General features: G+C 52.9%; 46 protein-coding genes and 3 pseudogenes (2 of these 49 cut by a window edge). 38 read left to right on the top strand and 11 right to left on the bottom strand.

All coding sequences use genetic code 11. The annotated features are described in order from the left end of the window. The 6 genes in view from MIH19_RS06435 to sthA are tightly spaced (at most 55 nt apart) and all read left to right on the top strand, a layout consistent with a single transcriptional unit that may run on beyond the window. Positions 1–527 carry the 3' portion of an NADH:ubiquinone reductase (Na(+)-transporting) subunit D gene (locus MIH19_RS06435; protein ID WP_249008079.1) on the top strand. 139 nt of this gene lie to the left of the window's left edge, so 527 of the gene's 666 nt are visible here — the last part of the coding sequence; its start codon lies off the left edge, out of view; the stop codon is at positions 525–527. Beyond that, entirely contained in the window at positions 527–1,135 is a 609-nt protein-coding gene (nqrE, locus tag MIH19_RS06440) for an NADH:ubiquinone reductase (Na(+)-transporting) subunit E (RefSeq protein ID WP_249008080.1), read from the top strand. The genes MIH19_RS06435 and nqrE overlap by 1 nt, the downstream gene beginning before the upstream one ends. Before the next feature lie 37 nt (positions 1,136–1,172). Continuing rightward, positions 1,173–2,399, top strand: coding sequence for an NADH:ubiquinone reductase (Na(+)-transporting) subunit F (gene nqrF / locus MIH19_RS06445; RefSeq protein WP_249008081.1), 1,227 nt, complete (start codon positions 1,173–1,175; stop codon positions 2,397–2,399). Positions 2,400–2,409: 10 nt separating this feature from the next. Beyond that, the gene (locus MIH19_RS06450) at positions 2,410–3,501 is read left to right on the top strand and encodes an FAD:protein FMN transferase (protein ID WP_249008082.1); all 1,092 of its coding nucleotides are present in this window, start codon (positions 2,410–2,412) and stop codon (positions 3,499–3,501) included. A gap of 12 nt (positions 3,502–3,513) precedes the next feature. Further along, positions 3,514–3,753: a (Na+)-NQR maturation NqrM gene (gene nqrM / locus MIH19_RS06455; protein WP_249008083.1), complete on the top strand. Its 240-nt coding sequence runs from the start codon at positions 3,514–3,516 to the stop codon at positions 3,751–3,753. Between the two features lie 55 nt (positions 3,754–3,808). Beyond that, the gene (gene sthA, locus MIH19_RS06460) at positions 3,809–5,200 is read left to right on the top strand and encodes a Si-specific NAD(P)(+) transhydrogenase (protein WP_249008084.1); all 1,392 of its coding nucleotides are present in this window, start codon (positions 3,809–3,811) and stop codon (positions 5,198–5,200) included. A gap of 5 nt (positions 5,201–5,205) precedes the next feature. On the opposite strand, the gene MIH19_RS06465 is transcribed toward sthA, so the two are convergent. From MIH19_RS06465 to dusA, 4 genes are all read right to left on the bottom strand, one after another. After that, positions 5,206–6,003, bottom strand: a complete 798-nt coding sequence (locus MIH19_RS06465) for a glycerophosphodiester phosphodiesterase (RefSeq protein ID WP_249008085.1) — start codon at positions 6,001–6,003, stop codon at positions 5,206–5,208. Next, entirely contained in the window at positions 6,000–7,127 is a 1,128-nt protein-coding gene (locus MIH19_RS06470; protein WP_249008086.1) for a 3-deoxy-7-phosphoheptulonate synthase, read from the bottom strand. Before MIH19_RS06470 ends, MIH19_RS06465 begins: the two co-directional genes overlap by 4 nt. A gap of 92 nt (positions 7,128–7,219) precedes the next feature. Then, positions 7,220–8,188, bottom strand: coding sequence for a transaldolase (gene tal, locus MIH19_RS06475; RefSeq protein ID WP_249008087.1), 969 nt, complete (start codon positions 8,186–8,188; stop codon positions 7,220–7,222). 118 nt (positions 8,189–8,306) lie between these two features. Beyond that, on the bottom strand, positions 8,307–9,272 hold the full coding sequence (dusA, locus tag MIH19_RS06480) for a tRNA dihydrouridine(20/20a) synthase DusA (RefSeq protein WP_249008088.1): 966 nt from the start codon (positions 9,270–9,272) through the stop codon (positions 8,307–8,309). Between the two features lie 169 nt (positions 9,273–9,441). Between dusA and MIH19_RS06485 the strand changes: the two genes are divergently transcribed. The 3 genes from MIH19_RS06485 to MIH19_RS06495 are packed head-to-tail and all read left to right on the top strand — an operon-like array spanning position 9,442 to position 11,864. Beyond that, on the top strand, positions 9,442–10,512 hold the full coding sequence (locus tag MIH19_RS06485; RefSeq protein ID WP_249008089.1) for a site-specific integrase: 1,071 nt from the start codon (positions 9,442–9,444) through the stop codon (positions 10,510–10,512). 58 nt (positions 10,513–10,570) lie between these two features. Beyond that, complete coding sequence (locus MIH19_RS06490) at positions 10,571–11,467, top strand: DUF6731 family protein (RefSeq protein ID WP_249008090.1); 897 nt, start codon at positions 10,571–10,573, stop codon at positions 11,465–11,467. After that, complete coding sequence (locus MIH19_RS06495) at positions 11,430–11,864, top strand: hypothetical protein (protein ID WP_249008091.1); 435 nt, start codon at positions 11,430–11,432, stop codon at positions 11,862–11,864. The genes MIH19_RS06490 and MIH19_RS06495 overlap by 38 nt, the downstream gene beginning before the upstream one ends. A gap of 191 nt (positions 11,865–12,055) precedes the next feature. On the opposite strand, the gene MIH19_RS06500 is transcribed toward MIH19_RS06495, so the two are convergent. Further along, entirely contained in the window at positions 12,056–12,520 is a 465-nt protein-coding gene (locus MIH19_RS06500; RefSeq protein WP_249008092.1) for a DUF4124 domain-containing protein, read from the bottom strand. Positions 12,521–12,548: 28 nt separating this feature from the next. Next, positions 12,549–13,061, bottom strand: coding sequence for a hypothetical protein (locus MIH19_RS06505; RefSeq protein ID WP_249008093.1), 513 nt, complete (start codon positions 13,059–13,061; stop codon positions 12,549–12,551). A 957-nt stretch (positions 13,062–14,018) separates the two neighbouring features. On the opposite strand from MIH19_RS06505, the gene MIH19_RS06510 reads away from it, so the two are divergent. From MIH19_RS06510 to MIH19_RS06585, 16 genes and pseudogenes are all read left to right on the top strand, one after another. Further along, positions 14,019–14,333, top strand: a complete 315-nt coding sequence (locus tag MIH19_RS06510) for an IS66 family insertion sequence element accessory protein TnpB (RefSeq protein WP_249008094.1) — start codon at positions 14,019–14,021, stop codon at positions 14,331–14,333. Further along, entirely contained in the window at positions 14,333–14,701 is a 369-nt protein-coding gene (tnpB, locus tag MIH19_RS06515) for an IS66 family insertion sequence element accessory protein TnpB (protein WP_249008095.1), read from the top strand. The genes MIH19_RS06510 and tnpB overlap by 1 nt, the downstream gene beginning before the upstream one ends. 44 nt (positions 14,702–14,745) lie before the next feature. Then, a pseudogene (locus tag MIH19_RS06520) lies at positions 14,746–16,197 on the top strand (IS66 family transposase); the annotation flags it as partial. A 155-nt stretch (positions 16,198–16,352) separates the two neighbouring features. Beyond that, a complete protein-coding gene (locus MIH19_RS06525) occupies positions 16,353–17,615 on the top strand; it encodes a site-specific integrase (RefSeq protein WP_249005994.1) in 1,263 nt (420 codons plus the stop codon). After that, positions 17,612–18,556, top strand: a complete 945-nt coding sequence (locus MIH19_RS06530) for a tyrosine-type recombinase/integrase (RefSeq protein WP_249005995.1) — start codon at positions 17,612–17,614, stop codon at positions 18,554–18,556. The genes MIH19_RS06525 and MIH19_RS06530 overlap by 4 nt, the downstream gene beginning before the upstream one ends. Beyond that, positions 18,553–19,560, top strand: coding sequence for a tyrosine-type recombinase/integrase (locus tag MIH19_RS06535; protein WP_249005996.1), 1,008 nt, complete (start codon positions 18,553–18,555; stop codon positions 19,558–19,560). Before MIH19_RS06530 ends, MIH19_RS06535 begins: the two co-directional genes overlap by 4 nt. Before the next feature lie 175 nt (positions 19,561–19,735). Continuing rightward, a pseudogene (locus MIH19_RS06540) lies at positions 19,736–19,945 on the top strand (transposase domain-containing protein); the annotation flags it as partial. A gap of 629 nt (positions 19,946–20,574) precedes the next feature. Beyond that, complete coding sequence (locus MIH19_RS06545) at positions 20,575–22,050, top strand: N-6 DNA methylase (RefSeq protein WP_249008096.1); 1,476 nt, start codon at positions 20,575–20,577, stop codon at positions 22,048–22,050. Continuing rightward, positions 22,047–23,300, top strand: coding sequence for a restriction endonuclease subunit S (locus tag MIH19_RS06550; RefSeq protein ID WP_249018617.1), 1,254 nt, complete (start codon positions 22,047–22,049; stop codon positions 23,298–23,300). The genes MIH19_RS06545 and MIH19_RS06550 overlap by 4 nt, the downstream gene beginning before the upstream one ends. Before the next feature lie 73 nt (positions 23,301–23,373). Continuing rightward, positions 23,374–24,828 carry an ATP-binding protein gene (locus tag MIH19_RS06555; RefSeq protein WP_249008098.1) on the top strand — a complete coding sequence of 485 codons (1,455 nt, stop codon included), beginning with the start codon at positions 23,374–23,376 and terminating at the stop codon, positions 24,826–24,828. 173 nt (positions 24,829–25,001) lie between these two features. Then, positions 25,002–27,389 (top strand): EcoAI/FtnUII family type I restriction enzme subunit R, encoded by a 2,388-nt coding sequence (locus MIH19_RS06560; protein WP_249008099.1) that lies wholly within the window; start codon positions 25,002–25,004, stop codon positions 27,387–27,389. A gap of 44 nt (positions 27,390–27,433) precedes the next feature. Further along, a complete protein-coding gene (locus MIH19_RS06565; RefSeq protein ID WP_249008100.1) occupies positions 27,434–28,831 on the top strand; it encodes a hypothetical protein in 1,398 nt (465 codons plus the stop codon). Continuing rightward, the gene (locus MIH19_RS06570; RefSeq protein ID WP_249008101.1) at positions 28,828–30,771 is read left to right on the top strand and encodes a phospholipase D-like domain-containing protein; all 1,944 of its coding nucleotides are present in this window, start codon (positions 28,828–28,830) and stop codon (positions 30,769–30,771) included. Before MIH19_RS06565 ends, MIH19_RS06570 begins: the two co-directional genes overlap by 4 nt. Beyond that, on the top strand, positions 30,768–34,445 hold the full coding sequence (locus MIH19_RS06575; protein ID WP_249008102.1) for a DEAD/DEAH box helicase: 3,678 nt from the start codon (positions 30,768–30,770) through the stop codon (positions 34,443–34,445). The genes MIH19_RS06570 and MIH19_RS06575 overlap by 4 nt, the downstream gene beginning before the upstream one ends. Positions 34,446–34,471: 26 nt before the next feature. After that, the gene (locus MIH19_RS06580) at positions 34,472–35,092 is read left to right on the top strand and encodes a hypothetical protein (protein WP_249008103.1); all 621 of its coding nucleotides are present in this window, start codon (positions 34,472–34,474) and stop codon (positions 35,090–35,092) included. A gap of 523 nt (positions 35,093–35,615) precedes the next feature. Then, positions 35,616–36,167 carry a hemerythrin domain-containing protein gene (locus tag MIH19_RS06585; protein WP_249008104.1) on the top strand — a complete coding sequence of 184 codons (552 nt, stop codon included), beginning with the start codon at positions 35,616–35,618 and terminating at the stop codon, positions 36,165–36,167. A gap of 43 nt (positions 36,168–36,210) precedes the next feature. Here the strand turns inward: MIH19_RS06585 and MIH19_RS06590 are convergent, their stop codons facing one another. Beyond that, on the bottom strand, positions 36,211–37,233 hold the full coding sequence (locus MIH19_RS06590) for a DUF4236 domain-containing protein (protein WP_249008105.1): 1,023 nt from the start codon (positions 37,231–37,233) through the stop codon (positions 36,211–36,213). An 8-nt stretch (positions 37,234–37,241) separates the two neighbouring features. Then, complete coding sequence (locus MIH19_RS06595) at positions 37,242–38,186, bottom strand: 5'-nucleotidase (RefSeq protein WP_249008106.1); 945 nt, start codon at positions 38,184–38,186, stop codon at positions 37,242–37,244. Positions 38,187–38,489: 303 nt separating this feature from the next. Between MIH19_RS06595 and MIH19_RS06600 the strand changes: the two genes are divergently transcribed. From MIH19_RS06600 to tenA, 4 genes are all read left to right on the top strand, one after another. Then, positions 38,490–39,398: a metallophosphoesterase gene (locus MIH19_RS06600; protein ID WP_249008107.1), complete on the top strand. Its 909-nt coding sequence runs from the start codon at positions 38,490–38,492 to the stop codon at positions 39,396–39,398. 162 nt (positions 39,399–39,560) lie between these two features. Beyond that, the gene (locus MIH19_RS06605; RefSeq protein ID WP_349292904.1) at positions 39,561–42,692 is read left to right on the top strand and encodes a DUF3427 domain-containing protein; all 3,132 of its coding nucleotides are present in this window, start codon (positions 39,561–39,563) and stop codon (positions 42,690–42,692) included. Further along, positions 42,689–43,348 (top strand): class I SAM-dependent methyltransferase, encoded by a 660-nt coding sequence (locus MIH19_RS06610; protein WP_249008109.1) that lies wholly within the window; start codon positions 42,689–42,691, stop codon positions 43,346–43,348. The genes MIH19_RS06605 and MIH19_RS06610 overlap by 4 nt, the downstream gene beginning before the upstream one ends. 21 nt (positions 43,349–43,369) lie before the next feature. Continuing rightward, positions 43,370–44,038, top strand: a complete 669-nt coding sequence (tenA, locus tag MIH19_RS06615) for a thiaminase II (RefSeq protein WP_249008110.1) — start codon at positions 43,370–43,372, stop codon at positions 44,036–44,038. 35 nt (positions 44,039–44,073) lie between these two features. Here tenA and MIH19_RS06620 read toward each other — a convergent pair whose 3' ends face one another. Beyond that, on the bottom strand, positions 44,074–45,660 hold the full coding sequence (locus MIH19_RS06620; RefSeq protein ID WP_249008111.1) for a DUF4139 domain-containing protein: 1,587 nt from the start codon (positions 45,658–45,660) through the stop codon (positions 44,074–44,076). A 91-nt stretch (positions 45,661–45,751) separates the two neighbouring features. Here MIH19_RS06620 and MIH19_RS06625 point away from each other — a divergent pair, with 91 nt between their 5' ends. Then, a complete protein-coding gene (locus tag MIH19_RS06625; protein ID WP_249008112.1) occupies positions 45,752–47,626 on the top strand; it encodes a Na/Pi symporter in 1,875 nt (624 codons plus the stop codon). 164 nt (positions 47,627–47,790) lie between these two features. Continuing rightward, positions 47,791–48,513 (top strand): glutamine amidotransferase, encoded by a 723-nt coding sequence (locus MIH19_RS06630; protein ID WP_249008113.1) that lies wholly within the window; start codon positions 47,791–47,793, stop codon positions 48,511–48,513. Positions 48,514–48,599: 86 nt separating this feature from the next. Here the strand turns inward: MIH19_RS06630 and MIH19_RS06635 are convergent, their stop codons facing one another. Then, the gene (locus MIH19_RS06635) at positions 48,600–49,298 is read right to left on the bottom strand and encodes a GntR family transcriptional regulator (protein ID WP_249008114.1); all 699 of its coding nucleotides are present in this window, start codon (positions 49,296–49,298) and stop codon (positions 48,600–48,602) included. A gap of 121 nt (positions 49,299–49,419) precedes the next feature. On the opposite strand from MIH19_RS06635, the gene MIH19_RS06640 reads away from it, so the two are divergent. The 6 genes from MIH19_RS06640 to MIH19_RS06665 all read left to right on the top strand — a co-directional run bounded on the left by MIH19_RS06640 (position 49,420) and on the right by MIH19_RS06665 (position 56,161). After that, the gene (locus MIH19_RS06640) at positions 49,420–50,769 is read left to right on the top strand and encodes a glutamine synthetase family protein (RefSeq protein ID WP_249008115.1); all 1,350 of its coding nucleotides are present in this window, start codon (positions 49,420–49,422) and stop codon (positions 50,767–50,769) included. Further along, on the top strand, positions 50,769–52,079 hold the full coding sequence (locus tag MIH19_RS06645; RefSeq protein ID WP_249008116.1) for an FAD-binding oxidoreductase: 1,311 nt from the start codon (positions 50,769–50,771) through the stop codon (positions 52,077–52,079). The genes MIH19_RS06640 and MIH19_RS06645 overlap by 1 nt, the downstream gene beginning before the upstream one ends. Positions 52,080–52,122: 43 nt before the next feature. Beyond that, positions 52,123–53,205 (top strand): polyamine ABC transporter substrate-binding protein, encoded by a 1,083-nt coding sequence (locus MIH19_RS06650; RefSeq protein ID WP_249008117.1) that lies wholly within the window; start codon positions 52,123–52,125, stop codon positions 53,203–53,205. An 81-nt stretch (positions 53,206–53,286) separates the two neighbouring features. Then, positions 53,287–54,426 carry a polyamine ABC transporter ATP-binding protein gene (gene potA, locus MIH19_RS06655; protein WP_249008118.1) on the top strand — a complete coding sequence of 380 codons (1,140 nt, stop codon included), beginning with the start codon at positions 53,287–53,289 and terminating at the stop codon, positions 54,424–54,426. Beyond that, positions 54,423–55,355 (top strand): ABC transporter permease subunit, encoded by a 933-nt coding sequence (locus tag MIH19_RS06660; RefSeq protein WP_249008119.1) that lies wholly within the window; start codon positions 54,423–54,425, stop codon positions 55,353–55,355. The genes potA and MIH19_RS06660 overlap by 4 nt, the downstream gene beginning before the upstream one ends. After that, positions 55,352–56,161: an ABC transporter permease subunit gene (locus tag MIH19_RS06665; protein WP_249008120.1), complete on the top strand. Its 810-nt coding sequence runs from the start codon at positions 55,352–55,354 to the stop codon at positions 56,159–56,161. The genes MIH19_RS06660 and MIH19_RS06665 overlap by 4 nt, the downstream gene beginning before the upstream one ends. A 49-nt stretch (positions 56,162–56,210) precedes the next feature. Here MIH19_RS06665 and MIH19_RS06670 read toward each other — a convergent pair whose 3' ends face one another. Continuing rightward, positions 56,211–57,371 (bottom strand): iron-containing alcohol dehydrogenase, encoded by a 1,161-nt coding sequence (locus MIH19_RS06670; RefSeq protein ID WP_249008121.1) that lies wholly within the window; start codon positions 57,369–57,371, stop codon positions 56,211–56,213. A 162-nt stretch (positions 57,372–57,533) separates the two neighbouring features. Here MIH19_RS06670 and MIH19_RS22525 point away from each other — a divergent pair. Beyond that, positions 57,534–57,671, top strand: a pseudogene (locus tag MIH19_RS22525) (carboxylate--amine ligase) (its annotated part continues 25 nt past the right edge of the window); the annotation flags it as partial.

The raw sequence follows: 57,671 nt of genomic DNA on the forward strand, positions 1-57,671 counted from the left end.
TTACTGCGGTAACTGCGTTTTCCAACCTGGCGGTATCGCTGGTGCGGGCGAAGATTCCGAACAGTATTCGCATCATCGCCCAGATGACCATTATTGCTTCTCTGGTTATCGTGGTGGATCAGTTGCTAAAGGCATACGCCTATGAAGTGTCGAAGCAGCTGTCGGTATTTGTTGGTCTGATTATTACCAACTGTATCGTTATGGGCCGCGCCGAAGGTTTCGCCATGAAGAACGGCCCCTGGCTGAGCTTCCTGGACGGCATCGGTAACGGCATGGGCTACTCGGTGATGTTGCTGTTCGTCGCCTTCTTCCGTGAGTTGCTGGGTGCCGGTTCGCTATTTGGCGTTACCCTGATGGTGCCTGTCAGCCAGGGCGGATGGTACGTCCCCAACGGGCTGCTGCTGTTGCCGCCCAGCGCGTTCTTTATTATCGGCCTGGCCATCTGGGCCTTGCGTGCCTGGAAACCAGAACAGGTGGAGGAGGCAGACTACAAAATGTCACGCCACACCCATAAGGAGGCCTTCTGATGGAACATTACATCAGCCTGCTGATTAAGGCCGTTTTCGTTGAAAACATGGCTCTGGCCTTCTTCCTGGGTATGTGCACCTTCCTGGCGATCTCCAAGAAAATTGAAGCCGCAACCGGTCTGGGTATTGCCGTTGTGGTGGTTCTAACCCTTACCGTGCCGGTGAACAACCTGATTTACAACAACATCCTGCGTGAAGGTGCGTTGTCTTGGGCCGGATTGCCCAACACAGACCTGAGCTTTTTGGGATTGATTACGTACATTGGTGTAATCGCAGCGATTGTGCAGATCATGGAAATGGTTTTGGACAAGTACATACCTGCGCTATACGCCGCACTTGGGGTGTTTCTGCCGCTTATTACCGTGAACTGCGCCATTTTGGGTGCAGCCCTTTTCATGGTAGAGCGCGACTACACCTTCAGTGAGAGTGTGGTGTACGGTTTCGGCGCCGGCGTAGGTTGGGCACTGGCGATTGTGGCTTTGGCCGGCATTCGGGAAAAACTCAAGTACAGCGATGTACCGGAAGGCCTGCGTGGCTTGGGCATAACCTTTATTACCGTGGGTTTGATGTCATTGGGCTTTATGTCTTTCTCCGGCATTTCCCTGTAATTCACCCGGTGATTCGGATAAACGAAAAGGCGAGACCATGAATACAGAAATTATTCTCGGCGTAGTCATGTTCACCGTGATTGTCTTGGCGCTGGTTGCGATTATTCTCGCGGCCCGCTCCAAGCTTGTCAGTACCGGTGATGTGACCATCGAAATTAACGACGACCCCGAGCACACGGTGCAAACCGAAGCCGGCGGTAAGCTACTGAACACACTGGCCGGCAGCGGTATTTTCCTGTCGTCTGCCTGTGGCGGCGGCGGCACCTGCGCCCAGTGTAAGTGCAAGGTTTTTGAAGGCGGCGGCGCGATGCTGCCCACCGAAAAAACCCACTTCACTAACCGGGAAGAAAAAGAAGGCTGGCGCCTGTCGTGCCAGGTTCCGGTAAAGCAGGACATGAAAATTGAAGTGCCGGAAGAGTTCTTCGGTGTTAAGAAGTGGGAATGCGAAGTGGTGAGCAACCACAACCAGGCCACCTTCATCAAAGAATTGATTCTGAAGTTGCCAGAGGGTGAAGAAGTTGCCTTTCGTGCTGGCGGTTATGTACAGCTGGAATGTCCGGCGTACGAAATCGACTTCAAGGAATTTGCGATTGAAGAAGAGTTCCGTGAAGATTGGAACAAGCACGATATTTGGCGCTACAAGGCCATCAACAAGGAGGATACGATCCGTGCTTACTCCATGGCCAACTACCCGGAAGAGAAGGGCGTGCTGAAGTTTAACATCCGTATCGCCACGCCACCTCCGGGCACCGACCACAACCCGGGAATCATGTCGAGTTTTGTGTTTGATTTGAAACCAGGGGACAAGATGACCGTGATGGGTCCGTTTGGTGAGTTCTTCGCCAAGAAGACCGATGCGGAAATGGTGTTTGTGGGCGGCGGTGCCGGTATGGCGCCCATGCGTTCCCACATCTTTGATCAGCTCAAGCGGCTGAACTCCAAGCGCAAGATCAGCTTCTGGTATGGCGCACGTAGCGTACGGGAAATGTTCTACGTCGAAGACTTTGACGGCCTGGCCAAAGAAAACGATAACTTTGAGTGGCACGTGGCTTTGTCTGACCCCCAGCCAAACGACGACTGGAATGGTGACACCGGATTTATCCACAATGTGCTGTTTGAAAACTATCTGAAAGATCACCCGGCACCCGAAGACTGCGAGTTTTACATGTGCGGGCCGCCCATCATGAACGCATCGGTTATCAAGATGCTGAAAGATTTGGGCGTAGAAGATGAAAACATCATGTTGGATGACTTCGGAGGCTAGTAAAATACCGATGTTATTCAACATGGTTAAACCCGCCCGGGCGGTCATGATCAGTGTGTTTTTTGCACTGGTTGTGGCGGCCTTGGCGGGTTGTTCGTTTAAGCCGGAACAACAGATCTGGGAAATCTCCGGGCCGATCTTCGGCACCCGTTACCACATCAGCGTGGTGATGGAAGAGGACCAGCCCAGGCTTCGGGAGCTTGCCGGCGGTATTGAACAGGCTCTGGAGAGCGTAGACGCAGCCATGTCGACCTGGCGCGAGGATTCAGAACTGTCACGCTTTAATACGCTGCCAGACCAGTCCGATTGGACCGCGTTGTCAGCCCCTTTGTATACCGTGCTGCTGGAAGCGGAAACGGTGTCAGCGCTCACTGACGGCGCCTTTGATATCACTATAGGCCCTGTGGTCAATCTGTGGGGGTTTGGCCCGGATGCGCGGCCAGAAAAAATGCCAGACGAGGCCACGTTGGCCAGAATATTAGCGCGTACCGGTCATGAAAAAATCGAGCTGCGCGACCAGCCCCCCGGCATACGTACCAGTGAAGCGCAGTATCTGGATTTAAGTGCTATTGCCAAAGGCTACGGCGTTGACGAAGTCGCCCGCTATTTGGCAGCAGAAGGCATTAGCGGTTATTTGGTCGAAATCGGCGGTGAAGTCAGTGTTGGAGGGCTGAAGCCCGATGGTTCGGCCTGGCGCTTGGCCATCGAAACACCCGGAGATGCCGCAGAGCAGGTGAATCGCATAGTCGCGTTGGGTGGAGTGGTGGGCGGAGCCTTAGCTGTGGACAGTGTCCGGAATGATCGTGCCCTGGCTACTTCCGGCGACTATCGTAACTATTACGAATTTGACGGACAGCGTTACTCCCATACACTGGACCCGAAAACTGGTAAACCGATTACCCACAACCTGGCGTCGGTCACAGTGATTGCGGAAAACTGTATGCGCGCTGACGCTCTGGCTACCGGTTTTAATGTCATGGGATTCGAAGATGCCATGGCGTTGGCGGTCCGCGAGAATATACCGGCTTATTTTATAGTGCGCGGTGAGGCGGGGTTTGAAACCCACTACACACCGGCATTTTCATCCTTTATAACCCAGTAGCGGGAGAACAGCATGGGTACTTTTTTTCTGGTGTTTTTTATTGTGATTCTGCTGGTAGCGGGCATGTCGGTGGGCGTTATTTTTGGCCGCAAACCGATCAGCGGTACCTGCGGTGGCATTGGCGCACTGGGCATCAGCTCCTCTTGTGATATATGCGGCGGCAACACCCAGAAATGTGAAGAAAACACCGAACGCGTTGGGGGCGAAGCAGATAGCAGTCTGGGCTCCGATGCCACTCGTCCTAAAAGCTGAGCGAAAACAGACAATAACGTATAATTTGCGACCCAGATAAGGAGTTACTGCGGGTATGCCAGAGCATCATTACGACGTAGTGGTTATCGGCGCCGGACCGTCCGGCGAAGGCGCTGCGATGAACGCAACGAAAAACGGCAAGCGCGTAGCCATTGTTGAAGATAAAACCACCGTAGGCGGCAACTGTACCCACTGGGGTACCATTCCGTCGAAAGCCCTGCGCCACTCGGTCAAGCAGATCATTACCTTTAACACCAACCAAATGTTCCGCGACATCGGCGAACCACGCTGGTTCTCGTTTCCGCGTGTTTTGCAGAATGCTCAAAAAGTGATCGGCACGCAGGTTAAACAGCGCACTCAATTTTATTCCCGCAACCGTATTGACTTGATCAACGGCAGCGCCTCGTTTGTTGATACAAACCAGTTGGAAGTACGCGGCAGCAAAGGCGTGGAAATCCTGCACTTCAAGCAAGCAATTATTGCTTCGGGCTCGCGCCCTTATTTACCGCCGGATTTGAACTTTCGTCATCACCGTATTTACAACTCAGACACCGTTCTGAGCCTATCCCACACGCCGCGGACCTTGATTATTTATGGCGCAGGGGTGATTGGTTCGGAGTACGCCTCTATCTTCGCCGGGCTTGGCGTGAAAGTGGATTTAATCAACCCGGGCAGCCGCTTGCTGCAATTCCTGGATGACGATATTTCCGACGCCCTGAGTTACCACCTGCGCAACAATGGCGTTCTGGTGCGGCACAATGAAGAATACGAGTCCGTAGACGGTGACGACAGCGGCGTGGTGTTGTCTCTTAAATCTGGCAAGAAAATTCGGGCGGATGCGTTCCTATGGTGTAACGGTCGCACCGGTAACACCGACAAGCTGGCGTTGGAAAATATTGGCTTGCAGGCGAATAGCCGCGGCCAACTGGCGGTAGACGACCATTACCGCACCGAGGTAGAGAACATCTATGCTGTCGGCGATGTTATTGGCTGGCCCAGCCTGGCCAGTGCCGCCTATGACCAGGGCCGGTCTGCCTCCTCTGACATTGTCCAAGACGACTACTTCCGCTTTGTGTCAGACGTGCCTACCGGTATTTATACCATTCCGGAAATCAGTTCGGTGGGTAAAACCGAGCGCGAACTGACCGAAGCAAAAGTGCCCTACGAACTGGGCCAGGCGTTCTTCAAGGACTTGGCACGGGCGCAGATTACCGGGGAGGCGGTGGGCATGTTGAAAATTCTGTTTCACCGTGAAACCCGTGAAATTTTGGGTATTCACTGTTTTGGTGACCAAGCTGCAGAGATTATTCACATCGGCCAGGCCATCATGAACCAGAAAGGTGAAGCAAACTCTCTAAACTACTTTATCAATACTACCTTCAACTACCCGACCATGGCAGAAGCCTATCGGGTAGCAGCGCTGAACGGACTGAACCGGATTTTCTAACGGTTTTAGTGAGTGCCCGCCGCCTGCTGAGTGCCCGTCGCAGTGACACTACTGTTGTCGGGCAGAGCCCGCCGGTAACGGCTACGATTGTCAAAGTAGGTCATGGTGCTGGTCGGGTAGTCGGTAATAATGCTGTCTACCCCCATTTTTTCCAGTTCCAGCATGTCGAAAATGCGGTTCACTGTCCACGCCGATACGTGCATACCCTTGCGGTGGGCATGCTCCACCAGCTCCTTGCTGAGCAACTTCCAGTTGATGCACAAGTATTCCACTTCCAGACGGCTGGCAATGGTCATCGGCCGCGGAAACTTGCGCTCTGCCACCAGCCCCAACCGAATATTGCGATTACGCCGGCGAATTTCCTTCAAAAAATGAACATCAGACGAGGTTACGGCCACTTTGTCATAAAGCCGTCTTGCCTGAATGATTTCCGTTAGCCGGTTGCTGAGCACATTCATGCGCGGGGATTTATCGCTTTTTACTTCCAGCTGCAAGTGTTCAAGATCGTCAAACTGATCCAGCAACTGATCCAGGCTGGGAATGCCTACCGGGCTCGGCCAGGAACTGACGTTACGGCGGGCGTCCATACCGGTCAGTTCTGCCAGAGTGTAATCGCTGACATTACCTTTAAACGTGGTTGTACGATTCACCGTTAAATCGTGTACCAGCACGGGAATACCGTCTTTCGACAGCACCAGATCCAGCTCAAAATGGCGTATGCCCTGGCGATAGGCATGTGCAAAGCCTTCCAGAGTGTTTTCCGGAGCCTCACCTTTGGCACCGCGGTGTCCGTATACAATCATTTGGCCAGCGAATCCTTAACAGTCTTATAAATTGCCTGGCGTTTTTTCCAGGTGTCGTGGCACAGGCGGATGTCTTCCAGATACGCCGGCAATTCGTTCATCAACAGCGCCTGAGGACCGTCTACCAGAGCTTTTTCCGGCTTTGGATGGAAATCTACCAACACCATGTTGGCGCCAGCTACAACACCCTGTGCGGTGGCGTGCATCACTTCCAGAATGCCGTCCGGCGCGCGGTCACGGCTGCCAACAGAGTGGGACGGGTCAATGCACACCGGCATGCGGGTCAGGCGTTTTACCGTGGGTACGTGGGCGAAATCTACCATGTTGCGGTGGGGCTGGCCCGCTTCGGTTTTCATACCGCGTAGGCAGAAAATGACGTTAGCATTGCCTTCCGACGCCAGGTATTCCGCCGCGTTCAAAGACTCGTTCAAGGTAATGCCGAAGCCACGCTTAAGCAGCGCCGGGTAGGTGCTCTGGCGACCAATGGCCTTCAGAAGCTCAAAGTTCTGGGTGTTGCGGGTGCCAATTTGCAGCATGACGCCGGTAGGGCGCCCCAGCTTTTCCAGACAGTTATCAATTTCTTCAATGTGGCTTTCATGGGTAATTTCCATGGCCACCACCTTAATACCGTGCTTGCCGGCTTTTTCAAACACCCATGGCAAGCAGCCCTTGCCATGGCCCTGAAACGAATAGGGGTTGGTGCGTGGCTTATACGCACCCATGCGGGTACACACTTCGCCGTGCTGTTCCAGCGCCTGCATCATTTGCTCGACGTGTTCGGGCACATCCACCGCACACAGGCCAGCAAAAATATTCAGGTTGGATTGGTTGAATTCCACGCCGTTGTAGGTAAAGCCGTTTTGACGATTGTTGTCTTTATGGCGTCCCAGAATTCGGTAATCTTCGGAAATGCGGATAGCCCGTTCGACCGCCGGCAGCGCTTCTATGTCTTCTTTGTTAAGGCCCTTGGTGTTGCCCAGCAAATACACTTCGGTTAACCGCTGTGTGGCACCTTGAATTTCGTGAACACGCACTGAAACGCCTGGTAAATTTTCCAGAAAATTCAACGTGGTGCGATAAGCCTCGCTGTCCATTGGTGTGTCAGGATGAAGAATGGCTAGCATGGTGTGTCCTCAAGGTTTATTGCGCAGCTTCCGCGCGGTGCCGAGCCTGTATGTATTCCGGGTTATTAAAGGGCCTGCTCGAATTCAAGAGCTTAGGCGATGGCTTCAGCCCGTTGGCGTATCCGCGCTTCCAGTTTTAGCTGGTCGGCGGCAAAGAGCCGAATGCCGTCTGCCAGCTTTTCGGTCGCCATGGCATCGGTGTTTGAATCCCAGCGGAACTGCTTTTCATCCATGTGGCTGCGCTTGTCTTTGGAGCGGGCGCCTTCCGGGCTCAGTTTGCGTTCAAGTAAACCCGTTTCGTTCTGGAGCGCCTGCATCAGCGCCGGGCTTATGGTCAGCCGGTCACAGCCGGCCAACATTTCAATTTGCCCGATGTTGCGGAAACTGGCGCCCATCACCGCGGTGTTGAAATCGTTGGTTTTGTAGTAATTGTAGATACGCGCCACCGACAGCACGCCTGGGTCTTCACTGGCTGGAAAACTGTCGCGACCGCTGTTTGCCAGATGCCAGTCCATAATACGGCCAACAAACGGTGAAATCAGTGCCACCCCGGCCTGTGCACAGGCAACGGCCTGGGCGAACGAGAACAGCAGAGTAAGGTTGCAGCGAATGCCTTCTTTTTCCAGCTGCTCGGCGGCTTTGATGCCTTCCCAAGTGGCGGCGATCTTGATCAGCACGCGCTGGGTATCTATACCCTGTTGGTCATAAAGCTCTACCATCCGCCTTGCGCGCGACAGTGTACCGATGGTGTCAAACGACAGGCGGGCGTCTACCTCGGTAGACACCACGCCAGGAATCAGCTGCAGAATTTCGCCGCCAGCCAACACCGCCAGAATATCGGTAGCCAGACCAAGTCGGCCCGAACTTGCGCCGGCCTGGCGTTTTGCCGCGGCAATGGCCTTGTCGACCATCGGCTGGTAAGCGTCAGACTCAACGGCCTTGAGCAGAAGTGACGGGTTGGTGGTGGCATCTTGCGGGCGCCAGGCGGCAATGGCATCCAGATCGCCGGTGTCAGCCACGACGGTGGTCATGGTTCTCAGTTGCTCAAGCTTGTTGCTCATTCGCGCTGATGTCCTGCTACGTCGGTTATGTTGGTATTAAAAAAGTACGAATCACTACAGTAACGGGCCACCGCAGTCCGAACAAGACAACCAAAGGTTATTCAGCCATTAAATGGCATTACGCTTCGGTAAATACGGTGGCAATTCCCGTTTGTGGAACCTTGGCCAGGGCCTCGCGCAAAACATCTAGCCCGGCGCCCGGTTTGTGAGCATTTTCGCTGATGTAACGGCGGAATTGGCGCCCACCCGGAACACCATGGAACAATCCGAGCATGTGTCTTGAAATATGGCCCAGATACACACCACGCGCCAGTTCTTGTTCAATAAACGGATACATGGCTTCCAGAGTGTCATGGCGGCTAACAGTCTTTTCCGGCTCGCCGAAAAACTCGCTGTCTACCTGCGTCAGAATCCACGGGTTATGGTACGCCTCGCGGCCCAGCATAACGCCATCGGTATGGGCCAGATGCTGGTGGCATTCATCCACGGTTTTTATGCCACCGTTAATGATGATTTCCAGCTGCGGATACTTGGCTTTCAAGTAATACACCCAATCGTACTTCAGCGGCGGCACATCGCGGTTTTCTTTCGGGCTCAGCCCTTCCAGAACCGCGATACGGGCGTGAACAATAAAGGTTTTACAGCCCGCGGCTGCCACCGTTTCAATAAAGCCGCACAGCTCATCCCAGGACTCGCGGCCATTAATACCAATGCGGTGTTTCACCGTGACCGGAATGTCCGTAGCCGCCTGCATTGCCTTAAAGCCTTCAGCTACAATATCCGGATGGCCCATCAGGCAGGCGCCGATCATATTGTTCTGCACCCTGTCACTGGGGCAGCCCACATTCAGATTGACCTCGCTAAACCCGAACTGCTGCGCCAGGCCCGCACAATGCGCCAGTTCGCCGGCATTGCTGCCACCTAACTGCAACGCCAGCGGATATTCTGCCGCGTTGTGGTGCAAAAAACGCTCGGTATCGCCGTGGATCAAAGCACCGGTAGTGACCATTTCGGTGTACAGCAGTGCGTGCGTGCTGAGCTGGCGCGCCATGTAACGATAATGCGGGGTAGTCCATTCCATCATCGGTGCGACGCTGAACCGCCTAGAAGGCTCTGTGCCTGTGTTTACGGGCTCTATAGTCTGATTTAGGGGTGTTCTTGTGTTGCTATTATTAACCATTTATTGCCTGTTTTATGCCGTTTTAATATTCTCAGTGCTACAAATATCCTACAAAATAAAGACGTGTAGCACTGTGGCTTCAATTATTCCGCGTACTCGGCGTGACGGTACCAAATCCTGGCGGGCTGATGTGCGTGTTCGGCGCCAGGGAAAGATAGTTTATCAGCAAAGCCGCACGTTTGATCGTAAGGCATTAGCGAAAGAATGGGCGGCGAAGCTGGAGCTTCAGTTGCAGGCGCCCGGCGCACTGGACCAGGCGCGGCACCGGGGCGTTACGATCGGTGAGCTGATCAAACGTTACGCGGATGAATTCGGCGTTGGCTTTGGTCGCAGCAAAGAAGCGGACCTGGTGCGGCTGCAGACTTATAAGATTGCAAAGCTCGATGCGATTGAAATACAGCCCCGTGATTTTGTTGCACACATTGTCGACCGGATCAAAACCGTAAAGCCCGATACCGCCTCCAATGATTTGATATGGATGCGTGGCGTGTTCAAAACGGCGCGTAGCGCGTGGGGAATTCCTGCAGCATTGGAAGCCCTGAACGATGCTGCCGAAACCTGCCGGCGTGAACGGTTAGTAGCAAAGCCCGCGCAGCGCAGCCGGCGGCCAACGTTGGGGGAGCTGGAAAAGATACTCGAGTACGGCAAAACCACTGCGCACCGCCGCACCATACGCACTACCGATGTGATTCTGTTCGCGCTTTTCTCTGCGCGCCGCCAGGATGAGATTACCCGCATACTCTGGACGGATCTGGATGAGCGCACCCGAAGCGTTATCGTGCCGGACATGAAACACCCATCACACAAAACCGGCAATCACCGGCGCGTGTATCTGCCGGATGAGGCGTGGATGATCATCCAGGCGCAACCGAAAATCGATGAGAGAATTTTCCCGTTTAATGGCCGGTCTATCAGTGTTCGCTTTACCGAATGGTGCAAGTTTCTGAGCATCAAAGACCTGCACTTTCACGACCTGCGGCACGAGTGCATCAGCTGGCTGTTTGAGAGGGGCTGGGATATTCCGCGGGTGTCGGGCGTAAGCGGCCACACTACTTGGTCATCGCTGCAGCGTTATAAGCATTTAAGCCGGCAGGAAATTCACGACAAGTATGATGACTGGACTTTCAGGCCAAAAAATGGATGATTCACTGCTATTTATGAACTGTTTTTCATAAATTATTTGAATTTCTGTGAGGTAATGGATGCTCCCTGAAGGTCAGAAAAAGATAACAATCGGATTTTTCGTAAGTAATGTTGCCGTAGATTCTGTTTTCGAGCTTGGTAGCTTCTTTAAAAAATACGTTGGTACCACGAGCGGTCCTGCTTGGAGCGAAGGTAAGTATTTGTTCGAGATTCGGGATGTAGAGCAACTGGCGGACGGCAACACAATTCGCGGAGTGTTTGCAAAGTTTCGCTCAGACCAGATTCCCCATGCGGGCCAGGCCGGCGGCAAGGAAAGAGAGCTAGATTTAACGCAGGACGAAGGCCTGATTGAAAAAAATCATTTCAACTTTCGTTTATCAGATTCGCTTTTGATCTTTGAGCAAAACGGCCATGGAAGCCGCCCAGCTAAGCTGGCTCGGTACATTAGTGACATAGCTGGGGAAACGCTCACGTTCGACCCTGTTCTGCAGCGAGATGTGGTTGACAGACTCATGAAACCCGGTGCTAACTTAACAGCTCTGAAAGTGACTTTTGCGCGGCCCACTAACCCTGACATGTACCCAGATGATGATTGGAGCAAAGGTCTTCTTGATCAGCTCTCAACGGCAGGTGGTTCGAGTGTTGGGCTGTCTATTACGTCTGATAGTAGAAGTGGCGACAAGGAAAAAAGAGCACTGGCTGATAGAATGAAGAAAGCAGCTACAGCATTTATGCGCTCAGGGTATGCGCGATCTCTTAAAGTGAATGTCGAAGAAAATGGAATTGAGCACCCTATAGACCTGATAGCCGATCGTATTCTGTCGGTTCAGAATGTCTCTATGGCAGGTAAGTATCCAATGAAGGAGTCGATATATGCAGCACTCAATTCTGCATTCGAAGGCGAGCGGGATACAGTTTATGAAGTTATTGGGCAGCCTGGCGTTCGTATTAAGTAATATTGTTTTGCCTGCTGCTGTTGGTTTTGGTGCTTGGAAGGGGTTGCAGTTTATCGCTGACCCTCGGTTAACGGCTACAACGATGGTGGCGTTGTCTGGAACTCTCATAGGTTTTACGATGACAGCCATTTCATTGCTTGTTTCGACTGCTGATAGGCCGTTTATTGCGAACCTTAGAAAAACTGGACATTATAATCGCTTAGTGTCAGAGATTCTTTTAACGGCTACCTTGTGGTTAGCGGTGGCGGTTACGGCGTTAACGGCTCACTTCCTTACGGGTGACTGGCAGAGATTGGTTGCTGCTGTGGCAACTGGCCTGCTTACACTGTCGTTTGTGCACTTTGTTTCGGCGGGGCGAAAATTCAAAATAATTCTTACGAAGCTCTCTGCAAAATAATGCGTCCGGCACAGGGAATGCCGGGCGCATCCGTTACCCGTGGTAAGTGCCCAGCTTAGCAACCCGAAGGGATGGGCAAACTGTGAGGCTCAAGGGCGGACTTGTGGCCGCCGGCGGGAAAGCGTGGGTAGAAGGCGAGCAGATCATAGGTGAAGCGCCGAACCTACCGAGCAGAACGCAGTATGTGTAAATCAGTAATTACGGGTGTAGCTTGAAAAATCCGAAACGCAGCCGTCGCGGAAATACACGTAATTAGAGCTGCCACCGGAATAATGATACGCCCACTGCGTCGTACCGCCTGTCCTGACGCTACCGGGCGCGCCCCAAGACTTGCGGACATCAGCTGGAAGCATGCCCCTGCGAATCTTATTCTGAATTTTCAGACGTCGGAGAGTTGTTGAATCAATATGCGGGCAAGGATTTGCTTTTTTTGCTTGCGTTTTAGGTTGCGGCCGGGTGCTAGAGTAGGCGTTCGAATGGGTATCAAACTGTCCACCCAAAGCTGGTGCTGGCGTGTGGTCTAACTCCTGAGCATTCGGCCCACACGGGACATCAGAAAACACTGCCTGGCCATCTTTATCACACTGGTAAACAGCTGCACTACTTGCTGCCGGAAGCATCATTAATGAGGCAACCAGAATGCCGGATTTTTTCATCTTCCAGTTCCTTTTACGAACGTGGGCTTCAGTTCGGCGACAATACCTGCGTCACCGCACTGGCGTTCCAGCTGGTCGCGCCGTCTAACGTCGGCATGTTCTCCGCCTTCAGCTCCCGAACGATTTCATCGTCGGAAAGCCCGTCTTTGTGAAGGTGATGAATCAGGTTTTTAATAGATTGCGCTTGAGCTTCATTGGCTTTCCGAGCTGGCATCGGCCGCTTCATTATTTCTGCGGGCGCTGGCGCTGGCCGGGCATTCTTCTTATTCAAATCGACAAGCTGACCCAACAAATCTGCGCTGTTCCTTGTGTGCGTTTCAGTGTCGAGAAAGACCTGAATAATCTCTGCGGTTGCCACCGAAATAACCACGAAAGCGAGACCACCCAAAAGAACGCCGATTCCAACAGATGTCGACCCATCGCCAAAACTCAAAATAACGCCGTATATTACAAGTATCCCTCCAACCAAATAGCCAAAAACCTTGTACCAAGCTGCAATGATTCGTAACGCTGGGTACTTGGCTTGCTCGGAATTGTCCATGATTTAGTCCCTTAAATTTATGGTGGATGCAGCTCCATGCATGAGCCTTTAATTTCGAGGATAGCAAGGTCAAATGTAAAAGGGTGTAAAACGAGCAGAAAAAACTCTCGTACTATTTCACCGTGATTTAAATTTTTCGCATCTGGGGTGGTTAGTATTGAGTTGCGCTACTGAAGCGCATAACCGAACTACCTGATTTAAGGGGTTTTTATGTTGGGCAAAGCATTCATCATCGCCGTAATCAAAGTGACCATTTTTTACATCGAGAGCGCAGCAGAACTGGATAGGCGGCTGTTAACAGAGCTGCTTGATGGGATGAAACGGTTTATCAGATAAGTTGCGCGGGGCAGGGGTCAGCGCGGCCCTGCCTCCTAAAGAATTTGGATTTTCAAGAGGCTAAAATTTCGAGCAGTGCTCCTACAGTGCTAATAGCAAAATTATAATTTCATAAGTAACTGAATTATATTTATTATTTTTATGTGTGGGCACAATCCATCATCGGGGCCACGCAGAAGCGACGGGATGGCTCAGGCCCGGTGTTTGCAGGCGTTGCGGAGAGATTAGTCCGGTTTTCTGAAGGTGCGTTGGTAATCATTAAATACTCAATTCTGACCGTTTTACGGATTCCGAATGCGTGGCGCGAATGGCTTGTTTCAAGCGCCAATTCTATCAGGAAAACCCTTTCATCGGGCTATTGGCGGCGTATCGAGCCATGGGTATTAGCCGCTGGACATGTAACCCCGCCAGCAAGGGAGTGTAAAAAATCACTACTTATTTACGTTTGTGGCGCTGTGGCGACATGGCTTGTCGTAGCTAGGCGCTACAGTACGTTTAACAATTGTGGAGGCCTGCCTATGCTGCTGTGGAACGAGCGTAAGCGCCAATAAATCAGCACCTGTTTTGCCCAACCTGACCGCGCCACACTGATTCCATCGTAACAACCACGAGGAATCAGCGATGACCACTGAAGACCGTCACCAATACTGGCAGCAATGCCTCATCGATTGGCAAGTATCTAGTTTGTCGGGCGCAGCCTACTGTAAGCAACACTCGATAACCTACCATCAGTTTACCTACTGGCGACGCAAGCTTCTGGAAGACGATCTGAATCAGCAACAGGGTAGCGCAGGGTTTACCCGCGTGACGGCGATTGAGCCCCGGCCCCTTATCACGCATCCGGAATTGACCCTGACGCTGCCCAGTGGTGTCGTGATCACAGGTCTCCACGTCGGTAATGTGGATGTATTGGGTGCGATCCTGAGGCAGTTGTGATGAAGACGCGGTATCTGCGTCCAGCACGGGAGATGCCGGAGATTTATCTCTATCGCGCACCGATCGACTTCCGCAAACAGGCCAACGGCCTGGCGCTGCTGGTCGAACAGGAACTGGGGCGCAGCCCCTTTACCGGTGCGCTCTACGCCTTCACCAATCGGCAACGTAACAAGATCAAGTGCCTGATGTGGGAGGACAACGGTTTTGTGCTCTATTACAAGGCGCTGGCCGAGGAGCGGTTCAAGTGGCCGAGCCCATCGGATGAGCTGATGGCACTGACCGGCGAGCAAATTAACTGGCTGTTGGATGGCTATGATATTGCTTTGTTGAAAGGCCATAATACCCTGCATTATGACGCCATTGGGTAGTCAAATATCGTGCTTCAGGGTGTTGTTTTTGCTATACTTTCTGCATGAAAACAACGCCTGAAACACCTATGACGACACCCGATTTCAGCGGTCTCTCTACCGCTGGAATGACGGCTGTTGTCGAGGAACTTCAGCAAAAACTCGCGGCTAAAGAGATTGAACTCCAGCAACGCGATAAGGCTCTTGAACAACGAGATAAAGTGCTTGAGCAGCACGCAAGCGTTATCCAGAGCTGTCATACCCGCATCCAGCTGCTTGAAGAACTGCTGCGTCTGAAGAGAATCCAGCAGTTCGCAGCCAGCAGCGAAAAGTTGGCCCATCAGTTCCACCTGTTTGATGAAGCGGAACTGGAAGCTGAAATCGACGCCCTGCGCGATCAACTGCCGGACGACGTCGAGGAAGATGACGCGCCTCGCGCTTCCCGCAAGCGCCGTCAACGCGGGTTCTCCGATGTTCTGCTGCGTGAGCGTATCGAGCTGACCCTCAGTGATGAAGAAAAGGTCGGCGCAAGCAAAGTGTTCTTCACCAAGGTGAAGGAAGAGCTGCAGTTTATCCCGGCCCAACTGAAAGTCCTGGAGTACTGGCAGGAAAAGGCCGTGTTCGAGCAAGACGGTCAGGAACGCATCCTTGCCGCCCAGCGCCCGGTTCACCCGCTGGGCAAGTGCAGCGTCACCACCTCACTGCTGGCGTACATCATTACCTCCAAATACGCCGATGGGCTGCCACTGTATCGCTTGGAAAAAATGCTCAAGCGCCTGGGACATGAGGTCAGCCGTACCAACATGGCCCATTGGGTCATCCGGCTGGAAGACGTGCTCAAACCCCTGATCCACCTGATGCGGGAGGTTCAAAACAGCAGTGACTACCTGCAAGCTGATGAAACCCGGATACAGGTGTTGAAAGAGGACGGCAAAACCGCCCAGTCCGACAAATGGATGTGGGTCACCCGCGGCGGCCCGCCGGATCAGCCATCAGTGTTGTTCGACTACGATCCGTCCCGTGCCGGCAGCGTTCCTGTGCGCCTGCTCGACGACTTCCAAGGCATCCTGCAAGCAGATGGTTACTCCGGCTATGGGCAGGTGTGCCGTGCCAACGCAATCACTCGGATCGGTTGCTGGGATCATGCCCGCCGTAAGTTCGTCGAAGCGTCCAAAGCGGCACAGGGAAAAGGCAAAGCCAAGAAAGGCATTGTCGCCAAAGCCGATGTGGCGCTGAGCCATATCAACAAGCTCTATGCGATCGAACGCCAGATCAAAGAGTTAAGTGATGCCGAGCGCCATCGCATCCGTCAGGCCAAAAGCCTGCCGCAGCTGGACGCGCTCAAAACCTGGTTGGAGGCCAACGTTCACAAAGTGCTGAAAGGCTCGCTGACCCGCAAGGCCATGGAGTACACACTGAACCAGTGGACCTGGTTGGTGGGATACTGCGATCGAGGCGATCTGCAGATCAGCAATATACTGGCTGAGAACGCCATCCGCCCGTTCGCAATTGGTCGCAATTATCCGTGGTTCTCGATTATGGAAGGTTGCCTAAGACAAATCCCACCAAGTCGCTATTTTTCAGCGCTATAAACGGCTCACTGCGCTGACTTGCCATACATAATTCTCGGTGCTTTCTTTGTAGCTCTCTACCATCACGAAGGAGAGTTGCCATGCTTGATTCTGCATATTCGAAGCATGTACAGAGAACGAGTGAGTGGTTCGCCGGTACAGTACTTGGTTCCAGTGAGGATCCTTACGTTAAATACCTTGCCGAGCGCGGTTATGCTTCTGGCACCATCGAGGGATATTCCAGAAGTGTCGCGCATTTTGCTCACTGGTCCAGAGGACAAGATGTCCATCTCTCAGACATGGGCGAAGCGTTAGTTAAACGCTTCATTGACGAACACCTGCTGGTGTGTCGATGCGCAACTCGGTGCCGACGTGCGCGTAAGGAAGTCCGCGCCGCACTCGGGCATTTACTTAAGATGCTCAGAAGCAATGGTCAATGCAGACCAAAAATATCTGTAGTTCCTGCTCCTATCGCAGCGCAACTAGAGGATTTCGAACAGCATCTTGCCGATGTGAGAGGTCTGGCTCCGACCACCCGTTTGGCCCGGGCACGCCATCTGCGCGATTTTCTCATCGATAGTTTTGGCGCTGGGCCAGTGCAACTGAGCTTACTTGGGCCGGCGGATGTGATCCGCTTCTTCGCCCACTACACAGCAGCATGGGCACCCGCGTCGATTAGTACAGCCACTTCGTCGCTAAAAACTTACTTTGCCTTCAGAGCAAGTCAAGGAGAGCAGACGGCAGCGTTGATTGCCAGCCTTCCTCAAGTCGCACAATGGCGTCTTTCTGGATTACCGCAGGTACTCTCCACCAAGGAGGTGGAGCAATTTCTCAATGCCTTTGATCGCCGCCATGCAACGGGCAAGCGCGATTATGCGATAGCCCGTTGCCTTCTCGATCTGGGCTTGCGTCGAACGGAAGTGGCTCGCCTGCAGCTTGACGATGTGGATTGGCGAGCAGGAACGCTTTATATCCACGGTAAAGGTAGGCGCATCGATATCCTCCCGCTACCAGACGCAACCGGCCGAGCGATCGCACAATATTTGCAGGATGGTCGGCCACAAACGACTCGCCGTGAGCTGTTTGTTCGACATCGCCCACCACTCAACGCCCCGGCCGATCCGGATATCATACGCAATGCCATACGTAATGCAGCGCAACGCTGCGGTCTTGGACACCGCATTCGAGGCACGCACATCTTGCGGCACACACTGGCCGGTCGACTGGTGCACAGCGGCGCCAGATTCAAAGAAATCGCCGACCTGTTGCGCCATCGCAGCCTCGACACCACGACAATCTACGCCAAAGTCGATATTCAGGCGCTAGCACAGGTGGCCCTGCCGTGGCCTGGGAGGAAGTCATGAACACGCCAGAAACATTTGCCCCCACGGTAGAGGCATACCTGAATTACCGGCGGCAGGCAGGGTTTTTACTGAAGATTGAGGGTGAGCAGCTAGAGCGTTTCGCGCGCTTTTCCGAACGCATCGGCCATCAGGGTCCACTGACAATTAAGCTGTCTGAGCAGTGGGCCTGCGCTTCACGCCAGCACAAACGGATCACTGCCGCCCGGCGTATCGAAGTGTTGCGTCCCTTTGCTCGATACTGCCTACAGTTTAATCCTGCGACCGAGATTCCACCCCGTGGGCTCTTCGGGCGTGCTCATCGTCGGCTGACACCGCATATTTATACGGACGCCGAAATCTGCGCGTTGTTGGAAGCCTGCGCCTCTCTGCCCCCGTCGGGTGGTTTACGGGGTGCCAGTTGCGCCACGATCTTCGGACTTATCGCCTCAACAGGTTTGCGGATCTCTGAAGCTACCGGGTTACAGCGCCCGGATGTAGATCTCGAGCACGGATTGCTGCATATCCGGAATGCCAAGTTCGGTAAGTCACGCTGGGTGCCATTGCATTCCACCACGACAAACGCGTTGCAAGATTACGAACGTCTGCGCGATAACCATCCTCTCGCCGCCAATACCAAGGCGTTCTTTGTATTTGATTATGGCCGGTCCGCGTCGATCTCTAGTGTGGAATATGCCTTCAAGTTATTACGACAACAATTGAAGTGGCGTTCTCGTGGTGATCATCCTGCGCCACGCATCCATGACCTTCGGCACTCGTTTGTCTGCCATAACCTTGAGCGCTGGTATGCGCAAAACATCGATATCGAACACCACATTCTAGCGTTATCTACCTACCTCGGACACGCTAAGATCACCGATACCTACTGGTACCTGACGGCGACACCCGAGTTGCTGGCCAAGGCGGCCTTGCGTCCCGAACTTTACCAGGGAGAGCTATTATGAGCGCGCCAGCACCGTTAAGTTTTCCATGTCTATTACAGCGGTTTTTCGTACAGCGGCTGATGCAGCAACAGCAGGCAAGCCCGTGTACCGTTGCGGCCTATCGTGACAGCTTCCGATTACTACTTGAATTCGCCCATCGGCGGCTAGGGAAACAACCCAGCGACCTGGTGCTTGATGATTTGAACGCGGGTCTTATTTTGGATTTTCTCCAGTACCTCGAGGTGGAGCGCCATAACTGTGTTCGTAGCCGTAACGCACGCTTCGCCGCGATCCGGTCCTTCATGGCGTACGTTGCTTACCAAGAACCTTCAGCTCTTGCCATTGCGCAATCAGTGCTGGCAATCCCGATGAAGCGCTTCGAGCACCCGTTGGTCGGATTCCTCTCACGCGAGCATATGCAAGCCATTATCGCGGCACCGGATCAAAACACCTGGACGGGACAACGTGATCGAGTAATGTTCGCCACGCTCTACAATACCGGAGCCCGTGTATCCGAGCTGACTGGGATGCTGGTGGGTGATCTGGTTCTTGACCCCAGTGCTTCCTCCATTCACATCCGCGGCAAGGGACGCAAAGAGCGCGCGGTGCCATTGTGGCCAAATACGGCCGCACAGCTCAAACGCTGGCTGCGAGAATCCCCACGCTCCTTCGAGCAACCGCTTTTTCCGAATAGATCCGGCGGCCATTTGACACGCATTGGCTTGACCGAGCGATTGAAACTAGCGGTTAAATGCGCCGCCAGACAATATCCTGAACTAGCAAAGCGACGGGTATTTCCGCACCTGATTCGGCATTCCATCGCCATGCATATGTTGCAGGCTGGGGTTGATATAACCGTCATTGCGCTGTGGCTCGGTCATGAAAATCTATCCACCACTCATCAGTACATCGAAGCTGATCTTGCGATGAAAGAACGAGCGTTAAAGAGCCTGCAAGCGCTTCCCCTCGCCCCATTACGATACCGGCCATCGGATAGCGTCCTGCGGTTCTTACAGAGCTTGTGATTATGCATGGTTAACAGGGACATTAAACCGTAAGGAGATATAGGATAGATGTTGTTTTGTTTGGTTATTATCGAACAAAACAGCATCCATTCTGGCATATCGTCCATGTCTCTAGGCGCAACCTTCCATAATCGAGAACCACGGATAATTGCGGTTATGGTCACGTTTCCATAACCGCAAGGCCTGGCTGTTCTCAGATACCTCGCGGGGCGCTCGTGCCAGTGCTACCTGTTACTCGCTAATCGAGACCGCAAAAGCTAACGGCTTGGAACCCTCAGCTTATATCCAGTATGTGCTGGAACGCATTGCTGACGCACAGACACTAGAAAAACTTGAACAGCTACTACCGTGGAATGCGGAGCTGGAGCAGGCTCCAAAAAAGTGACTCCGTTCGACTAAGTGCAAGAGGGTCGATTTAGCGGCGCTTACGAACGAGCTTATCAACGAAGCCCGCGAGATGGACCAAGACATTACTGCGTCTAATGACGATCTGAAGCTGCTACAGATCTATCTCTGTCGGCTTTACCTCACCTCGGGATACGAACATACCCTAAGCCTTTTCAATACCGAACAAAGCCTGACGTTTCTGGGCATTAAACCGCCAGAAGATGCCGATGCGCTGAGCATCCACAGGTTCAACCAGTACTCAGGGAACTTGAAATCAAAGAGTTCACGGTGCGCCTGAACGCCTCAGAGCAGAGTCAGCAAACGGATGGGGTGATTGGGCAGGCTATGGGGTTTGTGCAGTGAGATGGGCTGGGGCGTACCCAGTGTAGGATTTGCAGGCGTGTCTTTGAAATTAACCAAAGCCTTGGAAGATGGGTATAGATCAAGCAGAATTCGTTTCACTAGAAGAAACAGGTTGCCCGCCTTTTTAGCCCGTTGCGGTTAAGCCTGCGAGCTTAAAACCTTGTTGGTCTAATACTCCCGGAAAAAAAACCGTAAGCTATGGCCAAACTAATGAGCGCAGTGACTCTGCACAACAGTTTAATAGAATCAAAATCTGGAAACTCAATGTTCGAACAGACCTTCAGAAACATCGATAACGTCCTCTGGAAAGAGGCCGGCTGTGCCACCGAGCTTGATTATACCGAGCAGACCTCGTGGATGTTATTCCTCAAATATCTGGACGATCTGGAGTTTGAACGTTCGCAAGGGGCGGAGCTACGTGGGCAGTCTTACGAGTTTATAATTGATGAAGCCCACCGCTGGTCATGCTGGGCCGCGCCCAAGAAGGTTAGCGGCAACTTTGACCACGACAACGCTCTGACCGGCGACGATCTGATTAAGTTTGTCAGCTTTGATCTGTTTCCCTACCTGCACGGCTTCAAAGAGCGTGCAGCGAACACCGATACCATTGAGTATAAAATCGGGGAAATCTTTGGCGAAATTCGTAATAAATTCGCCAGCGGTTATAGCTTGCGGGACGCGCTTGAGCTGATCGACGAACTCAGCTTTGGTTCGCAGGATGAAAAGCACGAGTTGTCGCACCTTTACGAAACCAAGATCAAGAACATGGGCAATGCCGGGCGTAACGGTGGCGAATACTACACGCCACGGCCACTGATTCGCGCCATGATTCAGATAATTGACCCGGTCATCGGTGAGCGCATCTACGACCCAGCTGCGGGTTCAGCCGGCTTCCTGTGCGAAGCGCACGACTACATGCGTTATGGCACCGACGGGCAGGGTGATAACAGACAAATGTCCACTGCCGATCTGCAAACGCTCCAAACCCGAACCTTTTACGCCAAAGAGAAAAAGAGCCTGCCTTACGTGATCGGGATCATGAACATGATTCTGCACGGCATCGAAGCGCCCAATTTTGTGCGCACCAACAGCCTCACTGAAAACCTGAACGATATTCAGGAAAAGGATCGCTTTGATGTCATCCTTGCCAACCCGCCATTCGGCGGCAAAGAGCGCAAGGAGATCCAACAGAATTTTTCCATCAAAACCGGTGAAACCGCTTTTTTGTTTATGCAGCATTTCATCAAATATCTACGTGCCGGTGGCCGGGCGGCGGTGGTGATCAAGAACACCTTTTTATCCAACTCGGATAACGCATCAAAGGCTTTGCGTAAAGAACTGCTGGAAAACTGCAACCTGCATACCGTTCTTGACTGCCCCGGCGGCACGTTTCTTGGGGCAGGCGTTAAAACCGTAGTGCTGTTCTTTGAAAAAGGTTCACCGACACGGGATATCTGGTATTACCAGCTTAATCCTGGCCGCAGCATGGGTAAAACCAACCCGCTGAATGATGATGACCTGAAAGACTTTGTCACACGGCAGGCGAACTTTGAAGACTCCGATAATTCCTGGAGTGTCAGCATCGACGATGTGGACCCAGAGAACTTTGACCTGTCGGTGAAGAACTCGAACAAGGCTGTTGAAGCGCCACTGCGCGATCCGGAAGTGATCATCAATGAGATTGAGACGTTGGATAAGGAAAGTGAAGAGATACTGGAAGGGATTCGGGGGATGTTATGAGGCAAGACTGGAATTACGTCCCACTTAGCAAGGCGTGTTTGATTAAGCCGCCGAAAAGTGAGGCGAGGCAGCGCTTGCATCAATCTGATTTGGTCTCATTTGTGCCTATGAGCGATCTGGGGATCAGGGAGAAGTTTTTCTCTTCGATGGAGGAAAAACCGTTCGGAAAGGTCTCTGGAAGTTATACCTATTTTGCTGATGATGACGTGCTGTTGGCTAAGATAACGCCATGTTTTGAAAACGGTAAGTTGGGCATCGCCCGTGGCCTTGTGAATGGAGTTGGCTTCGGTTCGAGCGAGTTTATAGTTTTTCGCCCGAGTGGCGAGCTCGCGTCCGAGTTTCTTTTTTATTACCTATCACAAGACGGTTTTCGGGATGCTGGCCAGCGAGTAATGTCCGGCGCCGTTGGTCACAAGCGTGTTTCGAAGGAATTTATCGAGAATCACCTGATCCCACTTCCGCCACTTGCCGAACAAAAGCGCATGGTCGCCATCCTCGATGAAGCCTTCGAGGGCATCGACGCGGCGATTGCTAACACTGAAAAGAACCTTGCCAATGCTCAGGAGTTGCTTGAGAGCTACCTCAGCAGCGTCTTTAGTCGAAGTAGTCAGGATTATCCACAAAAGCCATTATCCGATATTTCTACATTCAGTAGTGGCGGAACCCCCTCGAAAAGAAATGACACATTCTGGTGTGGAGATATCCCGTGGGTTTCTGGGCGTGACATGAAATCAACGCAGTTATTCGATTCACAGTTGCATATTTCTGTGAGTGCTGTCGCAGGATCATCGACACGAATTGCGCCAATAGGCTCACTTCTGATTCTTGTTCGTGGTATGGGGCTTGCGCATGGGGCGCAAGTCGCCGAGTTGATGGTGGCCTGTGCATTTAACCAGGATATCAAAGGAGTTCATCCGAAATCTGATTTAGTGCCCCGATACCTGGTGTTTGCCTTGCGCCACAAAATCAATTCCTCTGAGAATATATTGAGTAATGCAGCTCATGGGACTTTAAAAATTAATTCAGAAGGGCTGAAAAATGTTCTAGTGCCCATTCCGTGCATAGAGAAACAGAACGAAATTGTTACGGCTATTGAAGCGCTGAAACTTGGGATCCAGCACCTCGAGTCTATTTATCAACGCAAACTCCTCGCACTAGCCGAGCTCAAGCAATCCCTTCTCCAAAAAGCCTTCTCCGGGGCTTTGACTTCGGAAATGCCAGACAAGCAACAAAAAGAGGCCGTCGCATGATTGAGACTGGCGGTTTAGAGGTTAACGATTCGTCGGAGCTGACTGTGATCAAGGAAGAACGGGTGACCACTTTATGACCTCCCGAAGAGACATTGACCTTATCGACGAGTTGCTTTCCCACGGTAGCGAGGCAGACTGGCTTGAATTCAAAAAGGACAACGTTGATCCGGATACTCTCGGTGTTCGTTGCTCCGCTTTGTCTAATGCTGCGCGACTCGTAGGTAAAGACATGGCATATATGCTATGGGGTATCGATGATGGCTCTCTTGACGTTATCGGCACTCACTTCACCCCGGATAGCCATAAAGCAAATGGGCAAGAATTGGCGTTTTGGTTGGCCCGTCAACTTCAACCCAGTGTTCCTTTTCAGTTTCGGCGCGTTGAACATCCCAAAGGCTGGGTTGTTATTCTTGAAATTCCTGCGACCACGGCTGCTCCGGTTGCTTTTAAGAACATTCCCTACATAAGAATCGGCAGCGCTACACCAAAACTGACCGACTACCCGGAACGGTACCAACAACTGATTGAGCGTTTGCGCCCTTATACTTGGGAGCATTCTGTAGCCCGACAATATGTCAGCGGGGACGAAGTGCTGAACCTGTTGGATTACAGCAGCTATTTCAAACTCACCAAGCAGCCGCTGCCGGATAATCGCGCTGGAATCTTTGACAAGCTTGAAGCTGAGCGGCTCATAAGCAAAGACGTAGGCGATCGTTGGAATATTACCAATCTCGGTGCGATTCTCTTTGCATTTGACCTCACTCAGTTCGAGAGCCGCCTGGCGCGCAAATCTATTCGTTTCATCGCTTACGCTGGTAGAAACCGTGCGGCGCAGGTAAGTCACCGCGTTGAGGGTAAAAAGGGCTATGCCGTTGGCTTTGAAGGGTTGATTGAGTTCATTAACGGAATACTGCCGAAAAACGAGCATATTGATGTTGCTTTGCGTTCAGAAGAGCCACTTTTCCCTACCATTGCCGTTCGTGAAGTGACGGCCAATGCCCTGATTCACCAAGATATGACAATCACCGGGGCGGGGCCTCAGATTGAAGTCTTTCAGGATCGAATGGAAATAACCAACCCCGGAATGCCGCTGGTGCCTGCAGATCGGATGATAGATTTGCCACCTCGGTCGCGTAACGAAGCATTGGCTGCGCTTATGCGCCGGATGGGGATGTGTGAAGAGCAAGGCAGTGGCCTTGATAAAGTGGTTGCCGCGGTGGAACTGTATCAGTTGCCGCCTCCTTTGTTCCGTGAGGAAGGGAACGCAATGCAGGTGGTGCTTTATGGGCCAAGAAATTTCGCCCAGATGACCCCGGAAGAGAGAATACGGGCCTGTTATCATCATGCCGTTCTAAAGTTTCTGACCGGAGAGCGTATGAAGAACGCCAGTTTGTGCGAACGATTCGGCATTGAGAGCCGGAACGCTGCCCAGGCTTCGGGGGTCATCAAAAAAGCCAAGGGGGCGGGCTTAATACGAGATGCAGATATGGAGCATCCCAGGGCTGGTTATGTTCCCTGGTGGGCCTGAGTTCTTGATTGGGTTTTGACTCTCAGGCTGTAATTTGAGTGCTTGCCAGATGAAGACTAGAAAACGGCTAATGATACCAGTGAGTTAGCGTTTTTTTGTGTACTAGAAGTTCTTGACTCGCTCTTGATTTAGCTACTGAGTCACTGGAAACCAGCCAATAGTATGAGAAAGCTATGAAAGAAGCAGATACCAGAGCAGAACATATTGATCCGGCATTGAGGGCTGCAGGCTGGGGTGTGGTGCCGGCAAGCCGGGTGCGACGAGAAGTAATTGCCCCTGGTCGTCTAATTGGCGGCGGAAAGCGAGGCCCACATTTGAGAGCGGATTATGTTCTTATCTATAAAGGCCAGAAATTAGGTGTCGTTGAAGCCAAAATGCTCTTGTCTCCAGTGACAGAAGGTTTGGCTCAAGCCAAGGAGTATGCTGAACGATTGCAGGTCCGTTTTGCCTATAGCACCAATGGCAAAGGAATTTACCGGGTGGATATGAAAACCGGTAAAGAAGGGCCAATAGAAGCCTACCCGTCGCCAGAGGAGCTTTGGGCAGAAACTTTCTCTGAGTTCAATGTGTGGCGCGAGCGTTTCGGAGCAGTGCCGTTTGAGGACAAAGGCGGTTTCTGGCAGCCACGCTATTACCAGCACAACGCCATCTCACAAGCGCTTGAAGCTATGGCCGATGGCCGTGAACGCATATTACTGACGCTGGCGACCGGTACCGGCAAAACAGCGATTGCCTTTCAAATCGCCTGGAAGCTGTTTCACGCCCGCTGGACTCTGGGCGCGCAGGCCTCCGGTGATCTAGGCCGGCAACCGCGCATTTTGTTTCTGGCTGACCGCAACATTCTCGCCAATCAGGCCTTTAACGATTTTTCGGCCTTTCCTCAGGATGCGCTGGTGCGCATCGACCCTGAGACTATTCGCAAACACGGCCGGGTGCCCAAGAACGGCAGTGTTTTCTTCACCATTTTTCAGACCTTTATGACCGGTCGGGATGAGAACGGCGACCCTGAACCCAACTTCGGTGATTACCCACCAGACTTTTTCGACATGATCATCATTGATGAGTGTCACCGTGGTGGCGCCAACGATGAGAGCAACTGGCGCGGCATCATGGAGTATTTCAGCCCCGCCGTTCAGCTCGGCCTGACCGCCACGCCCAAGCGTGATAATAACGCCGATACCTACGCTTATTTCGGCGAGCCCGTTTACATCTATTCCCTCAAAGAAGGCATTAACGACGGCTACCTGACGCCCTTCAAGGTAAGGCAGATCGCGACGACGCTGGATGACTACGTTTACACCCGCGACGATGATGTTGTGGAAGGTGAAATCGAAGAGGGGCGGCGCTACACCGAGGCGGAATTTAACCGCATCATTGAAATTGAAGCGAGAGAGAAATACCGGGTTCGGGTGTTCATGGATCATATCGACCAGCGCGAAAAAACCCTGGTGTTCTGCGCCACACAAGCGCATGCGCTGGCGGTGCGTGATCTGATCAATCAGATGAAAACCAACAAAAACCCGCATTATTGTGAGCGGGTCACAGCGGACGACGGCAAGGAAGGCGAGCGTTTTCTTAGACAGTTTCAGGATAACGAGAAGTCCATTCCCACCATCCTGACCACGTCGCAAAAGCTCTCTACTGGCGTCGACGCCCGCAACGTACGTAATATCGTACTGATGCGCCCGGTCAACTCCATGATCGAGTTCAAGCAGATCATCGGGCGCGGTACCCGCCTGTTCGACGGCAAGGACTACTTCACGGTTTACGATTTCGTGAGGGCCTACGAGCACTTTAACGACCCCGAGTGGGATGGCGAGCCATTGGCGCCAGAACCTTGTGATCAGTGCGGTCAGATTCCTTGTAACTGCGCGATTGAACCTCCTGAACCCTGTAAGGAATGCGGCGAGCGCCCCTGTGTGTGCGAAAAAGAGCCGCCAGAGCCTTGCCCGGAGTGTGGTGCGCAGCCCTGTACCTGCCAGCAGAAGCGCAAGATCAAGATCAAGCTCGCCGATGGTAAGGAGCGCACCATCCAGCACATGAGTGCGACCAGCTTCTGGAGCCCGGACGGCAAACCCATGTCTGCCGCCGAGTTTATCCAGCACTTACATGGTGACTTGCCCGAATGGTTCGCCGATGAGGACAAACTCCGCGAACTCTGGAGCCAGCCGGATACCCGCATCAAGCTTTTGAACGGCCTGGAAGAGAAGGGCTATGGCATCGAGCAGTTGAAAGAAATCGGGCGGATGATCGAAGCAGAAAAGAGCGACATCTATGACGTGCTGGCTTACGTTGCCTTCAACCTACCGCCGATAACTCGCTCCGAGCGGGTGGCCGCTCACCTGGAGCGTATTTACAGCCAATACGATTACCGCCAACACGAGTTTCTGAAGTTTGTACTGGATCACTACGTCCAGCGCGGCGTTACTGAGCTCGATCCAGACAAGTTGCCGCAACTGATCGAACTGAAATACCACACCGTGCGTGATGCGGTTAGCGAACTTGGGCCGGTTGGTAATATCCGCGAGGTGTTTGTTGGGTTCCAGCGGAACCTGTATTAAGCAGCTCACAAGGATTTTGGAAAACAAGGAACGGTTCGCACCTCATGATAAAGCTCCAATCACTGATCACTGAATACGATGATTCTCTGTCTGGAGACTCTTATATAGACCCCCTCGGCCAACTGGTCATCTGGTCCGCATTCGGGCAAAAAATCTTCAACAGTCGAGTCAACTCCGTCTCCAACGATGTGCGAAACTTTACGCTTAATTTGCTGCATCACGGAGTCATTCGTTCGATCCTTCAGGATGAGTCTGTAACGGTTTCTCCGGCACTGGCAGCGGCGGTGGGAGATAAAGAGAGTCTGCCCTTTATTCATGCTTGCCTGATCTACCTGGAGAATATTTTCACCTACTCAATGGTCGATAAGCCCGAAGAAGTTGATATCGATACGCTGGGTATTCTCGGTGGAAGCAATGGTCGCAGAGCAATGGAAGAGTCCGATCAGAATCCTTCATTGTTGTTCACCGACAAAAAGGAAGGACACCTGCTTGTTCGTCAGCTGGGCTTGGGTGTCAGTGGGCGATATAAAACGCCGTTTGTAGAAATGGGCTTTTTCGATCACAGCTACCGTTATTCCCATCAGAAATCAGAGGAAAAATGGGGCGCTTTTAATACCCTCTTGGATAACCACAGCGAGCTCCGCGACTGTTTCGAACAAGCAAAAGCACACATTATCGATTTGCTGAATGTCCACTACTCTAAAGCCCAGATTCCGCCCCGAAGACAATTTCGCGATGTTCCAGTAGCACTGCGTGATGCCTATAGAAATGCCTTTTCGACACAGGGGAAGGTTGGCGTTGAAACCAAAGCGTTCTGGTTGGATGTTACCGGCCTGAATAAGGGCGCCGCCGGGGCTCTGTTGGTGACTCTGGAAGATCACTATGCAGCGGCTACGGGCGAAAAGCTGGTGCCAAGAATTATTTTTGTTACGGCTGAAGAACGGTGTGAGGTGGCTGACGAGCGCCGAAAGCTCCAGCTTATTCAGATTGTTGAGCCTTTGCTTGCTGAGCTTGATCTGCTCTTCAGGCTGGCGCGGCACAAGAAGGTGCAGTCGGTGCGTGATGTTCGCGGTTATTGGGAAAGTTTGGGACGAACGGATCAAACATTGCGCGATGCTGCCGCTCGCATTTGGGCTGCCGGTGATTTACTGCCGACTCTGCAAGGCACTGCCCGTAGAAGGTTACAGAAGTTGCTGGATGTAGCCGTGAATGGAAATGTGGAAGACCAGTTGCAGGGGTTGCTGAAATATCATGCCCAGATAATGAAAACGCGCGGCCAACTTCGCTGGTTAGAAGCAACACCTGGCGGTGAAATTCGGCTGTATGGCCGAACCGAGCCGTTGCCAAAAACAGATAATCGCGCCAACGGTTCCTGGGCAAACACCTACTACATTTACCAGTTTTACAACCTGGTATCCGGATACCAGGGAGGTGCCCGGTGAAGCTCCTGAATACCTTCACTGATCAGATAAGAACGCTTGGTGAAATCCAGAAGGTCTGGTTGACCAGCTTTGTTATTGATATCGAGTTCATCGAGAGCTACCTGCTTCCTGTGATTTTGAGAATGGACTCTCCGAAATTACGCATGGACTACGAGGCCATGCAGCAGGAGCTGAGTGCGCGGGGGATTGATGTTCAGGTGTTCTGTGATAAGCGGTTTATTGAGCCTGATCAGAATAAACGAACGGCCATCCCGGTGCATGGCGTTTTGCCAGAGCTATTGCCTGCCAATGGGGATGTCCACTTTTCAGAAAACAGCCTGTTCCACCCGAAAGTTATGTATGTGCAGGGCGAAAAGGGCTCAATCCTTGGTTGCGGTAGCGCAAACCTTACGGTGAGTGGCTGGGGGCGTAACCGTGAGGTCTTTCACTTTTTACCGGTTACGGATGGCCCCTTGGCGGATTCTGTTGCCGGTTTTTTCAAACCGATATTTGAAAATGTGCAGCAGCGTTTTGATTGGGATCTGGACGTAACCGGGCAGAAAGGAAGCCAACACGGTGCTGTATTTTGTAACAGCCTGACAGGGCCGTTGTTTCTGAGACATCTGTTCGCAGATGACAAATCGGCCGCGCTGGCCGTTTGGTCACCCTATTTTTCTGGAGATCTTGCGGGCCTTGTAACGTCTATACAGACGTTTACAAACAATCACTCAATGAGTGTTCGGGTAGTTCCAGACCGGGTAGAAAACCAGTATCTGCGTACGTGCTGGAAGGAGGGCCTGAATGATCTTCATGAAACTGGTCTTTTGTCTTTTCATAGTAGCCCGCTGAAGCCCGACGATCGTCTGAGTATGGCTCATGTGAAGCTTTGGAAAACACCCTCTGCTCTGGCGATTGGCTCTTGGAACTTCACTCAGCCAGGCGCAAATTTACCGACGAATGCCGGGGGTGAAACCTTCAACGTTGAGGCCGGCTTCATATTCTCAGACCCGGCTCCTGTTTCCGACTATCTCGGAGCGCAGCTTCATTTTGGGCCGGAATTGTTTGCTACACCGGAGCAAGCGAAGCAGGAGCAACTTTTGGTTCCCAAGGCATTGCCGTTTGACCTACGGGTGGTTTTCAACTGGCAGGCGGAGCGATACGTCGTTTCTGGGACATGGGTAGGGAAGGAGCCGTTGAGTGATCGATACCAGCTTAAACTGCCGGGCCGGGCTGATCCTGAACAGCTGCAGTGGGGGGCTGATAGCGGAGATTTGCGGAAGCTGTATCTGCGAGCGCCTGAAACCAGGCACTTGTTGGCTAACCATAGCTATGAGGTTGTGTTGGATAGCGTTATAGCGGGGTCGGGTCTCATTATTGAGGAACGGGCCGATTACCGCCGGGCTCAGCAGTATGATGATATTAGAGGGTTGTTTGATGATCTGATTCTTTCGGCAGGCGCACCGACGTCAGATGATGTGAGTTATCGTATTAGTGAAACGGAAGACGGCCAGGTGTTGGTAGATTCTTTGTATGCCGAGGAAGATGGCCTCAACGATGTCAGGGAAATGGAAACCCCAGACATCAGTTACTTTCGTTTGTTTTCAGCCTGCCATCACTATTTGGCCATTGTCGAAAACTGCTCGACTCTGAAGGAGCTGGAACACTGGGTTTTCACTCGGCCGGGTTGCTTGCAGGAGCTTGTTGAGAAGACGATATTACGGATGAGTACTGTACCTGGGGGCCTGTTCAACTGGTTTCTGGCGCAAGAGGTTAATGAACTGTGTGTTTTGGCCAACAAGCAGTTGGGGCAGTTTGGTGGCACTGACAATGAGGCAATGCTGCACCGGTGGGAGGTATTGCGTGTCGCCGTTCCTAACTTGCCGCGAAATCTTGATAAAAACTATCGCCAGTGGCTGAAGCGCGAGTATCGGCGGATGAAACCTAACCGGGGAACCGTATGACCGAAACTCGCTGGGGAAAGTTGCGCCCGGAAACGGTAACAGATTGGATCAACTTTGACCGTCGCCAGCCAGATTGGTATTACCGGCCAGATGACAGGGAATCGATGGCAGCCAAGCAAACCGAGGGTGTTGCCTACCTCTGGAACCTCCTTTCCGAACACGGTCTGGCGTTGCTGGCCGATGAAGTTGGTATGGGCAAGACGTTTCAGGCATTGGGAGTGGCAGCTCTTTTATGGAAGATGAAGCCCAATGCGAAAGTGTTGGTGATGGCTCCCAACCGCGATCTCTGCCTGCACTGGCGTAGGGAATTTGAAACCCTGGTGCGCTGGCATTACCGGCCAGTGGATCACACCGTTAAAAATGGCGTTGATGGCATGCTAGTGCCGAGTGTTGAAATCTGCACAACGCTTACGAGTTTGGACGCCGCAGTCAATCGTGGCGTTGGTCATCTCTATCTCACCACCATCCACTCCCTGAGCGGTTTACTGCGGGATACCGACCCGCAGGATAACCCAGAGATCTCGGATGATAAGAAAGCAGCGGCTATAGCAACAAGCTTTCGCAAGAGCCTCAAAAGCGACTATGGGCTTGGTGCCGCAGGGTTTGATCTTATCATTATTGATGAAGCCCACTACCTCAGAAATATCGGTGGCGGCTCCCAGCGTGTGGCCGCAGCCCGGGCTTTTTTTGGGCCTGGTGATGACAGGCTTGCCAGCAAGGTACTTCTGCTCACAGCGACGCCAAGCCACACCCGGCCGGCTGATGTAGGCAGTATTTTTAGTTATTTTCTGGATGGGCAGGAATACGGCGGTAGCCAGGACGAAAGAGCGACCGAGTTGTTGCAGAAATATGCATTGCGCCGTATGCGGCTAATGGAAGGCCAGGGCAAATTGCATAGCAAGCATCACTACCGCCATGAGAAAGGCATGGCGGCCACGTTTGAGGGGCAGCCGGAGGCAGAAGGTTTTTTTGCTCTTTATCAGAAGGGTCTGGTAACTGAGCTCAATAAGAAGAAAGAAGGCAAGAGGCTGATGTATGGGTACCTGGAAGGCTTTGAATCTGTAGGTCGAAAATTATTGCGTGAATCAGAACCTTCGTCGCAAGACGACACTGACGGCGCCAGCACAGAAAAAGGTAAGAGTGATTATTCCACCGCGCCAGATACCAAGCTCTTGGTGGCACTGACCGACAGCTATTACAAGGCTGTTGGACAGTTCCCGAATCACCCAAAATACGACTGTTTGATTGACGAATGCGTTCCCTCTGAAAAACAGCTGTTTGAAGCAGATATGAGTGACCTCAAACACCTGGTTTTTGTTCGCCGGATACCCTCGGTGCGCGAGTTGACGCAGCGGCTCAATGAGCGTTACGACAACCTCTTGGGTGAGTTGCTGTTAAAGGGTTGGGGCAAGTCCCTTGCAGATCCTGATGTTCGTTCAAAGCTGAAAGGGTTTTCCCGGCAAGAATTTGAATCGTTTATTGCCGGTCTGGCTAGCGACACCGCTGTTGAAGACTATATAGATGACGTGCAAGCCGAAGAGGACGATGCAGACCCAGATGAAGAGGATTACCTTGCCTCGCGCGTAGCGCAGCTGTTCGTTGTGAAAAAGGGTGCCGGCGGCCAAACGGACTGCGCAAATGTGCGCCTGCGTTTTACAAAACCGGAAAGCCTGTTTTCATTGTTTTTGGAGCCAGCCTGCGACTACCTTGAGGGTGGATACACCTGTTATTACGGGGACTTTGCCCGTGGCAGGGCTAACTACGGTGCCGCTGCCCGGTATGAGCGGTTTGCGTTATGGCCGAGCGTTGGAGATCGTCGTGAGGCGTTCGGGGGGCGTGACCAGCCGGAATCCTGGTATCACAAGCCTTTGTACTCCTTTTGGCCGTTGGTTTACCAGGAGCTACCTGAACATTTGCGCATTCAGCTTCAAGAATGGGCCGGAAGTCGCAGAAGTGCAGCAGAGAATTTCGCCAATTATGTTAAGGCAGGATTCCTCTATGCCAGCCCGGTTATTGTTGAGCTCTACGGGTGGTTTGTCGAGTTTCGGAAAAGCGTCAGAACGCAGAATGTTGAGCAGCGTTATCGGGAATTTTATAATTTCGTAACACCAAAAATAAGAGGGTCTTTGATGCTGCGATATTTTGCGGCAGCTCTTGAAACCTTTGAGGCACTGTGCGGAAAAATTATTGATCACAAACTGGATGATTGGCGCGGCCGGTGGCGAAGTCTGACGGGGTTAACAAGCCCGGCCTGGTACGCCAGTGGCGAAAACAATAATGCGCGACAGCGGCTTATTCTTGGCTTTAATAGCCCCTTCTACCCAAATGTTCTGGTATCTACCTCCGTTTTTCAGGAGGGCGTGAACCTGCATATGAACTGTCATCAGGTTCACCACTACGGAATAGCGGGCTCCCCAGGTGACAATGAGCAGCGGGTAGGGCGAATCGACCGTTTGTTTGGCTGTGTAAATAAGCGGTTGGAAACGCAGGGTGCGGGAGAGCTCAGCATTCACTATCCGTACTTGGCGGGATCGGTAGATGAAGATCAGGTTGCGTCGTTTGTAGAGCGCAAACATGGGGTAGAGAAACGCATGGATTCCTGCCTTCAGGAAAAGTTCGATTCCGAATACAAGCCGGGGGCCAGTATTGATTGGAGTGTATTCCTGAGGAAGCCCGAGTGTCATACTGATGAGCCTATGAGCGATCCCTACGGTGCGGATTTTCCAGAGATGATTTCAGAAAGCGAGGAGTATTTGCCTCATAAAACGCACTCTTCTGAAGATATTGAACGCGCGTTGCGTCAGCACCTGGAACAATCTTGTGATCCGGAGCAAGATGAGATTATTGCAGCGTATTCCAGCCAAAGCTCTCCAAAATCGCTCTTCATTATCGATTCTTTGATCAAAAGAGGGGAAACGAAAAGACGGCAACCGGTATTCATGACGCTGGGTTTCTCGCAAAGGTTCTCAGCTCTGGTTCCGGAAACGGTTTACATCGTAAGTTTTGCTTCGCCGATTGCCAATCGGGAAAGCTTGAAGAGTGTGCCATGGGATGAACTTTCAGAGCTGATCAACAAATTGAGTGCGCGCTACCCATTGGTTCGAGTGGCAATTGATGAGAAGACCCCCAACAGTTATTTCTACCTCAGCACGCGCGTAAATTTTCCGCTGTTTGTGAAACATGGAAAACTGCAGTGGTTGTCTGCTCATGAAATTCAAATGGGGTTAGCTGATATTAAACTGTTTTCGGACGAGTTTGAGGCAGCCTTGTTTCATGAGGCTCAGGATCTCAAGCGTGATGATGTCAGCAAGTTTGCTGTGGCTGGCCCAAAGCCGTTGCCCGAAGGGTTTAATCGCCGCAGAGAGGCAGTGCATTCTCTGAAATGGGAAGCTGTATCTGGAGGCAATGGTCGAGTGGACAGGTTGGCGATATCGCTTACACTGAAGATGATACAGGCAATTGGCCAAGATGCCGGCTATGAGGGTAGATCATCAAGCATTGTTGAAATTATCCTGCAACTGAATAGCCGTTTTCCATTCGTAAATTTCCGGTGCCCGACCGAAGACAACATTGAAGCGCAGCTCAACTTTCCAGAAGGTGACTTCCAGGAGGAGGAGCGAGCACTGCTAGAGCAGTGGTTCCGTTACGTAGTCGCTACCATGGTCACATTTTAATGCGCGCAAGGAAGGAATCCGTAGCCATGCCGTTACAAAACCGGGTAACGCCCGCGGGTACTATTGAGAGTGTCGTAGCTCGCGGCACGTTCATGGGTAATAGAGGTGTGTTGCACAACGCCGAAAAAGAAGTGCAGCGCCTGTTCAAGATCAAGCCTTGGATTACTTGTCTGTTGGAGTTCAAAGGCAGGCAGCGAGAATTGATGTCTCCCGGCGCATACACCGAACTGTTCTTTCTCGATGAAGTTACGGCTTTTGCCGCAGGGCACCGCCCTTGTGCGGAGTGCCGGCGAGCTCGCTATAACGAATTCCGCGATGCCTGGGGCCATGCGAACCTGCCGGATGTTGGCTCTAAGGTACGGGCTCCTCAAATGGACGAAGCGATGCATCAGGAACGTATTGAGGGCGGCCAGAAGGTGACGTGGCGCTGCCTGCTGGCTGATCTTCCCCATGGTGCGATGTTTCAAGTAGGCGGGGATAGTCATGCAGTATGCGATGGGGAAATACTGAAATGGAGCTTTGAAGGATACACTGCTTCAGAACGAGACAACCGTCTGATAACAGTAGATGTTTTGACTCCCCGTTCCTTGGTGAATATCTTCGCCAATGGCTTCAGGTCGGAGTTTCATCCAAGTGCGATCTCTTAAAATCGGACCAAGCGTATAGGAAGGCTTCGGGAATTATTTTTGTTAGCTAAGTGTAGTGACGAGGTAACTCTGATTGTAACGGTGGGCGGTTGCGTATTTGCTGAGTTCGTAAAGGGGCTACTGGTTTTGGAGCAGCGTTGAGAGGTCTAACGTCGGAGTAAGTGATAGAGGCTTGAACGAATTTTTCTGTGTTTTCTAACGGCACTGTAATACTCACTTCCTGCTTGATGCTGCCTGCTTTTTGAGCTGCCAATTCTATCAGGAAAGTGGTTTGGTTGGCTTACTGGGTTGTGCCAAATACTCAAAAATCGTTCCCCAATAAGCACCTTGTTCAGCAGCAAAGAAAAAGTTCAGATTTACGCCGCCCGCTGGCTCTGGTATTACAATAACTAACAATCCAATATGGATCCCGAAAAAATTACTCCTGAACAGGAACTGGCCACGGTGGCCTGATGTCTATTTTTGAATCTTACCCGCCAAGAATGGGGGATAGCCGCTACGCACCAGAAGAGGAGACTTTATTATGGCCAGTCTTAATCAATTGCGTCGCGATCACGCCAGCATGGCTCGGTTGCTGCACGTACTCTTGATCAGGCACAAAAACCTGACGCAGGGCGAGCGCCCAGACTTTCATCTGATACGTGAGGTTGTGGACTACATCCTCGAATACATGGAAGGCTTCATTATGCCTTTGGAGCGTCTGTACAGCGAACACCTGCTGGCCAAGGCGCCAGAAGCCGAGGCATTAAGCCGTCGGATGGGCGAGGATTACCAAGACTTGCGTAAGCGCCTGAACCTGCTTTCCGAGACGCTCGATATGATCCTTATGGATCACGTGGTGCCTATGGATCGCTTTATTGACGACCTCAAAACCTATCTTGATGCACATAACGTGTACTTAAAAGTCGAGCGTGAGAAGCTCTTTCCATTTCTTCGTGAACATCTGACAGCGGCAGAGCAGAAGGACTTACTCAAAATGTTACCAGACGGCACACAAGCCAGCCTGTCGCAGCTCCGGGAAGATCATCCAGAGCTTTATGCGGAGTTCAAGGCGGCGCCTTCGCCATTCGCTTGAGCACAGTCAACGCCGGCGCCCTTTGGCGCTGGCGTTGATCACATCACCAAGGCTTGATAGCAGTGAAAATGCCTGTTTTTGTCATATCTCGCCGCAACTCGAAGGCTGCCAAAGCGGCAACCGGATCCACAGCTTTCAGATTACCAAAGTGAATACGGGCCCAAGCGTTACGGTGCACTTTCACGCTGTAGATATACCTGTCTTCGGTTTGGCCAGTGTCGGCCCTGACTACCTGCGTAAAGGCTGACAGAATCACTTCCTCAACAGACGGCGCGCACGCAAAACATTCACCAACCAATCGAATACCCATGCCATGCACGTGAGCCATGTAGAGTTTTCGGGAGGCCGTGTCAGAAAGCTCTTTTACCGAAACGCCAATACCCCGCTCAGTAGCTCGGGCAAATTCACGTTGCTCAAGCGCTAACTTTTCTTGAGTCCACTGCTCGTGCTGGTTTTGGTAAAGCTGGCCTTTGCGTTCATTTGAGCCTGCAAAGGCTCTGCGCCGGGCAGGGCAAAGGTAGGCTAGCCAATCCAGTGTCCGTAACGCCGGCGCTTCTGGCTCGGGCGCGTCAAAAGGCTCGGCCACCAGTGTGGGGAAATGATCAGGCGCCGGAGTGTCCCAGTGAATGCTGCTGATTGTTGCCATTATTCGGTTATGGATGTTCACCTGCTGCTGCAGCGTGTCTTCCAGATGTTGCCGGGCGTGTGTTTTTGCAACCTCAAGCGCTGCATCGCCAAGATGGTTACCATCGGCATCCAGAATGGCAATGTCGCCCGTTTTTGTATTCAGCTGTATGTGTGCAATCTCCTCCGCCTCGGCTGGGGCCGCAAGCGATGGCGCTGCGGAGCCGGTACTTCTAGCTTCGTCACCGGCTTTATTCAGCTTAAGAAGCCTTTTTCGATAAGACATCCCGGAACCGGGAATGCCCACATTGCCATAAAGCCCGTTCCGCCCCAAAGTAACATTGGCACCACGCACACCGGCAGAAACGCTGACCCCCCGCTTGCCAAGATTGATGCGAACTCCCGGGAAAATTGAGACTGTTCTACGAAATCGAAATGCCATTTGGGGCCTTATTTTGACTGTGTAATTGCATGAACATTCGCGACCCCAAACGGAATATGAACCATCGGAATATCTCCCGCATCGGATTGCAAGTGCGATCGTTGGTCATCAAAAAACATGTGGGGCTTTAGCACCTTCAGAATCCGATCTTTTTTCATTCCACCCAAGAAGAAAACCTCGTTGGCATCCACGCCCCAGTGTTCCAAGGTTGTGATCACGCGTTCATGGGAGGGCGCATTGCGGGCGGTCACGATGGCGATCCTCAATACCCGTCGATAGTTGGGATCGTCCGTCACCGCCTGATCTTCCAGCTTTTGCAGGTGTGATAGCTTACGAAATAAGTCCGCAAGCGGGCCGGGGCCGTGCGGGACTTGGGAACGGGACGTCTCGTGCTCCTGAAAATCCTTTAACGAGCCGGCCTTGAATACCCGTTCCGAAGCGTCATCCGCAATTACTCCATCAAAATCAAACGCTATGCGCAGTTCTGGATCACCTTCATCATCCACCACTTTGCTGGGTAAAACCGTGCCAGCCGGGTGGCCGTAGTCTATCGCCTGCGACACATCGCTGGCATTGGCCGATAGAAACAGCGAGGCATTGAACGCTGGAATGTAGGCATAGGGCGATTTGCCCTCCAGAAAGGCTGCGCGGCTAATGTCCAGGCCGTGGTGGCGAATAGAATGAAATACCCGCTTGCCGGTAATGACCGAGTTTCGCGAAAGCAAGACCACTTCCACCGGGCACTGCGCTGGAAATTTCTGGTTCACACTCAAAAAACGTTTTACAAACGGAAAGGCAACGCCTTTTCGCAACGGCTTAGTTAAATGAGCCTCCTGATACTTCCGGTAGGCTTTTTCACCTTGTTCGCGAAACACACGGTCGGAATTGGACAAATCAAACAGGGCGCTGGACGCCACCGCAATAACGAGTTTTTGTTCGATGGGGTAGGACATCGGCAGGGCATTCCTCTTTTTGGAAGGTATCCGGGTCCAGATTTCTACGACTTAAGATTATAGTGGTACTTTGTAAGTATCAGTGCAATCTAGCCTACCTGGCCCGCAACTGGCAGGAACCGAGAGACGTCACCGCCCGCCCTTTGAAGATTGCTCCCCAAAACACAACTAGGCTGACAGAGCGGGAGTGTGTGGCTTGGGAGCATGTCTACGAAACTAGCGCTAAGCTTGGCATCGGGTGCGACATCAATCAGTATTGGTTTTTCGTGGAGTCTAGAATTAACTGACAAGGATGATGCTTCAATGTACGACCTGATTGGGGATATTCACGGTTACGCCAGCGAGCTGAAAGCCCCGTTGGCAAAAATGGATTACCAGGTGGTCGACAGCATCTGGCATCAACCCGAACGCAAGGTGATCTTCCTGGGTGACTTTGTAGACCGCGGCCCCGAGCAGATAGAAACCGTGCACATTGCCCGCACTATGGTCGAAGGCGGAAACGCTTTGGCGGTAATGGGTAACCACGAGTACAACGCAGTTGCCTGGGCTACGCCCGACCCACAAAACCCCGAACAATACCTGCGCCGCCGCACCGATAAAAACTGGAACCAGCACAAAGCCTTTCTGGAGCAGGTGGGCGAGGGCAGTGAACTGCACAACAGCATGATCGAATGGTTTAAAACTCTGCCCGTTTACCTTAATCTGCCTGAGCTACGCGCCGTTCACGCCTGCTGGCACCCAAATTACGTGAGCATGACCGATCAGTTTACCGATGCCGATAACCGCTTATTAGCGCATGCCTGGGAAGCCAGCGGCCGCAAAGGCAGCGAAGCTTACGACAGCATAGAACACCTGCTGAAAGGCCTCGAGTTCGCCCTACCTGACGGACGCCATTTCTTTTACAAAACCCGCGATGCAAGCGAAAACAAAGAGAAGCGCACCGAGGTGCGAGCGAAATGGTGGCTAACTGACTGTTTTACGCCGCGCGAGTTGGCGATAGTGCCCGATTCGGAAATTGAAAAGATACCCCATGACTTGGTAGATAAAACCCACCTCACAAGCTTCGACAGCGAAAAGCCCGTATTTGTGGGGCACTATTGGCTTAGGGGTGAGCCTGCGCCGTTGACGGAGCACATTGCTTGTTTGGATTACAGCGTGGCTGGTGGGGAAGGTGGAAAGTTGTGTGGGTATTGGTTTGGGGGGCGCGCTTGAAAAAAGAGAATTTTGTTTTTTGAGGCCCGGCGAACCATCTTGGGAGTTAAGAGATACCATCAACAACTAAAACATCGCCACCGGGCTGAGCGCGACTAATTCTTGCAGTCACGATGGATAACCCCAAAGCGCTTTTGGCGTCATCAACAGGGAATGCAATTGATACAGCAAACCGGAATCTATGAGCAGCTAATCACAAAGCTCATCCAAAGCCGCTTGAATCGTGAAAAGTTCTACGTTGGAGAGCGACAGTTAAATAGCACAGAGGCCTCTGTGTGGCTGTCACGCTTTCTGTCTAATGTCCTTGAATTTGCCATTGACTCGGTACCCTCGGGCGATGACAGGTTGCAGGCGCAAATCGAGCTTTCCAACCAGTTACTGATGTGGCTGAAAGGGCAGATTCAGGACAATGGTTTTTTGGAAGAGAACCTCCTTGATAGCCAAGGGAAGATTCTGACCGCTCTGTATGAATTGGAAAACCCGGTTGCTTCGAACCTCAAGCAATACGTCGAAGATATTTTTCCTCTCACCGGGCTAACCCAGAGTGAGCTGTTCTCGGGTAGCAACGCAGGCCTATCGCTGGAGTCCGAACTTAAGCGCGAGATACTGTCAGCAGACAGGATTTACTGGCTGGTATCATTTATTAAGTGGGCTGGGATTCGTATTTTCAGAAAAGAGCTGGAAGCATTCGCAGCCAGTGGCCGTGAGCTGAAAATCATCACCACCTCTTACATGGGAGCAACGGATGCAAAAGCCGTTGAGTATCTGGCGAGCCTGCCAAACACCGAAGTGAAGCTGAGCTACAACACCGAACGTGAAAGGTTACACGCCAAAAGCTACTTGTTCCTCCGGAGTACAGGCTTTCATACCGGTTACATTGGTTCATCAAACTTATCCCGTTCAGCGCTTACTAATGGCCTTGAGTGGAACCTGAAGATCACGTCTCAGGAAATTCCGCACATCATCAAAAAATCTCTCAGCACCTTCGAAACTTACTGGGCGTCGGACGAATTTGAGCGATTTGATGGGCAGGCTGAGAGTGCCGAAAAGCTCAAGCGCGCACTGAAACAGCAAAAAGGACTGGGTGAATTCAGCGTATCCCATTTTTTCGAGATCACGCCGTTTCCACATCAGAAGGATATCTTGGAGCAGCTGTCTGTTGAAAGAGATGTACACCAGCGTTTTCGAAACCTCGTGGTGGCGGCCACAGGTACCGGAAAGACGCTGATCTCGGCGTTTGATTTCCAGCGATTTGTGAAAGCAAAACCGAATGCGAATTTTCTGTTTGTGGCCCACCGGGAAGAAATCCTGCGACAGGCCCGTGAAGCTTACCGGGGTGTATTGAGAAACAGCGCCTTCGGAGAGCTCTGGGTTGGCGGGCAGTTGCCCGATCATTACCGCCAGTTGTTCGTATCCATTCAAACTTTAAACAACCAGCTGGACCAGCTGAAACTGACTGAGGATTACTACGACTACATTGTGATCGATGAGGTGCACCATATCGCCGCATCAAGTTACCGCGTGGCCCTGGAACACTTTACACCTTCGATACTTTTAGGGCTGACCGCGACACCCGAGCGGCATGACGGTGACGATATTCTGTGCGATTTTGGGGGTGTCATAGCGGCTGAGCTGCGGTTGCCGGAGGCGATCAACCGTCGTCATCTTTGCCCTTTTCAGTACTTTGGAATTGATGACGATACCGACCTTCGCACGATTCCATGGAGCCGGGGGCGCTACGATGTGGCGCAGCTCACCAACCTGTACACCCACAATTACAGTCGTGTGAACAAAATACTGCGCAGTTTGCGGGAAATCGTAACAGACATAACAAGTATGAAAGCCTTGGCCTTCTGTGTGAGCCGTGACCACGCAAACTTCATGGTTCAGCAGTGCCTGCTGAATGGCATCAAGGCTGATGTGCTGACCAGCGACAACAGCCATGAGCGGCAGCAAAAGCAGCAAGCCATCCGCTCAGGGCAGATCAACGTGTTGTGTGTGGTCGATATCTTCAACGAAGGTATCGACATTCCGGAAGTGGACACCCTGTTATTCCTGCGCCCAACGGAAAGTTTGACCATTTTCTTGCAGCAGCTTGGCCGCGGTCTTCGCCTTTCTGAGGGCAAAGAGTGCTGTACGGTTCTGGATTTCGTGGGTAACTCCCGGCCTGAGTATGATTTTGCTAATAAATTCAGGGCGCTGGTGGGTAAGTCTGAGCGTTCTATCACTGAGGAATTGAGACAAGGTTTTCCTCATGCGCCATTGGGTTGTCGGATTGAGCTGACTAAGAAGACACAAGAAATGGTGCTAAGCAACATACGCCAAGCCACTCTGACCATGAAACGTTTGGTGTCTCTGATTCGCCAGTTCCCCCAGCACTCAACTCAGACACTAACCCTGAAGAATTTTATAACGCACCATCCTCACATCGACTTGAATGAGTTTTATAAGCGCGGTAGCTGGTCCGAGCTGGTTAGCAAAGCCAAAGGCGAGGAAGTTGCTGATGACTCGCCGTTCAAACTGGCGAAAAAAGGAATCTATAGCCGAATTTTGACATGCGACGATCATCAGTACTTGCTGTTCTTGAAAATGTTGTGTCGGGCTGGCTTTAGCTGGGACGAGGCCGATCGTCGTCGAGTGCTTATGTGCCATTATGATTTCTGGCAAAAAACTGGGCCAGAGCTGGAGTTTGAGTCGCTGGCACATAGCCTTGTTGAACTCAGCAAGTTGGGGCTAGATCGGGAGCTAGTTGACGTTCTCGATTGGAAATTGGCGCAGACGAAGCATGAGCAACCAGCTATGCCTGAATTGCCGGAAGTGCCACTGCGTTTACACGCGCGCTATTCCCGGGAGCAAATTCTGGTTGGGTTTGGTGCGACAACATTCGAGAAACAGCCGCCGTCCAGAGAGGGCGTTTTCGTGATTCAAAACCAGAATATCGAGCTTTTATTTGTCACCTTAGATAAAAACGAAAAACAATTTTCCCCGACCACCATGTATCACGACTACGCCATCAATGAGCGTCTATTTCACTGGCAGTCACAAAACAGCGCGCGGCCAGACCGAGGGCGAGGGCGGGGCTATATTCACCATAGTAACATCGACAAGCGGCTCTTTCTGTTTGTGAGAGAACAGGCGAAAGATGAATACGGTCGCACGATGGGTTTTGTGAATTACGGTGAGCTTGGTTACGTGTCCCACACCGGCTCACAGCCCATGAGTATCACTTGGAAACTCCGCACGCCGATGCCAAACTTTATGTGGCAACAGGCGGCAAAGCTGGCGGTGGCATGACGTACGCTCCCCGCAATAAGAATGCCCAAAAGTTCTTCACTCAATACCAGTCCCTGATTTTTGATCAGGTACACCGCGACTGGTTGCCCCAGCTGGAGGGCATAACCGGCCTCGCGCTGGACGTCGGCGCCGGCAGCGGTCGAGATGCTTTGGCTCTGGCAGATCGCGGTTGGGATGTGGTCGCGGTGGAGCCCGCGGCTGGTTTACGGGAGCTTGGCCAGAGTGCCACCAAAGACAAAAGCATTCAGTGGATAGACGATCAGTTGCCAGACCTTAATCAGGTTCGAAAGCTGAGTTATCGCTTTAACCTGAATCTGGTCTCTGCGGTTTGGATGCATATCCCGCCAACGGTCCGTGAACGTGCGTTTCGAATTCTGGCTGAGTTGTTAGCGCCGGGAGGAATGCTGGTGGTTACGCTTCGGCACGGCTCTGGCGATGGTGAGCGTGTTTTTTACGATGTTAGCCGGGAAGAGCTGGAGGCATTTGCCAAGCATCGGGCGCTGATTCCGGTTGCGCTGCCAGCAGGGCGCAATGATGACCAACTGAAGCGCCCCGAGGTTTCCTGGGAAACACTGGCGTTTCGGTCACGGTGTAGTGCTACAGCCTCCGAGCGACAGCAAACTGCACGACGAGCTGACTGCTGGCGGCTCGTATAGGCAAATTAAACAGGAAACAAAATGCCCTACCAATTTGAAGATCTAAAAAACAGCTGCCATGACGAATGGCGCGCCTACATCAAACACAGCTTTGTGCAGCAGCTGGGCGATGCATCGCTTGCGCCAGAGGCCTTTCAGCATTACCTGAAGCAGGATTATCTTTTTCTGATTCAGTTGGCCCGTGCCTATGGCCTGGCGGTATACAAAAGCCCAACTTTGTCTGACCTTAAACAGGCGAAAGAAGGGTTGAAAGCGATTGTAGACATCGAGCTGGATTTACACATCCGCTACTGCAAGAAGTGGGGCATTTCAGAGCAGGAACTGGCTGACCTGCCGGAAGCCCGGGCGACCCTGGCTTACACTCGTTATGTACTTGATACCGGCAACCGCGGTGATCTGTTGGATCTGCACGTGGCGCTTTCGCCCTGCATGGTGGGTTACGGTGAAATCGCCAACTGGCTGAACAGCCGGGCAGAAACCCTTCGGGGCGATAGCAATCCATACGATGCCTGGATTGCCATGTACGAAAGCGCCGGGTTCCAGCAGGCCATGGATTCAGAGATACGCTGGCTGAACGAGCGGTTGGCCGAAGTCTCCCCCGCCAGGTTTGATCAGCTTACGCGAATATTCAGTGACGCTACCCGCCTTGAAATCGACTTTTGGCAGATGGGGTTGGTGCAGAGTGATTGACCAGAACCCAGGGTAGTCGTCAGCCATTTTCCGGTTTATAAATCGGGCAGTTGTTTGCCCTCTGGTACGCGTACTTCAAATCCGGATTGCACGCTGACTGTTTCGCCAGCCGGTACAGTGCGGTTCCACGCCAATACGCCTTTTTTGTCGTCCACGTTGCGTTCCACTGGCTCGCTGATTTGCAGCGGCTTTACGGTAAGGATGTCGATTTGCGATACGGGCATGCGGTCAAAAATCCGTAGGTTCACGGCTTCATTGTGATGGTTGGTGATTTCAAAGCGGTTTTGCCGGCGTTGTACCTGTTCGCTTTTCCAGATGCCTTCTTCGCCGGTACGCTCAATTTCGTTGACGACGGCAACCCGTATGGCTTCATCCACGCCGAAGCCTAGGCGCAGTTCTTCGCCGCTGGTCATTTCAGGCAGGTAGGTGCTGCCTACACTTTGGCCATCGCGGAACAGCTGCACGGGGCCGGCGGGTATGGGGGCGTCAGCGGTGAATATCCCCGTGGCGTGTATATAGCCTGTTGGGTCATACGCCGGTGCTGTCCATACCGCTGTTTCGACCGCTAATGTGTGCTCGGCTACGGTGAGGCGCTGGCCGTTGCCGCCGTTTGGAATGCTGACAGGCTGCGCCAAACGGTAGCTTTGGGTAAAGGTGCTTTGGCGTTCTACGCTGGCGCCGAAGTCTGCCTGAACCTCGGCCATGGCGCTGCTGTCGAGCATGGGAGCGGCGGATTTCATCTGGCGCACCAGAAAATCAGGCTGTGCCGGGCTAACCACCCAGGAATCCAGGGGCGGCATGTTGGTTCCACGCCGGGCATTGGCGGTTGAGAGTTGCAACTCGACGTTGCTCCAGTCATCACCGGTGGTCTGCTGTACAACGGCCAGATGTTGCAGTGTCAATTCGCCGTTGTTTTGGTCGCTGCTTTTTTGGCCTGCTACTTGGGAGCTTAGTTGGGCATTGTATTCGCTGCGCCAGCGCGCTTCGTTGGTTTGGAATTCCAGTGTGATGGTCAGGTCGCCACCGGCAGGGGCGCGGTAGTGAATCTGTGCTGTTTTGCTGGCCCGGGCGTTTTGCTGCGCTTGTGACAGTTCCCGTTCCAGGCGATCTTTCAGGGCTATGTCGTCACGCATTTTGGTGCGTATGCCGCGAATTTCTGCCAGTGCTGCCAATGTTGTCTGCTTCAAGGCGGCAGCCATGTCGCTCAATTCGGTGGCCGACAGTTCGTGCGGGTTCTCGGCGGCTTTGGTCATCAGGGTGACTTGCTGGTTCCAGGCTTGAATCGCGTCTTCTTGCGCCTGAAGTTGTTCTTGCACTTGGGTCAGCTCGTTACGCAACCGCTGGGTTTGTTCCGATATGTACCCGGCTTGCTCAATGCGGCCAATCTCAATCTGTTGAATTTGCGCACCGGCGACGCCGCCCAGAGATACGCGCACACTTTGGTCCTGCAGGCTGACGGGCAAGCGGTTAATGGTAATAACGCCATTTCCCTGCATCACTGTTTGGGTTTCTTGCCAGGTTAGGTCGCCATGGGAGGGGTAGAGGGTGGCTTGGGTGATGTCAGCAGCAACTGAAAGTGGCACTGCTGCTATAGCGAGAACAAACAGGTTCTTTTTGATCATTTGGGTGCCTCGGGTGAATGGCTGGTTGAGTTGGGTGCGGGCCAAGCTAATATAACAGTAGTAACAATCTCATCTGGGAGCCGGGTTTGCCATGCCCAAAATGAAGCTACTGGTTTTGCCGCTATTGGCGCTGGTTATTTTGTCGGTGAGTTTCTGGTATAGCGACGGTTGGCTAAAGCTTTGTGCGGGCCTGGCTCTGTTCTTATTCGGCATGCAATGTCTGGAAGAAGGCTTGAAAGATTTAGCCGGTGGTCGCCTTGAGCAGCTGATGGAGCAGAGCACGGCTACGCGATTCAAGGGGCTGATGTTTGGTGTGGGCGGCACTATGATTCTGCAGTCCACTACCTTGATGTCGTTGCTGACCATTGCTTTTATCAGTACCGGGCTGATTCATTTGGCCGGCGGTATTTCTATTTTGCTGGGTATTAATCTGGGCACCAGTGGTGGTATTTGGCTGCTGGCGGCGGCGGGTCAGGATTTCAGTTTGAGCCCGCTTGCGTTGCCGCTTTTGGTGTTTGGCGTGTTGGCGGGCTTTAGCAGCCCTAAGGGCAAAGCGGCAGGGCGAATTGTTCTGGGCATTGCTTTTATTTTTCTGGGTATTGACCAGATTAAAAACGGGTTTGGCGAATTCGGCAGTTTTCTGGATTTGGCCGGGCAGGTGGATAAAACCTTTGTTTTCCAGTTGTATTTTGTGGCAGCAGGCCTGGTTTTAACCGCTGTTTTGCAGTCCAGTCATGCCACTTTAATGCTAGTGTTGGCGGCGCTGGCGGCGGGGCAAATTGAGCTCTGGCAGGGCATGGCGATCGCCATTGGTGGCAACGTTGGCAGCAGTGTAACCACCGCTATTGTGGGTTGGCTGGGCGGTAATCGCAGCGGCCAGCGGCTGGCTCTGGTGCACGTGTTGTTCAACGTGATTGCCGGCGGTGTTACGTTGCTGCTGCTGGAACCGCTGCGCTGGCTGTCCGAAAATCTGATGTGGCTGTTAGGGGCAGGCGACAACACCCTGCTGCAGCTGGCTATGTTCCAGACTCTGTTTAACGTTATTGGTGTGTTGCTGTTCTGGCCCTTTCAGGCCCAACTGGAAAAAGGCTTGCGGCGTTTTTTGCCAGACCGCAAGGAGCCGGCGGTGTTGATTCCCAATTCGCAAACCGGCCCGCGTGCGACGGCGGAGCAGCGGGAATTGCCGGAAAGCCATGCTCGCTACCTGGACGAAGCGGCGCTGACGTCAGTGGATACCGCGTCGCGGGCGGTGGTGCAGGAGTTGCAGCACCTGGGCCGTTTGAGCCTAGAGGTGATTTGTCACGCCCTGTACCAGCCCATCGAGCAGCTGATTGGCCGCGAGGTAGACGACGCCAAGCTCAATGCGCGGCCCGCAGACAACGAGGGTCTAGACACCGAAGAGCTTTACCAGCGCCATATAAAGGTGGTGTATTCCGAGCTGCTGGGTTTTATGAGCCGGCTGGATGCACCCAAGGATGATGGGCACCATCAATTCTGGATGACCTGCCATATGGTGGCGCTGCAGTTGGTGGACGCGGTAAAAGACGCCAAAGCGTTGCAGAAGAACCTGGGGCGTTACCTGCGTGATGAGCCTTCAGTGGCCCAGGAGCATTATCTGGAGCTGCGACGCCATCTTTTATGGGTGCTGCGCCAGGTGCGTGAGGTGAGTGTGCGGGCGCTGCCGGATGACGTGCGCCTTAATCGCCTGAACTGGATAGACAGCCAGGCAGAAAAATTTGATGACGACTTCCGCCACCACATTTTCAGCGATGTGCGCGGTGCGCGACTGAACAACCGCCAAGCCAGCTCGTTGATGCATGACTTGGGGTACGCCATCCGCATTACGCATAATTTCCGTAATGTGCTGCAGTTAGGTCTGGCCGACGGCGATGAGCTGCTTCGCGAAGTGGGCCACTTGGGCGGCGAAGGTGACGATCAGCCGTTGATTCGCGTCGGTTGGCCCTGACGCCTGGGCCTTTTGCGATAAAGGCGCCTTTTGAGAGCCAGGGCGGCTATGATACCCCACACGTATTATCTACCTTGAGCACAACTGCCTGACAGCGCATTGGTTCCAGCGGAAATCTCCGCGGTTCTGGTGATCAGCAGGCTCTGCATTACCGGAGAACCCTGATGAGTTTAAAGATTGGTATTCTGGCCGCCGGCATCACGCCGGACGCACTGCTGACCGAATTCGGTTCTTACGCCGACATGGTTAAGCGCATGTTCAGACAGGGCGGTCATAGTTTTGACTATGCCACTTTTGACGTGCGCGATGACCACTTTCCCGCGTCGGCCACCGAGTGTGACGCCTGGCTGGTAACCGGTTCAAAGGCTAACGTGTATCAGGACCTTCCCTGGATGCGGCGCCTGAAATCTTTGATTCTTGAAGTTTATGACGCAGATTTACCGATGATCGGTATCTGCTTCGGCCATCAGATAATCGCCGAGGCGTTTGGCGGCTCCGTTGGCAAGTATTCCCAGGGTTGGGGGGTGGGGCTGCACCGTTACGAGTTAACCCCCGATGCCAAGGGGTTCGACCCCGGAATGGATGGGTTTACGCTCAGTGCAATGCATCAGGACCAGGTGTTGGTTAAACCTGAGAAAGCCACTGTTCTGGCCCAGTCCGCATTCTGCCCATTCGCGGCTTTGCAGTACGACAACCGGATTTTGTCAGTGCAGGCACATCCAGAGTTTGATGTGGGCTTTGAAACGCGGCTGGTGCACCATTTGCGCGGTCAGTCAGTACCTGAATCGAATGCGGATAAGGCTCTTGAGCAGTTGACCGCGCCGGCTGCCTCTACCGATTCGGTGGCGGTTGCAGATCGGATGGCTGCCTTTTTGCTACGAACCTAAATTTGCTGGCCAAAGCGCCACTTCTGAATCAATTGTGGCCGTAAACGACCTGTGCCCGACGGCGCGTCAGGTCGGATATTCTTCCCTCATGCGGCGTCCATCAGGGCCAGAAGGTTTCGGCCTGACTTCAGTACGCCGTCTTTGATGTCATTGGTAATAGCATCTATCAGGGCGGTTGCGTCGCGAGTCGTCAGGGCGGTAAGAATCTCTTTGTGACGATCAATCTCGTAATATTCGGTAACTCGTGTGAGGACCTGGCGCTGGAAGGGGCCAAGCTGCAACCAGATGCTTTCAATGATGGGCATTGAGGTTTGGGCAGGGTTAACTGTGTAAAGAGTGCGATGGAAGGCCTGGTTCAGCAGCGTCAGTTGATCGAGATCTCTGTCAAAAATGAGTTCGTCCATCCTGTTATCCAGTTCCGTCAGCTTTTCGATGATGAAATCTGACATGTAGGGCAGCGCGCGCTGGGCTGTGTGGACCTCAACCGCAATGCGGAGTGCGACCAGTTCTTCAAAGCGGTTGGGGGTCATTAAAGGCACCGCCATGCGCCGGTTATCTTTGATCTGTATGGCATGTTCCGAGCTGAGCCGCCGCACAGCCTCGCGGATCGGGGTCGGGCTGAGATTCAGCCGTGCGGCCAACCCGCGTATTGTCAGTGACGTGCCGGGCTCGATCGCCCCCAGCATGATTGCGTTGCGGAGGCGCTCATAGGCATATTCTTGTGTCGTCGTTCCGGATATTGCCGGAATATCAGGGATATTGAGTTCGCCGTTGCTGGTCATCATGCCGTCCTGGAGTGTGTTGGTCTGGACTATATTACCTAAAAAGGTTGACACAATTAAAGGAATGATATAAATATTAGCACAATGATATCACAATTCAAAAAACGGTATCTAAAGGTGACCCATGTCTGATAATAAAGCCGAAGCCTGGCTAGAACAGCATCCAGAAATTGATTCTATTTTTGCCTGCGTTTGTGATCTGAACGGCACGATGCGAGGCAAGCGCGTTCCGGTTGATCAGTTGTCCAAGGTGATAAAAGGCGGGCTACGGATGCCGTTGTCGATTGTCGGCATGGACATCTGGGGCGAGGATGTCGAAAACAGTGAGCTGGTTTTCGAGACGGGTGATTCCGATGGCTTGTGCGATTTTACTGGCCGTCAATTGATGCCGGTCACCTGGACCAGTCGCCCGACGGCCCTGGCGATGCTGTGGATGCGGCAAGAAGATGGCGAACCGTTTCCGGGCGACCCGCGCAGGGCTCTGGCGCGCGTGGCCGAGCAATACAAGGAGCGCGGACTGACGCCTGTGGTGGCGACCGAGTTGGAATTCTATCTGGTTGATCCCTCAGAAGATTATCCGCAGGCGCCGCGATCCCCGGTCACCGGCAAACGTCTGGAATCCGACGGCGCGATGTCGCTGGACGAATTGCAGCATTTCGATGAATTTCTGAACGACGTTTACGATGCTTGCGAATTGCAGGGCATTCCTGCAGATGCTGCGATCTCGGAAAACGGGGCGGGCCAGTTCGAGATCAACATGCGCCACGTTGCGGACCCTCTGCGCGCCGCCGACGATGCCGTGCTGTTCAAGCGGCTCGTGCGCGGCATTGCCCGCAAGCACGGGCTTGCAGCTACCTTCATGGCAAAACCTTATGGCGACCTGTCTGGTAGCGGTTTTCACACGCATTTTTCATTGATCGATGAAAACGGGATAAACGTATTCGACAACGGCGGCGAAGAAGGCACGCCACTGTTGTTGAACGCGGTGGCCGGCCTGTTGGCCACGATGCAGCAAAACACGCTGACATTTGCGCCGCACGAAAACTCCTATCGCCGTCTTCTGCCTGGCGCTCACGCGCCGACAAGCGTCTCTTGGGGCTATGAGAACCGAACCGCGGCCATCCGTATTCCCGGCGGTGAGTCAATAGCGCGGCGGATAGAGCATCGCGTTGCTGGCGCCGATGCCAACCCCTATCTGGTGCTGACCAGCATTCTGGGCGGGGCGCTGCTCGGCATCGAGAACGACATGCGGCCGGCGGCACCCATTACCGGGAACGCGTATTCAATGAACCTCGACAATCTGCCGCTGGACTGGGCAACCGCCATTGACGCCTTTCGCAAGGGTGCCGATGTGCCGACCATCTTCTCTAAACGGCTGCAAACCATGTTGGTCGAGTGCAAGACGCAGGAATTGCGTAAATTTGCCCGCTACGTGACCAAGTTTGAATATGACAGTTACCTGGAGATCGTGTGATGAACTCGCAGAATTACTCCTATGCCGGCGACGGCAGCCACACCTCAAGCTATTACGCCGCCTCGGCTAATGTCGCGCCGGAGCGGCCGGAACTGACCGGTGATCATCAAATAGATGTCTGCATCGTCGGCGCCGGATACACCGGGCTCTCGACGGGGCTTTATCTTGCAGAAAAAGGCTACAAGGTCGCCATTATTGAGGGTGCGCGGGTTGGATGGGGCGCCTCGGGGCGCAATGGGGGGCAGATCGTCAACGGGCTGAACGCCAGTCTGCAAACGATCAAGAAGCGCTACGGGCAAGACACGGCCACATTCGTTGCCGGTCTGGTGCAGGAAGGTGGTGAGATTATCCGCGAGCGGATCAGCACCTACAACATCAAATGCGATCTGAAAGAAAAGAACATCTTTACGGGTTTGACCAGCGCTCATATGGGCGAGCTGGAACAACGGATGAAGCTTTGGGCGAGCTATGGCCTCAAGAATCAGGAGATGCTGGACAAGAACCAACTGCGCGAGCATGTGAATTCCGACCTCTACGTGGGCGGGCTGATCGATTATTCGGGCGGTCATATGCACCCGTTGAATCTGGCCTTGGGCGAGGCAGCGGCATTTGAGCAGAACGGTGGCATCATCTATGAGATGTCGCCGGTGATTGACGTTGATCACGCGGCGGCTCAGCCAGTCGTCAAAACGGCCAAAGGCACGATGACCTGCAAGACGCTGGTTCTGTGCGGTAATGCTTACCTTGGCCACGTGGTGCCAACGCTTACGTCGCGAGTGATGCCGGTGTCAACGCAGGTGATGGCAACCGAGCCTTTGGGCGAGGCGCGTGCGCGGGAATTGATACCGACGGATGCCTGCGTCGAGGATATCCGCTACATCCTCGATTACTATCGTTTGTCCGGCGATAACCGCATGTTGTTTGGTGGCGGCACGGTTTACGGTGGCGCAGATCCCAGTGACATCAAAGCCAAGTTGCAGCGCAACATGGACAAGGTGTTTCCACAGCTTAAAGGGGTCAAGATCGACTACGCGTGGAGCGGTAATTTCGCCCTCTCGTTCAGCCGCGTCCCCCAGATGGGCCGCATCGGCGGGAACACCTATTTCGCCCACGGCTACAGCGGCCATGGCGTTACCGGGTCGCACACCTTCGGGCGCATCCTGGCCGAGGCAATCCACGGCGACCTGACCCGGTTCGACGTGTTTGCCAAGGTGCCTTGGTATCCGTTCCCCGGCGGGCGCATGTTCCGCGTTCCCTATTCGGTGATGGGCTCCTGGTGGTACGGGGTGCGCGACAAAATCGGCATCTGACACGGTAAAAAAGTAAATAATAAAAAATACTCAGGAGAACATCATGATAAAAAAAACACTGATCTGTAGCGCGCTGGCACTGGTCACTGGCGCAGCCTGTGCCGAGGGTGAACTGAACGTATATCACTGGTCTGATTATGTGGCTCCCGACACGATTGAAAATTTCGAGGCGAGAACCGGCATCACGATTAATTACGACGTGTTCGACAGCAACGAAGTGCTGGAAGCCAAGATGCTGACGGGCTCCAGCGGCTACGATGTGGTGGTGCCGTCTATCGAGTTTCTTGCTCGCCAGGCGAAGGCTGGCCTGTATGCGAAGATCGACAAAGACAAACTGAAAAACTACGGCAATCTTGACCCCGATATTCTCAAAATCATTGAGGTCAATGACCCGGGCAACACTTATGGCGTTCCCTACATGATGTTCTCCGTAGGGATCGGCTACAACGTCGATATGATCAAAGAACGCATTGGCGCCGATAAGATCGGCAGCTGGGACATGATGTTCGACCCGGACACCGTCGCAAAACTGGCCGATTGCGGCGTTGTGGTGATGGATTCCCCGACCGAAGTTATGTCGTCGGCGCTGAATTACCTGGGACTCGATCCGCACTCCGAAGATAAAGCCGATCTGGAGAAGGGCAGCGAACTGATGATGGGCGTTCGCCCTCACATCCGCTACTTCCATTCGTCGCAGTATATTAACGATCTGGCCAACGGTGATATCTGCGTGACCATCGGCTATTCCGGCGACATTCTGCAAGCCCGTGACCGTGCCGCCGAGGCAGGGCAGGGAATTAATGTTGCTTACACGATTCCGAGAGAGGGTGCAGTGATCGGTTTCGACATGCTGGCAATCCCGGACGATGCACCCAATCCCGAAAACGCATTAAAATTTATTGACTATATCCTCGAACCAAAAGTTGCCGCAGACATTACCAACTATGTCTACTTCGGAAATCCGAATACCGCTGCGACGGAATTTGTGAACTCAGACGTGGCTAATGATCCTGGCATTTACCCCCCTCAGGACATTAAGAAGAAGATGTTCGTTTCCAAGCCGCACACGGCGCGCTATGACCGAACGCTGACCCGCGCCTGGACCACCATCAAGACTGGCATGTAAGCCTGTTCACTGCTGCGCGGATCCGATCCGCGCGGCAGTTGTTTTCCAGAATCGTTTCTTTTGGGGAAATGGGGAGTAATCATGTCCGAAGCCAATGCAGTTGCAGGCCTAAAACCCTGGACCGATCCAAACGCGGTGCCTTTTTTACAAATTAAAAATGTGACCAAGAAATTCGGTGAGTTCACGTCCGTTAATAACGTGTCGCTGGAAATCTACAAGGGTGAGATTTTCTGCCTTCTGGGTGGATCGGGTTGCGGCAAGTCCACTTTGTTGCGGATGCTGTCGGGGTTTGAGGACCTTACCTCCGGCCAGATCATCATCGACGGTCAGGACCAGGCCGGCATCCCGCCTTATAAACGACCTACCAACATGATGTTTCAGTCCTACGCGTTGTTTCCGCACATGACCGTGGAAAAGAACATCGCATACGGGCTGAAACGAGACGGCTTGCCCAGGGCAGAGATTGCCACTCGCGTGACAGACATGCTGTCGCTGGTGCAGATGGATGCTTTTGCCGCCCGTAAGCCACATCAACTGTCCGGCGGCCAACGCCAGCGGGTTGCGCTCGCGCGCGCGCTGGTGAAAAAACCCAAGCTGCTGCTGCTGGACGAACCGATGGGTGCGCTGGACAAGAAACTTCGCGAAGAGACCCAATTTGAACTGATCAAGATTCAGGAAAGTCTGGGCGTGACCTTTGTTGTTGTCACTCACGATCAGCAAGAGGCGATGACGTTGTCCAGCCGGATCGGTGTTATGACCGCAGGCAAGATCGTCCAGGTTGGGACCCCTCGCGAGATATACGAGTATCCGCAGAACCGATTCGTTGCAGATTTTATTGGTTCGGTGAATATCTTTGAGGGCCGTATTGCCGAAGACGGCGAGAGCCACGTTGTTGTGGCCTGTCCCGAAGCCGGTTTGGGAATTTACGTACCCCACAGCATCAGCGGTGTTATTGGCCAAAAGGTCGCCGTTGCGGTGCGACCGGAAAAAATGCAGATCAGCAAAGATGATCTGGGTGACTTGCGCAACAAGCTAAGCGGTATCATCGATGAAATTGCCTATCTGGGCGATTCGTCGGTTTACCAGATACGCCTGAACAGCGGTAAACGCGTGCGCGTTAACCAATCGAACCTTTTTCGGTCTGAAGAGAGTTCGCTGAATTACGGTGACCGGGTGAACCTGGGCTGGGCTGGCAACGCCGGGATCGTGGTGACGTCATGAATAGCCTGCCGCTGGGATCGAAGATCGGGGCGCTTCTGGGCCGGCTGGGGCTCAAGGGACGAATTTTGGTTATTGCCATCCCGACCGTTTGGCTTCTGGTTTTTTTTCTGATTCCATTCCTGGTAGTCGCGAAAATTTCGTTTTCTGAGGCCGCAATTGCCCGGCCGCCCTATCTGCCGATCGTGGAGTGGATTGACGGGTTTTTCAGGGTTAATCTGAACTTCAATAACTATCTGTTTCTATTGGAAGACCCTCTTTACCTTGCGGCTTATCTGGGGTCGGTCAAGATTGCCGGCGTCGCGACACTCATTGCCCTGTTGATCGGGTATCCGATGGCCTACCTGATTGCGCGCTCGCCTCCGGATCAGCGCAACCTGCTGTTGATGCTGGTTGTACTGCCCTTCTGGACGTCGTTTCTATTGAGGGTTTACGCGTGGATCGGGTTTCTCAAAGGCAATGGGGTTATCAACAATCTGCTGATGAGTGTTGGCATTATCGACGAGCCGCTAGTGATGTTACAGACCGATTTTGCTGTCTATGTTGGCATCGTTTATACCTATCTGCCGTTCATGATCCTGCCGCTTTACGCCAATTTAGTGAAACTGGACGAAGCTTATCTTGAGGCATCTTCCGATTTGGGCGCGCTCCCGGTCACTACGTTCCTGACCGTCACCGTGCCGCTGTCGCTGAGCGGGATTATCGCGGGCTGCATGCTGGTGTTCATTCCCGCCGTCGGCGAGTTTGTTATCCCGGCGCTTCTTGGCGGGCCGGATACGCTGATGATCGGTCAGGTGTTGTGGAACGAGTTTTTCTCTAACCGGGACTGGCCCGTCGCCTCGTCGGTGGCTATCGTGATGCTGTTTGTTCTGGTGATTCCCATTATGTTGCTGCGCTGGGCGCAGTCAGCCAGCGAAGGAGAAACCCGATGAAACGTAAGTCACGGTCTCTCATGATCTTCGGCGTTCTGGGTTTCGTGTTCCTTTACGCTCCTATCCTGTCACTGGTGATTTTCAGCTTTAACGAAAGCCGGCTGGTGACCGTTTGGGGCGGATTTTCGACCAAATGGTATGGCGAGCTGTTCCGAGATCCGCAAATTCTGGATGCGGCCTGGGTCAGCCTGCGTGTTGCCCTGGCCAGCGCGACTCTGTCTGTGGTGATTGGTACGGTGGCCTCTTTCGTGTTGGTCCGGTTCCGGCGCTTTCGCAGCAAGACGCTGCTGAGCATGATGATTACTGCGCCACTGGTTATGCCCGAAGTTATTATCGGGCTGGCGTTGCTGCTGATGTTCGTTGCGATGGAGAGCGTTCTTGGCTGGCCTGGCGAACGTGGGATTATGACGATTATTATCGCGCACTCGACCTTTGGCGCAGCCTATGCGGCTGTGATTATACAGTCGCGGCTGGTGGATATGGATCTGTCGATCGAAGAGGCAGCGCTGGACCTTGGAGCGCACCCGGTGCGGGTGTTCTTTGATGTAACACTGCCGGTGATTGCTCCGGCGCTGATGTCAGGTTGGCTGCTGGCCTTTACCCTCAGCCTGGACGATCTGGTGGTTGCCAGTTTTGTTTCCGGCCCAGGCGCTTCGACCCTGCCGATGGTGATTTTCTCTAAAGTCCGTCTGGGAGTAAGCCCGGATGTGAACGCGCTGGCGGCGATCATTATTGGCGTGGCCTCGATAGGAATTATCATTGCGGCTCTGCAGGTGAGCCGTAGCAAGAATATGTCCCAGAGTTGAGGCGCAATGAAAATCGATATCTGATCAAAAACCCGAAGGTTTTTACCGTTTAACGAAGTGACCGCTGCAATACGCGGCGGCACCTATCGGGTGTTACGTCGCCGTTTTCACCCAATTTGGTCATGCCGTTTTTCTTCAGGCTATCGATGAGCTCATCAATGTGTTCTTCGCCCAGCTGGTAATCAACCAGGTGGGTTTTTACGCCCATGGACTCGAAGAAGGCCTGGGTTTTGTCGATAGCGGCGTCGGCTTTTTGTTCCGCGCTGCCCTCAGTAATGTTCCAGACCCGTTCGGCGTATTGCACCAGTTTGTCCTGCTTCGCTGCTTTGCGTTCCCTCAGCATGGATGGCAACACAATGGCCAGGGTTTGAGCGTGGTCCAGATTATGCAGTGCGGTGAGTTCGTGGCCCAGCATGTGTGTGGCCCAGTCTTGCGGCACACCGCTGCCAATCAACCCATTCAGAGCCAGGGTGGCGGTCCACATCAGGCTGGCGCGTACCTGGTAGTTTTCAGGTTCGGCCAGGCATTGGGGACCAATCTCGACCAGCGTTTGCAGCAAGCCTTCGGAAAAACGATCTTGCACCGGCGCCTGGGCGGGGTAGGTCAAATATTGTTCCATCACGTGTACAAAGGCATCAACCACACCGTTGGCGACCTGCCGCGGCGGCAGAGTGAAGGTTTTTGTCGGGTCTAGAATCGAGAACTTCGGGAACACGTGCTGGCTGTGAAATGGCAGCTTTGTTTTCAGAGACTTGCGGGTAACCACCGCGCCTTTGTTCATTTCCGAACCGGTGGCTGGCAGGGTCAGCACCGCGCCAAACGGCAAGGCTTTATCTACGTTGTTGCCGTCTTGCAGCAAGATGTCCCACTCATCGCCTTCAAACAGCGCGGCAGCTGCAACAAATTTTGTGCCGTCAATAACGGATCCGCCACCTACCGCAAGCAGAAAATCAATCTTTTCATCGCGCACTCGGGTAACCGCACGCATTAGGGTTTCGAAGCTGGGGTTGGGCTCAATGCCTGAAAATTCGTGAATGTCGCGCTCGCCCAGGGCTGCGGTCACCTCGCCCAGAGTTCCGGTGCTGCGTGCGCTTTCGCCGCCAAAAAGAATCATCACGCGGGCGTTTCTCGGAACCAGAGCGTCTAGCTCGGCAATTTTGCCGTCACCGAAAACGATGCGGGTGGGATTGTGAAAATCAAAATTGTTCATGGATAATCTCCTTTGTTGGGCCTGGTATACGACCGGTCTACTTAAAGACACCAACACTTTTATTTTTTTCGTGATGTTTTTGTGAGGCTTCAGCGGATGATTTACGGTTTTGACGCATCCGTTTAGGGTGATAAAAACGGTGTTGGTAACGCCTGACGCTGCAAAGTATTTGAGCTTTTGTAGCCTGCTTACGGGTTTAATGTTTACTGGGGCCTTATACTGTTGTTTGATTCAAAAACCACGAAAGAATCAACGACCACGTTTTACGAATGAAGTGGTGGATGCAAAAGGTTATGCCGG

This window comes from Marinobacter sp. M1C (assembly GCF_023314135.1).
Lineage (GTDB): Bacteria > Pseudomonadota > Gammaproteobacteria > Pseudomonadales > Oleiphilaceae > Marinobacter.

Bases quoted from the DNA above. Each gene is read 5' to 3' on its own strand.
- MIH19_RS06490 (WP_249008090.1), top strand. From the start codon at position 10,571: ATGCTCCCTGAAGGTCAGAAAAAGATAACAATCGGATTTTTCGTAAGT.
- MIH19_RS06530 (WP_249005995.1), top strand. From the start codon at position 17,612: ATGAACACGCCAGAAACATTTGCCCCCACGGTAGAGGCATACCTGAAT.
- MIH19_RS06470 (WP_249008086.1), bottom strand. From the start codon at position 7,127: ATGCTAGCCATTCTTCATCCTGACACACCAATGGACAGCGAGGCTTAT.
- dusA (WP_249008088.1), bottom strand. From the start codon at position 9,272: ATGATGGAATGGACTACCCCGCATTATCGTTACATGGCGCGCCAGCTC.
- MIH19_RS06465 (WP_249008085.1), bottom strand. From the start codon at position 6,003: ATGATTGTATACGGACACCGCGGTGCCAAAGGTGAGGCTCCGGAAAAC.
- MIH19_RS06450 (WP_249008082.1), top strand. From the start codon at position 2,410: ATGTTATTCAACATGGTTAAACCCGCCCGGGCGGTCATGATCAGTGTG.
- MIH19_RS06560 (WP_249008099.1), top strand. From the start codon at position 25,002: ATGAAAGAAGCAGATACCAGAGCAGAACATATTGATCCGGCATTGAGG.
- MIH19_RS06640 (WP_249008115.1), top strand. From the start codon at position 49,420: ATGTCTGATAATAAAGCCGAAGCCTGGCTAGAACAGCATCCAGAAATT.
- MIH19_RS06665 (WP_249008120.1), top strand. From the start codon at position 55,352: ATGAAACGTAAGTCACGGTCTCTCATGATCTTCGGCGTTCTGGGTTTC.
- MIH19_RS06575 (WP_249008102.1), top strand. From the start codon at position 30,768: ATGACCGAAACTCGCTGGGGAAAGTTGCGCCCGGAAACGGTAACAGAT.
- MIH19_RS06535 (WP_249005996.1), top strand. From the start codon at position 18,553: ATGAGCGCGCCAGCACCGTTAAGTTTTCCATGTCTATTACAGCGGTTT.
- MIH19_RS06580 (WP_249008103.1), top strand. From the start codon at position 34,472: ATGCCGTTACAAAACCGGGTAACGCCCGCGGGTACTATTGAGAGTGTC.
- nqrM (WP_249008083.1), top strand. From the start codon at position 3,514: ATGGGTACTTTTTTTCTGGTGTTTTTTATTGTGATTCTGCTGGTAGCG.
- MIH19_RS06565 (WP_249008100.1), top strand. From the start codon at position 27,434: ATGATAAAGCTCCAATCACTGATCACTGAATACGATGATTCTCTGTCT.
- tnpB (WP_249008095.1), top strand. From the start codon at position 14,333: ATGAAGACGCGGTATCTGCGTCCAGCACGGGAGATGCCGGAGATTTAT.
- MIH19_RS06650 (WP_249008117.1), top strand. From the start codon at position 52,123: ATGATAAAAAAAACACTGATCTGTAGCGCGCTGGCACTGGTCACTGGC.
- MIH19_RS06525 (WP_249005994.1), top strand. From the start codon at position 16,353: ATGCTTGATTCTGCATATTCGAAGCATGTACAGAGAACGAGTGAGTGG.
- sthA (WP_249008084.1), top strand. From the start codon at position 3,809: ATGCCAGAGCATCATTACGACGTAGTGGTTATCGGCGCCGGACCGTCC.
- potA (WP_249008118.1), top strand. From the start codon at position 53,287: ATGTCCGAAGCCAATGCAGTTGCAGGCCTAAAACCCTGGACCGATCCA.
- MIH19_RS06500 (WP_249008092.1), bottom strand. From the start codon at position 12,520: ATGAAAAAATCCGGCATTCTGGTTGCCTCATTAATGATGCTTCCGGCA.
- tal (WP_249008087.1), bottom strand. From the start codon at position 8,188: ATGAGCAACAAGCTTGAGCAACTGAGAACCATGACCACCGTCGTGGCT.
- MIH19_RS06645 (WP_249008116.1), top strand. From the start codon at position 50,769: ATGAACTCGCAGAATTACTCCTATGCCGGCGACGGCAGCCACACCTCA.
- MIH19_RS06510 (WP_249008094.1), top strand. From the start codon at position 14,019: ATGACCACTGAAGACCGTCACCAATACTGGCAGCAATGCCTCATCGAT.
- MIH19_RS06495 (WP_249008091.1), top strand. From the start codon at position 11,430: ATGAAGTTATTGGGCAGCCTGGCGTTCGTATTAAGTAATATTGTTTTG.
- MIH19_RS06670 (WP_249008121.1), bottom strand. From the start codon at position 57,371: ATGAACAATTTTGATTTTCACAATCCCACCCGCATCGTTTTCGGTGAC.
- MIH19_RS06620 (WP_249008111.1), bottom strand. From the start codon at position 45,660: ATGATCAAAAAGAACCTGTTTGTTCTCGCTATAGCAGCAGTGCCACTT.
- MIH19_RS06610 (WP_249008109.1), top strand. From the start codon at position 42,689: ATGACGTACGCTCCCCGCAATAAGAATGCCCAAAAGTTCTTCACTCAA.
- MIH19_RS06545 (WP_249008096.1), top strand. From the start codon at position 20,575: ATGTTCGAACAGACCTTCAGAAACATCGATAACGTCCTCTGGAAAGAG.
- MIH19_RS06505 (WP_249008093.1), bottom strand. From the start codon at position 13,061: ATGGACAATTCCGAGCAAGCCAAGTACCCAGCGTTACGAATCATTGCA.
- MIH19_RS06550 (WP_249018617.1), top strand. From the start codon at position 22,047: ATGAGGCAAGACTGGAATTACGTCCCACTTAGCAAGGCGTGTTTGATT.
- MIH19_RS06595 (WP_249008106.1), bottom strand. From the start codon at position 38,186: ATGTCCTACCCCATCGAACAAAAACTCGTTATTGCGGTGGCGTCCAGC.
- tenA (WP_249008110.1), top strand. From the start codon at position 43,370: ATGCCCTACCAATTTGAAGATCTAAAAAACAGCTGCCATGACGAATGG.
- MIH19_RS06585 (WP_249008104.1), top strand. From the start codon at position 35,616: ATGGCCAGTCTTAATCAATTGCGTCGCGATCACGCCAGCATGGCTCGG.
- nqrF (WP_249008081.1), top strand. From the start codon at position 1,173: ATGAATACAGAAATTATTCTCGGCGTAGTCATGTTCACCGTGATTGTC.
- MIH19_RS06660 (WP_249008119.1), top strand. From the start codon at position 54,423: ATGAATAGCCTGCCGCTGGGATCGAAGATCGGGGCGCTTCTGGGCCGG.
- MIH19_RS06600 (WP_249008107.1), top strand. From the start codon at position 38,490: ATGTACGACCTGATTGGGGATATTCACGGTTACGCCAGCGAGCTGAAA.
- MIH19_RS06630 (WP_249008113.1), top strand. From the start codon at position 47,791: ATGAGTTTAAAGATTGGTATTCTGGCCGCCGGCATCACGCCGGACGCA.
- MIH19_RS06555 (WP_249008098.1), top strand. From the start codon at position 23,374: ATGACCTCCCGAAGAGACATTGACCTTATCGACGAGTTGCTTTCCCAC.
- MIH19_RS06590 (WP_249008105.1), bottom strand. From the start codon at position 37,233: ATGGCATTTCGATTTCGTAGAACAGTCTCAATTTTCCCGGGAGTTCGC.
- nqrE (WP_249008080.1), top strand. From the start codon at position 527: ATGGAACATTACATCAGCCTGCTGATTAAGGCCGTTTTCGTTGAAAAC.
- MIH19_RS06635 (WP_249008114.1), bottom strand. From the start codon at position 49,298: ATGATGACCAGCAACGGCGAACTCAATATCCCTGATATTCCGGCAATA.
- MIH19_RS06625 (WP_249008112.1), top strand. From the start codon at position 45,752: ATGCCCAAAATGAAGCTACTGGTTTTGCCGCTATTGGCGCTGGTTATT.